The following is a 57,671-nucleotide window of genomic DNA, read 5'->3' on the forward strand; positions in this document are numbered from 1 at the left end:
GAGAATTTTCCAACAAAACTTGAGATGACCACTTTCTTGACCTTTGTTAAATGCAAGGGCGGATACAGCACCGTTATCGCTTAGAGGAGCTTCGGCTCAAAGATTAGGTGGAACCACGTTGATTCGTCCTAGTGTCATGCAGACACTAGGACTTTTTTTATATCATCAAATATTAAGGAGGAATTTTTTAATGACAGTTAAGATTTCATTTCCAGATGGATCAGTCAATGAATTCAAGGATGGGATTACCGGCTTAGAGATTGCAGATAGTATTTCTAAATCATTAGCAAAAAAAGCATTAGCAATTGTAGTAAATGATCAATTAGAGGACTTAAATCGACCAATCGATCAAGATGCATCAATTAAATTAATTACTGATCAAGATGAAGAAGCGTTAGATTTATTACGTCACTCTTCAGCGCATTTAATGGCTCAAGCTATGCGCCGTCTGTATCCAAATATTCATTTTGGTGTCGGACCGTTTATCGATACCGGTTTTTATTATGATACCGACAATGGTGAAGTTCAGGTTTCTGAAGAAGATTTCCCAGCAATCGAAAAAGAAATGGCAAAAATTGTCAAAGAAAACTTACCAATTGAACGCAAAGTAATGAGCCGTCAAGAGGCGCTAGATTTCTTTAGCTATGACCCTTATAAAGTTGAATTAATCAATGATTTACCAGAAGACGATGTAATTACTGCTTATACTCAAGGAGAATTTACAGACTTATGTCGTGGACCGCATGTACCATCAACTGGTAAAATCAAAGTCTTTAAATTATTATCAGTCGCAGGTGCATATTGGCGCGGAAATTCTGATAATAAAATGATGCAACGGGTTTACGGTACAGCTTTCTTCAATAAAGCAGACTTAGAGCATTTCTTAAAAATGCGAGAAGAAGCTAAAGAACGTGATCACCGTAAATTAGGGAAAGAATTGGATTTATTTATGGTTTCACCAGAAGTTGGTTCAGGGTTACCATTCTGGTTACCAAAAGGTGCAACAATCCGTCGTACCATCGAACGTTACATTGTAGATAAAGAAATCTCAATGGGCTATGAACATGTATACACGCCTGTTTTAGCCGATACAGAATTGTATAAAACTTCTGGACACTGGGATCATTATAAAGAAGACATGTTCCCAATTATGGATATGGGAGACGGCGAAAGTCTTGTCTTGCGTCCAATGAACTGTCCACATCACATGATGATTTATAAAAATCACGTGCATTCTTATCGTGAATTACCAATTCGTTTAGCCGAATTAGGAATGGATCACCGCTACGAAAAATCTGGTGCATTATCAGGTTTGCAAAGGGTACGTGAAATGACGATGAATGATGCCCACATCTTTGTTCGTCCAGATCAAATTAAAGATGAATTCCGCCGTACTTTAGATTTAGTTTTAGCAGTATATGAAGATTTCGGTTTTGAAGATTATCGTTTCCGCTTAAGCTATCGTGATCCATCAAATACAGAAAAATATTTTGATGATGATGAAATGTGGGAAACTTCTCAACGTCTGTTAAAAGAAGTAATGGATGAATCAGGATTCCCTTATTTTGAAGCAGATGGTGAAGCAGCTTTCTATGGTCCTAAATTGGATGTGCAAGTACAAACAGCTTTGGGTACAGAAGAAACATTATCAACGATTCAATTTGACTTCTTATTACCAGAACGATTTGAATTGGAATATGTTGGTGAAGACGGAAAGAACCATCGTCCAGTCGTTGTCCACCGTTCAGTTGTTTCAACGATGGAACGCTTTACAGCTTACTTGATTGAACAATACAAAGGCGCTTTCCCAACTTGGTTGGCTCCAGAACAAGTGGTAATTATCCCAGTCTCTCCTGAACATCATGGTGAATATGCCTATGAAGTTAAAGATCGCTTGGTACGTGAAGGTGTGCGTGTGGAAGTCGATGAAAGAAATGAGAAAATGGGCTACAAGATTCGTCAAGCACAAACGCAAAAAATTCCTTACATTTTAGTTGTTGGGGATAAAGAAGTAGAAAGTGCTAGTGTGAATGTCCGTCGCTATGGTCAAGAAGAACAAGAAGTTCAAGCATTAAATCTTTTTGTTGAAGCGATTAATGCAGATATTAAAAACTTTAGCCGTGGCTAAAGTGAACCAAGGTACTCTTTGATAAATGAAGAGTACCTTTTTTTTGTGGAAATCTTTTTTAGAAGACTTTATTTCAATGGATTTTAAAGATAGTGACTTTTCCACAAAAAAAAACAGTAAAAAATGTTTCACGCTCAACAATAATTTTATCTGGTAAAAAAACTGATATTTCGGTTTTGGTAAAAAAACGATTGCCTTTTTTAAAATGAATGTGAAACATTTGTGAATATTATAAGACCTAAAGATTAAACTTATAAAAAGATAAGCAGACTAATCCTTTTTAAAAAATCAAATTTCAGCTACAATATGAAAGTAATGTAAACTGGAAGGAATGTACATATGAAGTTATCAAATCTACTAAAAAAAATTTTTAGTCCTTTTATAAAATTAACCCGAAAATTGGCTGATGCCGAACGTAAACATCGAGGGAAATCAAAGACGAGCCATGTACCATTTCGGTTAAACTTTTTGTTTTTTGTTATTTTCACATTGTTTGCTATTTTAGTTGGACGCTTGGCTTATTTGCAAATTGATCAAAAAGAAGCTTTAACCAAAGAATTAGATGCATCAACCTCGGTCACGGTAACTGGCAGTACGCCGCGAGGAATGATTTATGATGCTGAAGGAAATGCTTTAGTAAGCAATCAATCCAATGCTGCTATTATCTATACTCGTGGAAACAACACCGAAGCTGCCGATATTTATCAATTAGCGAATCGCTTAAATGAATTAATTGATATGCCAGTTAATGAAGACTTAACAAGTCGAGATAAAAAAGATTACTATTTAGCAGATCCCGAGCATTTAGAAGAGGCGCAAAACAATTTAACCAACCGACAAAAAGTTCAAAGTACTTCTGACCAATACAGCGAGATGGTTAAGAATGTGACTGATGAACAAATTGATTTTAATGAAGAAGAATTAAAAGCAGCGACAATCTTTACAAATATGAATGCAGCGACTGCCTTGAATACGGTTTTTGTGAAAAATGAAGGAGTTACTGACGAAGAATTAGCTGTTATTTCTGAGAATGCTTCAAGCTTAAACGGTGTCTCAACCGGTTGGGATTGGTCTCGTTCTTACAGTAGTAATTTAGATAGTTCGCTAAGAAGCATTTTGGGAACTGTTTCCACTGAAAAGGAAGGTTTACCCGCTGATGAAGTGGATGAGTATTTGAAAAAAGGTTATTCTCTAAATGATCGAGTTGGACAAAGCTATCTTGAGAAAGAATATGAAAGTGAACTTCAAGGAAAGAAAAGTAAAACTAAAGTAAATTTAGATAAACAAGGCAACGTTAAGTCTACTGAAGAAATTAATTCAGGTAGCAAAGGAAATAATTTGAAATTAACAATTAATAGCACTTTTCAACAAAAAGTAGAAGAAATTGTTGAGCGGAATTATCAAACGTTGATTAGTAATGGCGATGCACAATATTCACCGGGAGTTTATGTGGTTGTGACCGATCCAAACAATGGCGATATATTATCAATGGTTGGCTATTCTCATAAAGCTGGAAGCAGTGATTTAGATGAATATGCTTTAGGAACAGTCAACGACTTTTTTGAACCAGGCTCTGTGGTAAAAGGGGCAACCGTAACTGCTGGTTATGAACAAGGTGTCATTACTGGAAATGATACTTTAATCGATGAACCAATTAAGCTTGCAGGTACGGCGATCAAAGGCTCCATTTACAATCGGACATCAATTGGTAATCAAATCTCCACAAACACAGTCAAAGCTTTAGAATGGTCATCAAATGCCTATATGATGAAACTGGTGTTGAGAATGTTAGGTGTTGAATATTCCTACAATATGACCTTGCCGCAAATAGCTAGTACTAAAGCTGCTTACGATAAATTAAGGAATTCATTTGCCGAATATGGTTTAGGTGTTAAAACTGGGATTGATTTACCAAGTGAAGACACTGGGATTGTGAGACAAAACTTTGGCGAAAGCACTGGACCTGGTGGAGGTAACTTGCTTGACCTTTCTTTCGGTCAGTATGATACTTATAGTGCGTTGCAATTGGCGCAATATGCAGCAACTGTCGCGAATGGTGGCACACGGATTTCTCCTCACTTGGTTTCAGGAATTTATGACAATTCAAGTGACGGTGGTTTAGGTGATTTGGAAAAAGAAATTACTGGAGAAGCATTGAATAATGTCAATATTTCTGCTGAGCAAATGGCAATAATTCGTCAAGGATTTTACCAAGTGGTTCACGGCAGCGATCCGAATACAACAGGAACCTCATTGCGAACAGCGGCGTTAGATATGTCAGCTAAAACTGGGACAGCAGAAACTTCAGTTACGGTAAATGGTGAAGTGATCAATACAATTAATAGCAATTTAGTTGCTTATGCACCATCAGATAATCCGACGGTTTCTTTAAGTGTTGTTATTCCACAACTTACATCGTCTCACGATTCAACAGCCCAAACAATTGGAAGAGAAATTATTGATGCTTATGCCGCACAATTTGGCGCAACACAATAAGTGAATCCCCTAAGGAGGAAAAACAATGTCAGTTTATGATTTTCAAGTAAAAGAAGTCGACGGTAGTCAAAAAAGTTTGGCTGATTACGAGGGCAAGGTTTTATTGATTGTTAATACAGCAACTGGTTGTGGTTTTACACCACAATATGAGGGTCTGCAAAAACTTTATGATACTTATCAAAAATCAGGTTTTGAAGTATTGGATTTTCCTTGTAACCAATTTGGTCATCAAGCGCCAGGTTCGAATGAAGAAATTGTTGAATTTTGTCAATTGAATTATAATACCACTTTTGAAACCTTTGCTAAAATTGATGTGAACGGTGAAAATCAATCACCGCTTTATAAATACATGAAGGAAACGCAAGGTGGTTTACTTAACAATGCAATCAAATGGAATTTCACTAAGTTTCTAGTAGATCGTCAAGGAAATGTAGTAAAACGCTATAGTTCACAAACAGAGCCGGAAAAAATTGCGTTAGATATTGAAAAATTGTTGGCTTAAACGTCAAGTAGAATTACTTAACAAATTTTCTCAAAACACTAGTCAAGCAACAAAAAAAATGCTATGATGTCATAGTCTGAGAGATATCTTAGTAAATTTTGTTGTGAGGGAGGGAAAATCATGCGCGTAAACATCACTTTAGAATGTACTTCTTGTAAAGAACGTAACTACTTAACAAATAAAAACAAACGTAACAATCCTGACCGTTTGGAAAAGAAAAAATATTGCCCACGTGAACGCAAAGTTACTTTGCACCGTGAAGTAAAATAATTTTTTAAAAGTCGAGCTGGGATTCTCAATTATTGAGGATTTCAGCTTTTTTGTGTTAAATAATTTCAAAGACTCATGAATAGTTCTTGGTATCATCAATATTTTTTGCTAAACTTTTAACAAATGATTTTTAAAATCAAACTAAAAAATTTCTATTGCGACAAATGAATAGAGAGGAATGATCACGTGCGTAATGTCCCACCAATTTTAAAACCAATCGCTTTATTGACGTTATCAACTTTAATTGCTACAGCAACAGGAGTTGTCAATAGTTCCAGTTATCGCAGTAATTCTGGAAATAGTTCAACGGAAACAACTAGTCAAAGCAATAGTTCTGTGACAAGTGAATCTCAAAGTAGTATTTCAACTGATAGTTCAACTAGCTCACAAAATTCTTCTGGCAGTTCTTCTAGTTCCCTATCAACAGAAGATAGCAATAATTATAATAATTATGATTCGAGTAGCTCGCAAACCAATGATGATGGTTATGGTTCGTCTAGCAGTTCATCTATCCAACAAGATGACACAACTCCTTCATCATCGGCGACAAATGAAAATGCTGTGACACCGGAAGCAGGTGGCAACGAATGACCTTTCTCTTAGATATCATTAATGGAATCAATAAGTTTTTAGGTTATTTGGATATCAGTCCTAAATATTTAAATCGAGGCTATACGATTTTGAGTATTATACCTACTGTCTACATTTTACGGATTATTTATGGCTTGTGGAATAATGGCCGCTATGTTCAATTTTTCTTGTATGCCTTAGTATTTTTAATCTTTGTTTACTTCTTTGTCTTGAATTTCTTTTATTATTTTCTTAATAAAAACCTCAAGTTTGATATCACGCAACTTTTTGTTAAAGTTTTGCCAGATGATGCCTTTAATATTCAAAGTGAAGAAAAGAAACGAACAACGGCTAAAATGTTTAAAAATGCCAAAGAAGTTTCAGTTGACTACCATGATGATTATCAACTAACCTTAGCTGCTAATATTCAGACAATGATTGTTTCTGGAGAAATAAAAACCAATGATTTAGCTAAACGGGAAGGCTTCTTGATTGATGAAAATACGCTGTATCCATATTACTATGTAAAGAAATTAAGTGAGTCAGAATACTCTTTGCAGATTGGTCAAAATTATCAAAGTCTATCTGAAATTGGTCGTATTCATCAAGAAGAACCTCTGGCAACCGTTGGGTTATTCATTGTTGGTGGTGATTTTTCTAAAGGAGGAATTACTTACCACGAACCTTATCGTTTGAAACTGATGGCAAAAGACGAAAATAAATTAGAAGAAAAAAGTGGTGCTACTCGCAGTGGTCGCCGCAGTCGCCATGAAGCGGACACGAATTCAATTGAGAATAGCTCAAATGAAGAGACGGATTTTTCATCAACTTCTTCTACAGAAAATAATTTCCGGCGTAGTCGGCGTCAGAAATAAATGCCGAGGGCCGTCCTTGGTACAGATAGTCATTTAAAAGGGTCCAAACTCATTTTTTTGAGCTTGGACCCTTTTTTTAAAATATTTATTTTAAAGCATTAGTGACATCTTTAGCCATTTCAGTGTAGGCAATCGGGCCATTATATAACCAGCTACTTTCAGCTCCGTAGCTAAATAATTGATTATTTTGCACTGCTGGAATATTTTTCCATAAATCATCATTAAACATTTCAGCACCTTCATCACTATTAACCAAGAATAAATAATCTGCATCTAATTGGGATAAGCTTTCTAAAGAAACTTGCGTCCAATCGGAAGTTGCTTCAGTACTGATGTCTTTGGTTAATTCTGGAACTTCAAAGCCTAGGTCACCATATAATAGACGACCGCTTGAACGATTTTCTGCCACCATAAAAGCAGAATTGTTAGTCACCCAGATAACTGCTGCAGATTTTCCTTCGATTTTATTGGCTAAGTCATTTTTAGTTGTCTCAATTAAATCTTTGTAGTCAGCCTCGACTTCTTTGGCTTTGTCTTCTTTGTTTAGAACCTTAGCAATATCATTTAATTGATCTTCCCAAGTGACATTATCACCATTGGTTACAACATAAGTCGGCGCAATTTTATTATATTGTTTGTATTTTCCATTTTCGACTGTTGCATTAGAACCGATGAGTAGTAAATCAGGATTAAAGCTTAAAACATCTTCATAGGGTAAATCATAATTTATTTTTGGTACATCTTTTAACTGATCTTGTAAATAAGCTTGATCTGAATCATTACCGACAGTCCATTGGGCTACGGGTGTTTCATCTAAAGCAACAAGATAATCTTCTAAATATGAAGCGATGATCCGTTTGGGTTTATCTGGGACCTCGACTTTATGATCCATTGAATCAGTTAATTCTCTAGTGTCACCAGCCTTAGAACTATCTGTTGTATCATTATTATTTTGACCGCAAGCAGCCAGTGTAAATAGTGTAACTAAAGAAATCGTAGCGAAAGTTATTTTCTTAAACATTTTTGCACTCCTCGTGATTTAATTGAGAATCTTTCTCATCTATTATTATCACTGAAAGAGATTTGTCTGTCAATTGGATTTTTTATCAAAATTTTGATTGACGATACACTTTTTTAACGCCATAATTGAGAATGGTTATCACAGAAACGAGGAAAATTTTTATGACCAAATTACATACAGCTGATTTAGTGGTTGGCTACGAAAAAAAAATAGTCATCAAGGATGTCACGATTGAAATTCCTGATGGGAAAATCACTAGTTTAATTGGCCCTAATGGTAGTGGGAAAACTACACTGTTGAAAGCAATGGCTAGAATCCTAATCCCAAAAAGTGGCACAGTATTTGTTGATGGAGAAGATGTTCAGCGACAAGATTCTAAACAGGTTGCACAAAAAATTGCTTCGTTATCTCAAAATAGTCAAGCAGTCAATGGTTTAAAGGTGGCAGAAATTGTTGCATATGGTCGCTTTCCTTATCAAAAAGGTTTTTCTAGCTTGAAACAAATGGATCATGAATTAATTCGTTGGGCACTAGATGCTTGTAACATTACCCACTTAAAGGATCGCCCAATTGCCTCTTTGTCAGGTGGTCAGCAGCAGCGGGTCTGGATTGCGATGGCACTTGCACAAGATACCGATATTTTAATTTTAGATGAACCGATTACATTTTTAGATCCTGCCCATCAGTTGGAAATTTTAGAGTTGTTGGAAACTATTAATCAGCAAGGAAAAACTATTTTAATGACTATCCACGATTTGAACCATGCTTCACGTTTTTCAGACCATATTTTAGGTATGAAAGAAGGCATTTTAACATTTCAAGGAACGCCGAAAGAAATATTTACACCAGAAAATTTAGCACAACTATTTGATATTCAAGCAACAATTATTGAATCGACAGAAAATCGTAAACCAATTGTTGTTTCTTATAATTTAAAGAAGGAGGCCTAGCGGTTGAAAAGACGAATCTTTTTTTCTAGCGTGCTGGTGCTTTTAGTAGTTGCGATGATTATTTCTTTACGTTTTGGTGCTGTTACAACAAAATGGACTGATATTTATCCCGCACTCTTTAATTTTGATGGACAACAGCAAAATCAACAACTGATCAGAATGTTACGTTTGCCTAGAATGTTAGGAGCTGCAATTGTTGGAGCGAGTTTTGCTGCCTCAGGTGCTTTGATGCAAGGTATTACTTCTAATCCTTTAGCCGACTCAGGATTATTGGGAATAAACTCAGGCGCTGGTCTGGGATTGGCAATTATTTTCATGCTTAATCCCATTCCTTCGCCAATGTATGCGATTATCGGTTCATTCCTGGGTGCCTTGGTAGCAATTTTAATAATTTATTTTGCTTCTAGCAGACCTTCAATTGGCATGTCACCTATTCGAATTGTTTTGTTAGGGGCTGCAATAAGTGCCTTCTTTACTTCTTTAAGCCAAAGTATTAGTTTGGTTTTTAATTTGAATCAAGACATCACTTTCTGGTTAGTTGGTGGCACAGGGAATATTACTTGGGACCAAATAAAAATTATCTCACCAATCATTATTATTGGTTTAGTCGGAACTATATTAATCAGTCCGCAAATTACCCTGCTCAGTATGGGGGATGAGGCAGCAATTGCTTTAGGACGTCAGCCTCAAAGAATTCGAAAATGGACAATGTTTTTGGTTTTATTATTAGCCGGAGGAGCGGTCTCTTTAGCAGGTACGATCGCCTTTGTCGGATTAATTGTGCCACACATTGTGAGATATTTTGTTGGTTATGATTATCGGACAGTCTTACCTGCATCAATTTTATTTGGTGCTTTATTCTTTATTGTTGCAGATTGTGGTGCGCGTTTTGTTGCACCACCGACGGAAACGCCTGTCGGTGTAATTATAACTATTATTGGAGTCCCATTTTTATTGTTGCAGATTAGGAAGGGGAGTCTATGAAAAAGAAAGTTATTTGGATCCTCCTGCTTATCCTATTGTTAGTAGGTGCCTATTTCAGCTTAACAATCGGGACATTACCGATTAGTAGTAAAGACTTGTATCAATTTTTTTCTGGAAATGCCAGTTATGCGCAACAATTAATTATTCTGGATTTTAGATTTCCACGATTGCTGATTTCTATTTTAGCAGGTATTGGATTGAGCATTTCAGGCTATTTATTTCAAAGTGTAACGCATAATGAACTAGCGGATCCTGGAATTTTAGGGATTAACTCTGGTGCTGGATTAACAGTCCTGATTTACTTAAGTTTTTTTTCTAGCAGTGACACCAGTTGGGGATTGCCATTGATAGCTTGTTTAGGAAGTTTTGTTGCCGCTGCTTTAATTTATTTTTTTGGACGTCAGGCTCATCGTTTAGCACCTAATCGTATTTTGATAGCGGGAGTAGCTGTTAACGCAGGAATTTCGGCTTTAACATTAATTAGCACAGTGAGAGCGTCCAGTAATAGTTATCAATTGGTTACTTCTTGGTTGTCGGGAACAATCTGGGGGACTACTTGGCAACATGTTTTCTTACTATTACCTTGGCTGCTGATTTTATTACCAATTATATTAATAAAAGGGCGTCAGTTGGAGGTCTTAGAATTAGGTGACGAGACAGCGATTGGTTTAGGTATTAAATTAAAAAGAACTCAAATGACTTTTTTATTTTGCGGAGTTTGTCTTGCCGCGGTTAGTGTCGCAATGGCTGGTAGTATTAGCTTTATTGGATTAATTGCACCGCATATTGCCCGAACGATTTCTGGTAAAAAAAATAATACAACTTTACTTTTGACTGGCTTTATCGGAGCCGTATTATTACTTTTTAGTGATATTATTGCCCGAGTAATAGTAACCAATGGCGAACTATCAACTGGAATTATCGTTTCAATCATTGGCGCACCTTATTTTGTATTTCAATTACTACGACCAAAATATTAAGAGGAAGACCTCTTTTTATTTTGGTTCTTTTTTGGTAGTATCGAAGGATAGGAGATGAGCCCGATTAATAAGAAAGAAAAACGTAATCAAATGATCCAAACTCTAAAAGAAATTAGTCTATCTGAGAAAGGTAGACGTGCACAGGCTATCTATCAGGAGCTTTTTGCTAGTCAAACTTGGCAAGCAGCAAGATCAATTGGTGTCATTATTTCAAGCGAGATTGAGTTTCCGACGGCGCCAATCATAAATGAAGCTTTTTTAACTCAAAAAAAAGTTGCTGTACCTAAATCTATGCCTGGAAGAAGACTAGTCTTTCATTGGATTAATCAAAATACAGCTTTTTACACTTCAAAATTTGGTGTCCAAGAACCAGATACAGAAAACGAAGCTATCAAAGAGCAAATCGATTTATTGATTGTTCCAGGATTGGTTTTTAGTCATCAAGGAAAACGAATTGGATTTGGTGGTGGTTTTTATGATCGTTATTTGGTGGATTATCAAGGAGAAACGGTCAGTCTGCTCTATCGAGAACAGCTTTCTGATGACTGGCAAGCAGCAGAGTATGATATACCCGTTAAGCAACTATTTATTGCAGAATAGGAGAATTTATGAAGAATAAACCTTATGTTACTTATACCATTTTTGGAATTACAACAGCAGTTTTTTTGATTCAATTTTTAATTCCATATGATTCAGTTGAAAGATTGCTTGGTATGTCCAGCTTATCAATCGCTTACGGTCACCAATATTGGCGCTTCATTACCCCAATCTTTATTCATTTTGGATTGATGCATTTTGCCTTTAATATGGTTGTTTTATATTTTATGGGTCAGCAATGTGAAGCAATTTTTGGTCACTGGCGGTTTGCCATTGTCTATCTTTTATCAGGAATTACTGGTAGTGTAGCTGGCTTTGCTTTTAACCAACCCAATGTTTTGTCAGGCGGAGCCTCTGGCGCAATCTTTGGGATTTTTGGTGGTTTTCTAATGATTGGTCTGCATTATCGTGATAATTACGCGATGCGGGCTTTAACCAGACAATTCACCATCTTTATTTTGTTAAATTTAGTATTCAATCTTTTTGACACGTCGATTGATATTTGGGGTCATATTGGTGGGCTTGTTGGTGGTGGGTTACTTGGAGCAATCGTGGGTATTCCAGGAGCGAAAGATCGCTTTTCTGTCCGAACTCGGGTAGTTAGCGCTATACTTTTAATCTTTTTTACCGTTATTTGTATTTTAATCGGTTTAAGAAAAGTTGGATTAGCATAAAAAATTAACTTTTGTGCTTGTTTAACAATTGGCTTATTTGTATAATATTTAGGATGTGAAAAATGTGGAGAGCCTCTACGATGTGCAGCAATTATTAAAACAATTTGGCATCTATGTCTATTTAGGCAAAAGAATTTATGATATTGAACTGATGCAAATAGAACTGAAAAATTTATACGACGGTCACTTGATTGATCGAGATACTTATTTAAACGGCTGGCGAATTTTAAAACGTGAGCATCACATTGAAGAAAGTTTGGAAGGTGAAGACCGTGAGTAAAAAATTATTAGGAATTGATTTAGGTGGTACAACGATTAAATTTGCTATCTTAAGTGAGAATGGTGATGTCCAACAAAAATGGAGTGTTGAAACCAATATTTTAGATGAAGGGACGCATATTGTTCCAGATATTATTGCTTCAATTAATCATCATTTGGATTTATTTAATATGAAAGCCGCAGATTTTATTGGTATTGGCATGGGGACACCCGGTAGTGTTAATATTGTCAATGGAACAGTTATTGGTGCCTATAATTTGAATTGGACAACATTGCAACAAGTCAAAAAACAAGTTGAAGCAGGAACTAAGATTCCTTTTAAATTGGATAATGATGCTAATGTTGCTGCACTAGGAGAGCGCTGGCGTGGTGCTGGTGAAAATGATCCAGATGTTGTTTTCGTGACTTTAGGAACAGGTGTTGGCGGCGGAATTATTATGAATGGTCAATTACTTCATGGCGTTGCAGGAGCTGCTGGTGAAATCGGTCATATTACTGTTGATCCTGGTGGTTATATGTGTACTTGTGGAAAACGTGGTTGCCTTGAAACTGTAGCCAGTGCAACTGGTGTTGTGCGCGTAGCTCGTTCAATGGCGGAAGCATATGCCGGCTCGGCTGAATTAAAATCACGCTTGGATAATGGTGAAGATATCACTAGTAAAGATGTCTTTGAGTTGGCACAAGCTGGTGATGATTTGGCTTTAATGGTTGTAGATAAGGTATGTTACTTTTTAGGCTTGGCTTGTGGCAATTTGGGCAACACTTTAAATCCATCTTCAATTGTCATCGGTGGTGGTGTATCAGCTGCAGGAGAATTTTTAAGAAGTCGTGTGGAAACTTATTTTGAAGAATTCACTTTTCCACAAGTTCGTGAAAGTACCAAAATTAAATTAGCCGTTTTAGGTAACGAAGCTGGAGTCATTGGTGCTGCTTCGTTAGTGAAATAGAAGAGGAGATTTTAAGAGATGTCAATTTGGTGGGTAATTAATATTGTTTTATTTTCAATTTTAGCAGTTATGCTGCTTTCAAGCTTACGAGTGCGTCTAATGACGCGTCGTTCGGCAACTATTTTAACACAAGAAGAATTTCAAGAAGGGATGCGTAAAGCCCAAGTAATTGATGTAAGGGAACGTGATGAATTTAAAGCGAAACATATTTTAGGTGCACGGAGTTTTCCTTATACCCAATTAAAAGAAATTTATGTATCTTTGAGAAAAGATCAACCTATTTATATTTATGATCAAAGTCGCGCTTTAAGTGCTCGAACAGCTAACTTTTTACGAAAAAAAGGTTATACGAATCTGTTTATCTTAAAAGGTGGACTAGAAGAATGGACAGGTAAAATAAAAGAAAAAAAATTGGATTAAATTTGAAGTCTGTGGAAATTATTGATTTTTCATGGGCTTTTTTGTAAAGAAGGCATTGGAATGATAAAAATTAAAAGAATCTATCAAGAGGCTGAAAAAAATGACGGATATCGAGTATTAGTAGATCGAATCTGGCCTAGAGGAATTTCTAAAGAACGGGCGCAATTAGATTTGTGGCTGAAGCAAGTGGCCCCATCGACTGAGCTTAGGAAGTGGTTCAATCATGATGAAACTAAATTTTCTGAGTTTAAAACGCGCTATTTAGCTGAACTTGCTGAAGGAGAAGCAGCAAGTGCTTTGATGCAATTAAAAGAAATTGTAGCAACTCAAGATACAGTTACTTTATTGTATGGTGCCAAAGATCAAGTAGATAATCAAGCAGTTGTCTTAAAAGAAGTTCTAGAAAAATAAGAGTGTCGGCAGGAATCGTTCTTTCTGCCGACACTCTATTTTTTAACGAGAAACCCGTTTTCTTTGTGCTTTACGTCGATTTTCTTCAATCTTCGCTTCTTTTTCTTCGATTGGATCAATGACTGTTTTTTTAACACCCATTACAAAGCCTGCAACAACTGCTGCAGTAGTTAGGGTCCCTGTTACAAAGCCTGTGAAAAATTTTCCCATAAAATCATCCCCTTTTCTATATTTCTATTATGAAGGAAAAAGGAAAAAATGAAAAGTTTTATGAATAAAACACTTGTAAATATTTAGTAAACAAAATATAATTTGTTTACTAAATATTTTTCTCTTAGAAAGGAGATTCCTTATGTCAATTCTAGTTTTAGGTGGCGCAGGCTATATCGGTTCTCATACAGTCGACAAATTAATTCAAAAAAATTATCAAGTAGTGGTGGTGGATAATTTATTAACTGGGCACCGTGATGCAGTTCATCCTGATGCAACATTTTATTTGGGAGATTGTCGTGATAAGAAATTTTTGGAACATGTTTTTGAAAAAGAAGCCATTGAGGGTGTTGTTCATTTTGCCGCTAGCTCCTTGGTGGGAGAGTCCGTTGAAAATCCCTTGAAGTATTTCAATAATAATGTTGGTGGGATGGAAATTTTATTAGAAGTGATGGAAGAATTTAAAGTAAAAAATATTGTTTTTTCTTCAACTGCTGCAACTTATGGAGAACCTACCGTTTCTCCAATTACAGAAGACGTACCGACAAACCCGAAAAATCCATATGGGGAAAGCAAATTAATGATGGAAAAAATGATGAAGTGGTGTGACAATGCCTATGGGATGCGTTATGTAGCCTTACGTTACTTTAATGTGGCAGGTGCAAAAGAAGATGCTAGCATCGGTGAAGACCACACACCGGAAACACATTTAGTTCCGATTATTTTACAGGTTGCTTTAGGCCAACGAGATCATTTAACCATTTTTGGCGATGATTATGATACGCCAGACGGGACTTGTATTCGCGACTATGTCCATGTAGAAGATTTAGCAGATGCGCATATTTTGGCTTTAAAATATTTACAAGCAGGAAATACCAGCAATTTCTTCAATTTAGGTTCAAATAATGGCTACTCTGTAAAAGAAATGCTGGATGCTGCACGCTTAGTGACGGGCAAAGAAATTAAAGCTTTAGTAGGCCCACGTAGAGCCGGTGATCCAAGTCGTTTAGTTGCTTCTAGTGACAAAGTTAAAGAAACTTTAGATTGGAATCCAAAATATACAGATATTAAAAAAATTATTGAAACTGCTTGGAATTGGCATGTTAGTCATCCAAATGGTTATGGAGATAAATAAGCGGAGGAATAGACATGTCAATCAGTCAAGTTGTGACAGATTTTATTAGTTTAGCCATTCAATCTGGTGGTTGGATGGACTTGGATCGAATTTATTTAGAAAATAAATTATTGGCTTTAATCGGTGAAGATGTATTAACAGAAAGAAAAGTTCGGGTGGTTACTGAGAACAGCCTTGATTTGCTGGAAAAATTATTAGCTCAAGCACTTGAGAACCAATTGATAGCTGATATCCCGGCAGAACGAGATATTTTAGAAGCTCAAATCATGGACTTGCTAACGCCACCACCATCAGTGGTAAATGCTTATTTTGCCCAATACTACTCAAAAGATCCAAAAATTGCGACTGACTATTTTTATCAATTAAGTCGTGACAATAATTATATTAAGACTCGGGAAATTGCTCAAAATATTATTTTTCCTACTGAAACAGACTACGGTACCATAGAAATCACCATTAATTTGTCGAAACCAGAAAAAGATCCAAAACAAATTGCTGCTGAAAGAAATGCAGTCAAAGTCGATTATCCAAAATGTTTATTATGTATGGAAAATGAAGGATATAAAGGTCGTCTAAATTATCCTGCTCGAACAAATCACCGGATTATTCGAATGAATTTAGATGGAGAGTCTTGGGGCTTACAATATTCTCCATATGCTTATTATGATGAGCATTGCATTATTTTGTCGGAAGAACATCGTCCGATGAAAATTAACCAAGCAACCTTTACACGACTGTTGAAAATTGTTGAAGTCTTGCCTCACTATATGGTGGGCTCTAATGCTGATTTACCAATTGTCGGAGGCTCGATTTTATCTCATGACCATTATCAAGGGGGGCGTCATACTTTTCCGATGGCGGTTGCTGAGATCGAACATGCTTTTAATTTAACAGGATTTCCTGAAGTAAATGCAGGGATCGTTAAATGGCCAATGTCTGTAATTCGATTAATCAGTAAAAATTCTCAAGATTTAAGTCTAGCAGCAGATTATGTTTTAAAACAATGGCAAAAATATACGGATTCCACGGTGGAAGTTGTTGCTGAAACAGCTGATGGCGTTCAACATCATACCATCACACCGATTGCGCGAAAGGTCGATGAGGTCTTTCAAATTGATTTAGTCTTACGGGATAATAATGTTTCAGAACAATATCCTGACGGGATTTTTCATCCTCATCCTGATGTTCAGCATATTAAAAAAGAAAATATTGGTTTGATCGAAGTAATGGGTCTAGCTATCTTACCACCTCGTTTGAAACCCGAATTAGCTGAGGTTGAAAAGTATTTATTAGATCAACCCAATAAAATCTCTGAATATCATATTGCCTGGGCAGATAACCTGAAGCAAGAAAAAGAAATCACCACAGAAAATGTAGAAAAAGTTGTTCAAGAGGCAGTTGGTCAGGTTTTTGCACGTGTCTTAGAAGACGCAGGTGTCTTTAAGCGGAATGAAAAAGGGCAAAATGCTTTTAAAAAATTTACTGATTCTTTGTAGGGGGAGAAAATATGGCAACAATTCGTGATATTGCCAAACAAGCCGGTGTTTCACCAGCCACAGTCTCTCGTGTATTAAATTATGATGCGACCTTATCTGTCGGTGAGCAAACAAAAGCTAAAATTTTTGCCACGGCAGAGGAATTGAACTATACCAAACACAAACGCCCAAGTAAAAAAGAAGCGACCGTCATTCGTTTGCTCCAATGGTATGACAGTCAAGAAGAATTGGCAGATTTATACTATTATTCGATTCGAATGGGGATTGAGAAAAAAGCAGAAGAGCTGAATATCCAGTTATTGAGAGAGTCTTTTGAACAGTTATCAGAAACAGTTGTAAATGGAACCATTGCAGTGGGAAAATTTGATACAGAGCAGATTCAAAAATTAAAAAAACTGGATGACCATTTGTTGCTCGTTGATTTTGATGGGACTGCAGCAAATGTTGATTCTATTATTGTTGATTTTGAAGCAAGTATTGGAAAACTACTGGCCTTCTTCCAAGAAAAATCATTTAAACATGTGGCTATTTTAAGTGGCAAGGAATATACAAAAGGTAGCCAGCAAGAAATTCCCGATCCCCGATTGAAGTTTTTTAAAGCTTCAAGTACTCAGCAAAATTTATTAGCTGATTATATCGTTGCTGATCATTTTTCCGTTGAGGCAGGAAAAAAAGCCATCAAACTATTTTTAAAGGAAAAAAGAGCTATTCCTGAAGTGTTTTTTTGTGCTAGTGACGCATTAGCGATTGGTGCGATGCAGGCGTTAAAGAAAAAAGGTTATCTCATTCCAAAAAACGTTTCAATTGTTGGTTTTAATGACATCAGTGTGGCGCAATATTTATCACCACCGTTAACAACGATTAAGGTTGAAACTGATTGGATGGGCGAATTAGCAGTAACAACTATGTTAGAAAATATTAAAGAGCCGCCACCAGTTTCTCGTAAAATTATGTTAAGTACAAAATTAATAATAAGAGATTCAGTCAGCTAATCTTTAAAAGCAAAGTAGTTCAGTCTGCTTTGCTTTTTTGGTGAAACACAGAGGCTATAACCAAAAACTATTTTATGTTAAACTATCGTTATCTTAAAAAAGCGAGGAAAGAAAATGAAAGTTTTAGCCATGGATACATCTAACCAAGCCTTAACAGTTGCGGTAGTGGTAGATGATCAAGTCATTGCTAATTTCCAATTAAATAAAAAAACCAACCATAGTTTAACTTTGATGCCTGCTATTGAGGCAGTTATGAAAGCCAGTGATTTAGTTCCAGCTGATTTGGATCGAATCGTGGTGGCAAAGGGACCAGGGTCATATACTGGTATTAGGATTGCCGTAACAACTGCAAAAACATTGGCCAAAACGTTAGATATTGAATTGGTAGGGGTATCAAGTTTGGCTGGAATTGCAGCAAATATTCTAACGGATGAATTGATTGTACCGATCTTTGATGCCCGTCGAAATAATGTTTACGCGGGAATTTATCAATGGCAAGACAATAAGCTGACAAATGTATTACCAGACCAACATATTCCTCTGCCTGAGTTATTAAATAAATTACAACAAAAAGCTATTTTTGTGGGGGAAGCTGAAAAGTTCTTGTCAGACATTCAAACGATGATTCCTGACGCAAAAGTTACAATAAGTCAGTTGAATTTACCTAGCGGCGCAGTCTTGGCCAAATTAGCAGAGGACTTTTTGCCGGAAAACAATATTGATGGTTTTGTTCCAGCCTATTTAAAACGTGTAGAAGCAGAAGAAAAATGGTTAGCTACCCATGAAGCAGGCAGTGACTATGTTGAAAAAGTTTAGCGGATTTTTAAGAAGTTTAATTTACGGACAACAGCCAAACTTTACGCCAAAAGAAGTTATCATAAACAATGAAACTTTTTTTGTGAGAACGATGAAAAATAGCGATGTATCAATGGTTATTGAATTGGAAAAAGATGTTTACGCTGGTTTTGCTCCGTGGAGTAAAAGTGCCTTTATTTCTGAAATTTATTCTCCAATGATTCATCTATATTTGTGTGTGTTCAAAGAAAGTGAGCTGGTAGCTTTTATTGGTAGTCGGGTCATGTCTGGAGACAATCATATTACAAATGTTGCAGTTAAACCAAGCTATCAAAATAAAAAGATTGGCGGCTATTTATTGGCAGAAACAGAAAAATTTGCACGATCTTATCACTGCCAAACGATGTCATTAGAAGTGCGGGCATCAAATCATGCGGCCCAAAGACTTTATCGTCGTTTTGGTTTTGATTTGGCTCAGGTTCACGTAAATTATTATACAGAAGACCAAGAAGACGCTTTGGAAATGGTGAAAAAAATAGATGATTAAGGATGAAGTACCACAAATAGTCTGGGATATTTGCCAAACTGCATACGAATACGGTAGTCCATGGCAGATCCGTGATTTCGAAAGTGACTTAGCACTTGACCACAGTCATTATTTTTTTGCCGGCAATGATCTGTCAGAGGCATTTTTAAGTATCCACCATGTTTTAGATGAGATTGAAATTACCAATATTGCCACTAAACAAAAGGGCTTAGGCAGTGAACTATTGAAGAAACTAATTGAGTTTGCAGAGTCGCAACAAGTCAAAACTATTTTTTTAGAAGTAAGAGAGTCAAATCTTCAGGCACAAAACTTTTATTTAAAAAAAGGTTTTGAGAAAATTGGTCAGCGGAAAAATTATTATCATCAACCCACGGAAAATGCGGTATTGATGGCCTTAAAGGTAGGAAAAGAAAATGGATAGAGAATTAATATTAGCAATCGAAAGTAGCTGTGATGAAACCAGTGTCGCAGTAATTGAAAATGGCAATCAAATTTTATCAAATATTGTCGCATCGCAAATTAATAGCCATAAACGTTTTGGCGGAGTCGTACCAGAAGTGGCTAGTCGTCATCATGTGGAACAAATTACTCTTTGCTTAGAAGATGCACTGACTGAAGCAAAGGTAACAGCAAAAGATCTATCAGCAGTTGCGGTAACGTATGGTCCTGGTTTGGTTGGGGCATTATTAATAGGCTTAAGTGCTGCTAAAGCTTTTGCTTGGGCGAACAATTTACCACTGATTCCAGTAAATCATATGGCGGGACATATTTATGCAGCAAAATTAGTTAAACCCTTGAATTTCCCGTTGATGGCTTTATTAGTCAGCGGTGGTCATACTGAATTGGTTTACATGGCAAAAGATGGTTCTTATGAAATTATTGGTGAAACACGAGATGATGCTGCCGGAGAAGCTTATGACAAAGTTGGACGGGTGTTGGGTTTAAGCTATCCTAGCGGTCGTGAAATCGATCAATTGGCGCATCTTGGAAAGGATACTTATCATTTTCCTCGTGCCATGTTAAAAGAAGACAATTATGATTTTAGCTTTAGCGGACTGAAAAGTGCCTTTATAAATTTAGTACATAATGCCGAACAACGAAATGAAATATTAATTAAAGAAGACTTGGCCGCTAGTTTTCAAGCTAGTGTAATCGAAACGTTGGTGACTAAAACTTTACGGGCTTGTACCGAATATGATGTAAATCAATTGGTTCTAGCCGGTGGCGTTGCAGCTAATCAAGGCTTAAGAGAGAAATTTAGTCAAGAAATTGCTGAATATTTTCCTGAATTAGACTTTGTTGTACCACCTCTACGTTTGTGTGGCGATAATGCAGCCATGATTGGTGCTGCTGCTGAAATCGAAATGCAACAACAACAGTTTGCAGCTATGGACTTAAATGCTGACCCAAGTTTGGCTTTTGAACACATCTAATTTAAGAATCGTCGAAAAATATTCGACGATTCTTTATTTTGCTTGAAATTTGCAAAAACATCAGGTAAAATGAATAAAAATAAATTTTAAATGAATATTTTGATTAAATATTCACGCGGAGGTAGTTTATGTATTCAATATTTCAAGGGAAAAGTTTCTTAAAAGAATTGGATTTTAACCAGGCAGAGCTGAATAATTTGATAGATTTCGCAGCTCATTTAAAGCACTTGAAACAACAAAATATCCAACACCATTATTTAGCAGGAAAAAATATTGCTTTACTATTTGAAAAAACGTCCACTAGAACCCGCGCGGCTTTCACTACAGCAGCGATTGATTTAGGTGCGCATCCAGAGTTTTTAGGAAAAAATGATATTCAATTAGGAAAAAAAGAATCGGTTGCCGATACAGCAAAGGTTTTAGGCAGTATGTTTGATGGGATTGAATTCCGAGGCTTTTCACAAGCAGTTGTGGAAGATTTAGCTAAGTATTCAGGGGTACCGGTATGGAATGGTTTAACAGATGATTGGCATCCTACTCAAATGTTAGCCGATTTTTTAACCATTAAAGAACAATTTGGAACTTTAGAGAATCTTACTTTGGCTTATGTTGGAGATGGTAGAAATAATGTTGCTAATTCTTTATTAATTACCGGAGCAATTTTAGGTGTAAATATTCATATCGTCACACCTGAAAGTTTATATCCGAAAGAGGAATTAATTGCTTTAGCAGAAAAAACGGCAGCTCAATCCGGTGCAAAAATTCTGATTACAGCAGATATTGATGAAGGTGTTTCAGGAGCAGATGTGATTTATACTGATGTGTGGGTATCTATGGGTGAAGAAGACAATTATCAAGAACGGATTGATTTGTTATTGCCTTATCAGGTGAACCAAACATTGATGAATAAAACGAAAAATAATAAAACTATCTTCTTACATTGCTTACCAGCTTTTCATGATTTAAATACGGAAGTAGCTTTAGAAATCAAAGAAAAATATGGCTTGAGCGAAATGGAAGTCACTGATGAAGTCTTTAATGCGCCATATGCTCATCAATTTGAACAAGCAGAGAATCGAATGCATACGATTAAAGCGGTGATGGCTGCAACTTTAGGAAATTTATTTATTCCGAAAGCATAATTGACTAGCCAGATGGAAAAATATTTGATAAGATGAGTTCAAATATTTATTTCATCGTAGAAAAAGAATTGTTTATCGGAAATTTTTAGCGAGTCTGGGTTAGTGAAAGCCAGATAAATGGAAGGTAAAGATCGCACTTTTGAGATGAAACGGCAGCTACCGTTATAGAAAAGTAGGTCGTTTTACGACAATAAGAGTGGTACCGCGGGAATTCTCGTCTCTGATGTTTTTACATCAGGGACTTTTTTTGCGTTTAAGGGAGGAAACAGGAATGAATAATAAAGAAATCGTAGCAAAAGCATTACAAGCAGCAATTGGTGATGAATTATCTTATGATCAAATCGTTAATTTTTTAGAAAAACCGAAATCAGCCGACCATGGAGATGTAGCATTTCCAACTTTTGCCTTAGCTAAAATTTTTAGAAAAGCGCCACAACAAATTGCAGCAGACATCGCTGAGAAAATTGATTCAACTGATTTTGAAAAAATTGAAGTTGTCGGACCTTATTTAAACTTCTTTATGAACAAAACAGTTATTAGTCAAGCCGTTTTAAAAGAAGTAGTTGCTAACGGGAATCATTTTGGTGACAGCAATATTGGTAATGAAAACAATGTCACGATTGATATGTCTTCGCCAAATATTGCCAAACCAATTTCGATGGGCCATCTACGTTCAACAGTTATCGGGAATTCAATTAGTTTGATTTTAGCAAAAATTGGTTATCAACCAGTAAAAATCAATCATTTAGGAGATTGGGGAACTCAATTCGGTAAATTAATTGTTGCCTATAAAAAATGGGGATCTGCTGAAGCCGTTAAGGCTGCGCCAATTACCGAGTTATTGCGTTTGTATGTTGAGTTTCATGAAAGAGCTGAGACAGAACCGGTATTAAATGACGAAGCACGAGCTTGGTTTAAAAAACTAGAAGAAGATGATGCAGAAGCCTTAGAGTTATGGCAATGGTTTAGAGATGAATCATTAAAAGAGTTTAATAATATTTATGATATGTTAGGTATTACCTTTGATTCTTTCAACGGTGAAGCTTTTTATAATGACAAAATGGCTGAAGTAGTAACTATGTTGGAAGAAAAACATTTATTGAAAGAAGATCAAGGGGCAGAAATTGTTGATCTTGAAGCATATAATTTAAATCCAGCTTTGATTAAAAAATCTGATGGTGCAACTTTGTATATCACTCGCGACTTAGCAGCAGCGATTTATCGCAAACGGACTTACAACTTTGAAAAATCTTTATACGTCGTTGGAAACGAACAAACCGTTCACTTTAAGCAATTAAAAGCAGTTTTAAAAGAAATGGGCTTTGATTGGTCTGATAATATGGAACATATAAAATTTGGTCTAATTACTAAGGATGGTAAAAAATTATCTACTCGTAAAGGGAAGATTGTTTTACTGGAAGAAGTTTTGAATGAAGCAAAAGACTCGGCGTTACAACAAATTGTTGAAAAAAATCCTGATCTGCCAAATAAAGAAGAAGTAGCTCATCAAGTCGGTGTTGGAGCTGTAATTTTCCATGATTTGAAAAATGATCGCTTAAATAATTTTGATTTTGACTTAAAAGAGGTCGTTCGTTTTGAAGGGGAAACAGGGCCATATGTACAATATACACACGCGCGGGCAATGACAATTTTAGAAAAAGCCAACTTTAAGCCAGATGCGAAAGTGAGTTATCAATTAAATGACGCTGATAGCTGGGAAATCATCAAACTATTACAAACTTACCCAGAAACAGTCACTCAAGCTGCGGATCAGTATGAGCCATCAGTTATTGCAAAACATGCGATTAAATTGGCGCAAGCCTTTAATAAATATTATGCCCATACAAAAGTATTGGTAGAAGATCAAGGAAAAGAAGCACGTCTTGCTTTAGTTTATGCGGTAACAGTAATCTTGAAAGAAGATTTAAGATTGCTAGGCGTAGAAGCGCCTAACAAAATGTAATTTTTTAACGGAGATTAGTGTCTCCGTTTTTTTTTCCCGCAAATTTTCATATAACTGTCAAGACACCTAATGGTTGTGTTATAATTAACAGGCAATTATCAAAATATTTTGAATGAAAAGAGGGAAAAGAGTGAAATTTTTACGGGGATTATTTGTATTAGCTTTTTTGGGCGTTTTAGCAGGTTGTGGCAATGGTAGTGAAACGTCGAAATCTGATAATCAAGGAGATAGTGGGAAAATTGCTTTGGTTCTCGGCTTTGGCGGTGTGGATGATCGTTCTTTCAATCAAGCTGGCTGGGAAGGTCTAGAAGCTTGGGGTAAAGAAAAAGGATTGACTGAGAAAAAAGATTTTACTTATATTGAAACCAATGAACCAGCAGACAATAGTACAAATATTGCCAATGCAGTCGAAAATGGATTTCAAACCATTATTAGTTTGAGTTATTTACAAGCCGATGCCATTAAAGAAGCGGCTGAACAAAATCCGAGTTTAAATTTTGCTTTAGTAGATGGTGAAGTGGAAGATGTTGATAATGTAGTGTCAGCTACCTTTAATGATCAAGAAAGTGCGTATCTAGCCGGATTAGCGGCAGCTTATTCAACTACAACAGATCAAGTCGGGTTTATCGGCGGTATGGAAGGGCCAGTCATTGCACGTTTTGAAAAAGGTTTTGAAGCCGGTGTTGCTGCTGGCGCAGAAGCGTTAGAAAAAGAAATTACTGTTAATAGTCAATATGCTGCTTCGTATGATGCGCCTGATCGGGGGAAAGCAATTGCTGCTTCAATGTATGAAGCTGGAGCCGATATCATTTATCAAGCAGCTGGTAGCACTGGTGCTGGTGTTTTCCAAGAAGCAAAGGCCCGCAACGAAAATAATCAAGATCAAAAAGTTTGGGTAATTGGTGTTGATCGTGATCAATCTGATGAAGGAGATTACGAGATGGCTGATGGTAGTACAGGAAATTTCTGCCTGACTTCAACTAAAAAGAATGTTGGCTCAGCGGTTGAAGAAATTGCTAATTATTCCTATACCGACAAATTTCCTGGTGGAAAACTTTTGACTTTTGGTCTTAAAGAAGACGGTGTTGATTTAACTGATGGGCAATTAGATGAAGAAACGTTAACTGCCGTAAATGCTGCCAGAGAAAAAATAATTAGTGGTGAACTAATTGTTCCAGAAAAATAAATCAAAGGGCTGTGACGAATTTCGTCATAGCCCTTTGATTATGGGGAATTATATTGCTAATTATTTACGTTGCAACTGAAATGTTTAACCAAACAATTTTATTTTTTGATTCTCTTTTGCCAAATACTCAACTAGTTCATCAAGATTTTTTACGCATAAATCCGCTCCCCAATGGTGAAATTGGTCCTCTAAATTCACGATCAAGCGCTGTTTTTGTCGTACATCCAAAGCTTCATATTCTGCTTGCGACAAGCCCATTTCCGAACTGCCCTCAATCACTGCTACAGTAAATACGCCGGCATTTTTTCCTTCTTCAATATCTGAGCGAGTATCGCCGACCTTTACTACTTCTTTTAAGGAAAGATTTTTAAAGTGTTGCATATTCTGATAAATCATATAAGGATAAGGTCGACCTAAATTTTCTACCTCATCGGGTGTAACAATAAAATCTGGCGAATAACCTTGTTTTTGCGCTTCTGCGGCTACGATTTCCATCATTTGACGGGTGTAGCCAGTGGTAGAGCCGATGTTAAAACCTTCTTGCTTTAAAGCCTCCATGACTTGCAATGTTTCTGGTTTTAATTGGGAATTTGCTGCTAGATCGCTAAATAAATATTTTTCAAAAGCTGCATAAATAATTGCCACATCTTTTTCAGTAGGCAGTTTTTGATAATGGGCTAGCCATTGCTCTTGTACTTTTTGACTATTGATAAGTGTCCGAGTGTGGTCTATTTTTAATTGCCCCATTGGTTCACGAATTTCTGGGTTGGTTAATTCTATCTTGTGTTCGATAAATGCTTTTTTAAAGGCATTGACTGGAGCCATACAACCATAGTCAACTGTGGTTCCAGCCCAATCAAAAATAACTGTATTAAATGACATTTGCAACCTCCTGATAAGTAGCGATAACTTCAGTTAATTTTTGGATATCTGTGGGATAAATTTCACCAATATTGCCGATTCTAAAACAATCTATTTGGCTGATTTTCCCAGGATAAATCACAAAACCATGATCTTTTAAATGCTGATAAAAATTGGTGAACGAGAAATTTTTTGTTGGAAACATGAAGGAGGTAATAAACGGTCCTTGATGCTCCGATAAGTAGCTCTCATACCCAAGATCAGCCATATTTTCTCTTAATAACTGATTGTTGGCCAAATAACGTAAATGTCTTTGGTTGATGCCGCCTTCCTTTCTTAGTTCTTTTAAAGCTTCCAAAAAGGCTAACACTGTATGGGTGGGAGAAGTGAATCGCCATTTACCATCTTTTTCCATCACTTGGTATTGATCATACAAATCTAGTGAAAGTGTCCGAGCATGTTTTTTTCGTTTCTCCAAAGCTATTTTTTTAGCAATTACAAAAGAAAATCCTGGCACCCCTTGAATACATTTATTGCTACTGGAAACCAAGAAATCAATCTTTAAAGCAGCTACGTCTAATTCAATTCCTCCAAAACTAGACATGGCATCAACAATGAAGAGTAAATTGTTTTCTTTTGCCACTTTTGAAATTTCTGTTAAAGGATTCAATATTCCAGAAGTTGTTTCACTATGGACGATGGCTAAAGCTGAAATTTCTGGATAGCTGATTAAAATGTTTTCAATATCCTTTGCTCTTGGCACTTCATTTTCATTGACTTCGTAGACATAATAACTTAATCTGTGACGCTCTGCCATTTGAACCATGCGGTGACCATAGGCACCATTTACACAAATTAATACCGTATCTGTGGGTGCAATGACTGAACTTAATACAGATTCAACACCAAAACTGCCACTTCCCTGCATCAAAACCGTTGTGTATTCAGCTGATGTGACATGGGCCAGTTGCAATAATTCTTGGCGAATCGTTTGTGTGATTTCTTTATATTCTTGATCCCAAGTACAATGATCAACTAACATGGCTTGCTTAACACTGTCAGAAGTGGTTAAAGGACCCGGGGTTAATAATTTATAATTCATAAATGAAACTCCTAATCAATTAATTTTTGATGTTCTGCTAAAAGCTCTGCAGTTAATGTTTGTGGAAAAATTTTATTTTTTGCTGCGGTATCTAAGTCTTGGTTTTCTTCACCTTGATAAAGGGGACTTGGATAAATTTCCAACAGATTATTACGACCTTTAGTTAAAATTGTATTTAGCATTTTTTGTGCTTTTGGATTGGTAGCTTCACCTTTGTCAACTAAAGCCAGTGATTCTGTTAAGCTATAAGTTCCTTCGGTTGGTTCAACGTAATCAATCGGCAAACCTTCGTTTTTATCTTTAACTGCTTGATGTCTTAAGCCAAAACCAATAGCTACTTCGCCTAAACGAACTTTTTTAATTGGTCCCGAACCGGAAGCTTCTAGATGATCGCCGGTATTTTTATAAATGTCTGCTAGAATTTCTTTGGCTTCTTTTTCACCATAGTTATCGATTAGCGCTTGGAATAATAACCATGCAGTTGAAGATTGTTTAATATCAGAAATTGACAAAGCACCTTTATAAACAGGTTTTGCTAAATCTTTTAAACTAGCAGGAATAGGTAATCCTTTTTCTTTTAACGCTTCCGTATTATAAAAAATTGTTCCTTCTTGAACCGTAAATGGCGCTGTATAATTTGGAATTGTGTCTAAAGGCTCTAAGGTTGTATTGACTGGTTTGAACATTTTTTTACTATCTTGTGCACTCGTTAAATAAAAAGTACTCATAGTCACTAAATCAGCTTCAATATTTGTCCCTTCAGATAGCATTTTGCTACCTAATTCTGAAGTACCAAAAGACTGTAAAACATACTGATCTTGATAACCATTTTGATCCAAGACATTTTTAATTACTTCGACCGGTTCTTCATCGGCATTAGTGTAAATCACTACTTTGTCGTCTTGTGGATCTTTTTCTGCTTGCGAGCTGCTGCAAGCGCCGAATAATAATGCTGAAATAGTGAGTCCAATTGCTACGAGTGTTTTCTTTTTCATTTGTTAAGCTCCTTTTTATTAATTGAATCGTTCCCTGTACTAAAATATTAATTATTAATATAGAAAGTGAAAGGAAGAATATATCGTTAAAGCGACCGAAATGTTGAAGTTCTTTCAACTTAGCCGTCATAACCATTGTATTGGCACTAGTTAAGAAAATTAGCGCTGAAATTGTTACCATACCGTTAACAAAGTAATAACTAAACATATCTAATAAAGTGATTTTTGAATTGGGAATCAACACGCGCCGGATGGTGGTTAACCAAGAATCGCCCATTAATCGTCCGGTATTCTCCCAATTCTGATTCATTTTTTGCAAGCCATCTTTAGCCATCTGATAAGGAGTAGCAAAATAGTGAACCATTGTGACAAAAATTAAAATTGGTAAACCATTGTGTAAAGCTGTTCCACTAAATAGTAGTAAATAAGCAATCCCTAAAACCATTCCAGGAATTGAGTTAGTTACTGTTGCGAAACTATCAATTAATTGATTCAACTTATTAGGCTTTTCCCGTGCAGTAAATAAGGCTGCCGTATAAGCTAAAATAGTTCCAAAAATCGCAGTTAACCCTGCAACCAATAAAGAGTTTTTTAAAGTCAGCAATAACGTTTGGTCTTGCCTGAATACTGTAAAGTGCGCCATGGTCGGTACTAAATCGTATGGCCACATTTTTACGAAAGGAATAATCAGTAAAACGGCGAAAATTCCTAGTATGAATACATTCGTAAGTAAAAACATGCTTGCAAAAAAGCAATCCCGAATTTTATTTTCACGGATATTCTTTTGGGCAGTCTGGTCAAAAGCGACCACTTTCTTTTGCAGTCGATTTAAAATATAAATGCTAATAATAGAAGGTAATAGCATTGTTAAAGCAATCATGGCACCATATTGAAAATTCGGAATCGTCCCCATAAAACCCTCATACAATAAGGTAGTAATAAAAGGTGTCTGACCTGCCAAAGCTGTTGGGATACCAAAATCAGTAAAACTCATAAAAAACCCTTGCAAGAAAGCCACCACAATCACTGGTAGCATGGGTTGTAGAATCGTATTTTTAAGAGATTGCCAAATATTATCTTGCATTAATCTAGAAATAATAAATAAACGGGTATCCAAATAACGCATCGAATTATTCATTAGTAAAAATAAAGGTGGCAAGATATAGATAATAAATCCAAGAACTACACCTGAAGGACCATAAATTGAAAAATAGTGATGCAGATATTTCCCCCAAAGTCCTTGTGTGCCAAAAGCATAGATCAGGACAAAGCCATAGGTGATTGTTGGCATCAGCATTGGTAGCTGCAATACGTGACTTTGACTCTTTAAAAAGCGTTGATTGATACCGGTAAAATTATTTCCATAAGCTAATAAAAAGGCCAATAATGTCGCAATAGTGGCTGCTAAAATTGAAAAGAATAAACTATTTGCAAAAGCAACTTGCCAATCTTGGTTAAAGACTGCCAGAAACACTGTCCAATTATCTTTTCCTTCAAAAGGGAAAGCAGTAAAGAAAATGGATCCCACGGGTAAAAACAAAAATAGAAGAAAGAATCCAGTTAAGAGTATTTTTAAGCTTGTTTGTAAATTCAATTTATTCATAAGACATTCCCTGCGCCTGTCGGAATAGTTGCTGAATATTCTGCTGTTTTAAAGTTAATTGTTGAATGATGAACTCTTCAACAAATCGATTACTTGTTTGCGTAATAATTTCTGCTGGTGTACTACATTGAGCAATGGTGCCTTCGTCTAGGACAACAATTTTGTCGGACATAGTCATGGCTTCTTCTGGATCATGGGTGACGATGATGACCGTTAAATTTAGTTTTTTGGCGATTTCTTGGATTTTTTGCTTGATTGATTCCTTTATCACGCCATCTAAAGCAGAGAGAGGTTCATCTAACAGTAGGATTTCTGGTTTGGTCATTAAAGTACGGCCTAAAGCAACCCGTTGTTTTTGTCCGCCAGATAATTGTTGGATGGGTTTGTTTAAATGAGGCGATAAATTCAATAAATCAACCAATTCATTTATCTCGTTTTGGGGAACTTGTTTTTTCTTACAACCATAAGTTAGATTTTGATAAGCCGTTAAATTTGGAAATAAAGCATAGTCCTGAAACACGATATTAAAAGGACGCTTTTCCATCGGGACAGTGGTTATATCTTGGTTGTTAAAAAACAATTGTCCTTCTGTTGCTTGATCTAAACCTAAAATAATATTTAGTAAGGTTGTTTTGCCAGAACCAGATTGTCCTAGAATTGAAACAATTTCACCAGTTTCTATAGTTAAATTGATGTTTTTTAATACGGCTTGTTGATGAAAAGCTTTTGATAGATTCTTAATAACTAACACATGACTCACTCCTTTGATTTGAGTCTAGCGAAACAGTATTAAGTTCTGATCAACTTCATGAAAAATATAAATAAAGATTGTGATTAACTGATTGAGATTGTAAATTTTAAGTAAATAAAAAACTGGAAGTAAACAAAAATTTGTTTACTCCCAGTATTTTTTTTAAAGTTTATGGTTGGTTGGATCGGTTAAAAATTGTTGGACATGTTCGGCATCTTTTTCTGTCCGTGAAATAATAAAAATGGTATCATAACTCGCCATTGTGGACACAACCAATGGATTATTTAGTTCATCTAAAACCGCAGCAACTAAATTGGCATTATCAGGCAAGGTAGTTACAATGGTCATGAATTGTACACGATCTACGTTAACGATGATTTCTTGTGACATCTTAATCAGTCGTTTCATCTCATCGTCTTCAGAAGGTTCAGGATTTTCTTGGAACAACTTAAACTGTGGCTGTCCAGTGTCATCAATAGTTTTGACAATTTTTAAATCACGAATGTCACGAGAAATGGTCGCTTGTGTCGCATGAATCCCTTCTTGATTTAATAAAGCCATTAATTCATTTTGGTTCCGAATGGGATTTTCTACAATGATTTTTTTAATTAAATTATGTCGATCAATTTTACGCATAAAAATTCTCCTAATTAAATTTTATGCACTAATTATAGCAGAACATTGTAAAAATATTTATAAATATTAGTTTCATCTGGGAAAATTATAAGAAAGAGAAAAAGTTGCTTTTCCCATTAGCCTACTGTATAATATTAAATTGTGTGTAGGAGACTACAGGCAAAAATCCACATCGTGATTAGATTATTTTTAAGGTGCTTTCTAATTAGAGAGTTTGAAAATGAGCTTTAAAAATCACGAGAGGAAAAAAACCAAAAACGGAGGAACACAAATGTCAGTATTATCTATGAAACAATTGTTAGAAGCCGGCGTACACTTTGGTCACCAAACACGTCGCTGGAACCCAAAAATGAAGAAATATATCTTCACAGAAAGAAATGGTATCTACATCATTGACTTACAAAAAACAGTCAAATTAGTAGATGCAGCTTACGATTACATGAAAAATGTTGCTGAAGATGGCGGCGTTGCATTATTCGTAGGAACTAAAAAACAAGCCCAAGAAGCAATTAAAGAAGAAGCTATCCGCTCTGGTCAGTACTTTGTAAACCACAGATGGTTAGGTGGAACTTTAACTAACTGGGATACTATCCAAAAACGTATCGCTCGTTTGAAACAAATCAATGCAATGGAAGCTGAAGGAACTTTTGAAGTCTTACCTAAAAAAGAAGTTGCTGGTTTGAACAAACAACGTGAACGTTTAGAAAAATTCTTAGGCGGTATCGCTGATATGCCTAGAATTCCTGATGTAATGTACATCGTGGACCCTCGTAAAGAACGTATTGCTGTGCAAGAAGCACACAAATTAAATATCCCAATCGTTGCAATGGTGGATACAAACTGTGATCCAGATGAAATCGATGTAGTTATCCCTTCAAATGATGATGCAATTCGCGCCGTGAAATTAATCACTGCAAAAATGGCTGACGCATTTATCGAAGGTAACCAAGGCGAAGATCAAATTGGTGCTGAAGATTTCGCAACAGAAGCTGGCGAACAAGCAACTTCAATCGAAGAAATCGTTGAAGCAGTAGAAGGCGACAACGCTACTACTGAATCAGCAGAATAATTTTGTAGCTTTAGCTGCTTCAAAGGTAAGGCTTTGAAGCAGCTTTTTTAGAAAAATTAGAGGAGGACCATTTAAAATGGCAAACGTAACAGCTAAATTAGTAAAAGAATTACGCGATATGACAGGCGTAGGTATGATGGATGCTAAAAAAGCATTAGTAGAAGTAGAAGGCGACATGGACAAAGCTGTAGATTTTTTACGGGAAAAAGGAATGTCTAAAGCAGCTAAGAAAAATGATCGTATTGCAGCTGAAGGTTTAGCTTCAGTCGCAATCAACGGAAATTTTGCAGCAATTGTTGAAGTAAACTCAGAAACTGACTTTGTTTCAAAAAATGAAAAATTCCAAAACTTAGTAGCAGAAATCGCTAATTTAGTAGCTGAACATAAACCAGCTGATTTAGATGCAGCAATGGCTCTTAAAGCTTCAAATGGTACAATTTCTGAAGAATTAATCGAAGCAACACAAGTAATTGGTGAAAAAATCAGCTTCCGTCGTTTTAAAGTTTTAGAAAAAGCTGACAATGCTGCTTTCGGTGGTTACTTACACATGGGCGGTCGTATCGCTGTATTAACTGTTTTAGATGGTACAACTGACGAAGCGATTGCTAAAGATGTAGCAATGCATGTGGCAGCAATTAATCCTCGTTATGTAAACGAAAGCCAAATTCCAGCTGAAGAGTTAGAACATGAAAAATCAGTTTTAACTGAACAAGCTTTAAACGAAGGCAAACCTGAAAAAATCGTTGCGAAAATGGTTGAAGGCCGTCTAAACAAATTCAAAGCAGAAATTGCTTTAGTTGACCAACCATTCGTTAAAGATCCAGATATGACAGTTGAAAAATATGTTGAATCTAAAGGTGCTACAGTTAAAGACTTCGTTCGTTTTGAAGTTGGCGAAGGTATCGAAAAACGCGAAGATAACTTTGTTGAAGAAGTTATGAATCAAGTGAAAAAATAAAACTGTTTGAAAAAACAGGATTGGGAACGCATCTTTTGTGCGCTCCCTTTTTTTAAGCATAACTCAATAGGTTTCAGAGAAAATTTATGCTAAAATATGATTAGAGCAACTCTGGAGGTATGACAATGACAGAACCAAGATATCAACGCGTAGTATTAAAAATAAGTGGCGAAGCTTTAGCCGGCGATGAAAGATTTGGTATTAATCCACCAATTATCAAAGAAATCGTAGAAGAAATTAAAGAAGTTCACGAATTAGGTATCGAAATGGCAATTATTGTTGGTGGCGGAAATATTTGGCGTGGAAATGTAGGCGCACAGATGGGTATGGAACGTGCACAAGCAGATTATATGGGCATGTTGGCGACAGTGATGAATGCATTAGCGCTACAAGATGCGTTAGAAAATATTGGTGTACCAACCCGTGTACAAACATCAATCGAAATGCGTCAAATTGCCGAACCATATATTCGCCGTAAAGCAGAACGTCATTTAGAAAAAGGTCGGATTGTTATTTTTGCCGGTGGAACAGGGAATCCATATTTCTCTACTGACACTACTGCAGCATTACGTGCTGCTGAAATTGATGCAGATGTGATTTTAATGGCTAAAAATAATGTTGATGGTGTTTATTCAGCCGATCCTAAATTGGATGCAAATGCCGTTAAGTTCGATGAATTAACTCACTTAGATGTGATTGCTAAAGGATTGCAAGTAATGGATTCGACAGCAAGCTCTCTAAGTATGGATAATGATATTCCAGTCGTAGTTTTCAACTTAAACCAACCAGGTAATATTAAACGAGTTGTTTTGGGAGAAAATATCGGAACAACAGTGAGGGGGAAATAACATGGCAGATGCAGTCATGACAGAAGCAAAAGAAAAAATGAAAAAAGCTGAGGAAGCATTACAACGCCAACTTGGACAAATTAGAGCAGGTCGTGCAAATGCAAGCTTGCTAGATCGGATTACGGTTAATTATTATGGTGCACCAACACCGATTAATCAATTGGCTTCAATTACTATTCCAGAAGCACGGGTATTAATGATTACGCCTTTTGATAAAAGTACAATTGGAGATGTTGAAAAAGCTATTTTAGCTTCTGACATCGGTTTGAATCCAGCAAATGACGGCAATGTCATTCGTTTGGTGATTCCACAATTAACTGAAGAACGTCGTAAAGAATTGGCTAAAGATGTGAAAAAAGAAGCTGAAGGCGCAAAAATTGCTGTCCGTAATGTCCGCCGTGATGTAATGGAAACTTACAAAAAGCAACAAAAAGCCAGTGAAATCACAGAAGATGATTTACGTAATCTAGAAAAAGATATTCAAGCATTGACTGATGCAAGTGTGAAAGAAATCGATAGTATTATCGCTGACAAAGAAAAAGAATTGCTAGAAGGCTAATTCATTGTAAATTTCTTAGAGGAGAGCAAGTTCTTTTCTCTAAGATTTTTTTATTTCTTGAAAAAAGCTAAATATGATTGGTTTGTCATAGGAAAAAGCTTATTTTATTGCTATAATTGCATGTGAATTAAAACGCAGTTAAGAGGAGGAAAAAAATGGTCTTACGATTTTTTCCGCAAAAAGAAAAATATACACCAGAAAAAAGTCAATTAACCTTTGATCCTAAACAAGCTATTCCTAAACATATCGCGATTATCATGGATGGAAATGGTCGTTGGGCTAAAAATCGCCGTTTACCAAGAGTTGCTGGCCATAAAGAAGGCATGGAGACGGTTAAGAAAATTACGAAGCATGCCAATCGTTTAGGGGTAAAAGTATTAACTTTATATGCGTTTTCAACTGAAAATTGGAAGCGTCCCGATGATGAAGTTAACTTTTTGATGCAATTACCTGTCGACTTTTTTGATACTTTTGTGCCAGAGTTAATTGAAGAAAATGTGCAGGTCCATGTTATGGGCTACGAACAATATTTACCGGCCCATACACAAGATGCTGTAAAGCGAGCTATCGAACAGACTGCTACAAACGATGGTCTGGTCTTAAATTTTGCCTTGAATTATGGCAGCCGGGCAGAAATTTTAACAGCTGTAAAAGGTATTGCCACGGAAGTGCAAAACAATCATTTAGCCGTTGAGGAAATTGATGAAACGGTTATGGGTAATCATCTAATGACTGGGTTTTTACCTGAAGATTTGCGAGATCCCGAATTAGTAATTCGTACCAGTGGTGAAGAACGAATCAGTAATTTCTTATTATGGCAGTTAGCCTATAGCGAATTATTTTTTACTAAAGCGTTGTGGCCAGACTTTGATGGGGAACATTTAGAAACCGCCATTGCTGATTTTCAAAAGCGAAACCGACGCTTTGGTGGACTAGACAAGGAGGAGAAAAAATGAGAACAAGAGTAATTACTGCAGTTGTAGCTTTAGCTATTTTTATTCCAATATTATATGTTGGCGGAATAGCAGTCGAAATCGCAGCTGCTGTTCTAGCAGGTGTCGGTGTTTATGAACTTTTTAGAATGCGACAGCTAGCGATCTTAAGCTTTGAAGGAGTATTAGCCATTCTCGGAGCAGTATTTTTAGTTTTTCCAATAAATAAATATCTTTCTTTCTTTGGAGATACAAGCAATTATTTATTATTCTATCTAACAGTGATGATTATTTTAGGATTTTCAGTCATTTCGAAAAATACCTATACTTTTGATGAAGCTGGTTTTCCAGTTTTAGTGAGTTTGTATGTGGGGATGGGTTTTCAAAATTTAGTTGTTGCTCGTTCAGCAGGATTAGCACTATTATTATTTGCCTTTTTTGTTGTTTGGGCGACTGATATCGGTGCCTATATGGTTGGTCGTAGATTTGGCAATCGGAAGCTATGGCCAGATATTTCACCAAATAAAACGGTAGAAGGTGCTTTAGGCGGAATTTTATCCGCAGTTGTTGTGGCAATCATTTTTGTTATCGCGATGCCGGGGATTTTCCAACATAATTTATTGACGATGATTATTTTTACAATTATCTTTTCAATTGTTGGTCAATTTGGTGATTTGGTAGAGTCAGCAATTAAACGGCATTACGGAGTAAAAGACTCAGGGAAAATTTTACCAGGTCATGGCGGCATTTTAGATCGTTTTGACAGTATGTTGTTTGTCTTTCCAATGATGCATTTACTTGGCATTTTTTAAACATAAATTTTGGAGCTATTAAGAAAGTTTTATTTCTTAATGGCTCTTTTTATAAATTTTTTTATCGGTGGATAAAGAAAGATAGGTCTTTTTTAATAAGTATGATAGACTAATAAACAAGAAAATCAGTGAAGGTAGAGGATTTTAATGCGTACAATTATTACGTTTTTGATTGTTTTTGGAGTGTTAGTGATTGTTCATGAATTTGGACATTTCTTTTTTGCAAAGCGAGCAGGAATTTTGGTTCGTGAATTTGCGATTGGTATGGGGCCAAAAATTTATGCTCATATGGGTAAAGATGGCACCACTTATACGATTCGTTTGCTACCAATTGGTGGTTATGTACGGATGGCGGGTTTGGAGGAAGAAGAAACAAACTTGACTCCTGGTATGCCACTTTCAGTTGAGCTGAGTCCTAAAGGTGAAGTACAGAGAATTAATGTTAGTAAAAAAATTCAGTTGCCAAATAGTGTACCAATGGAATTAATTGCTGCCGATTTAGTTGATGATTTAACTTTAAAAGGTTATGTTCACGGTGATGAGAGCCAAGAAGTCGTCTATCCTGTTAATCATGATGCAACTATCATTGAAGAAACTGGAACAGAAGTCCGAATTGCACCGAGAGATGTACAATTCCAATCAGCAAAATTAGGGTCAAGAATTTTAACAAACTTTGCTGGACCAATGAATAATTTTCTTTTAACGATTGTATTATTAATCGCGTTGGCCTTTATTCGTGGTGGCGTGCCAGTAACAAATACTAACCAAATTGGTACCGTTCAAGATAACAGTCCGGCAGAAGCTGCAGGTATAGCTGACGGGGATCGCATCTTATCGATTGATGGAGAAAAAATTAGTAGCTGGAATGATTTGACCGCTATTGTCACCCAAAATCCCGACAAAAAATTAACCATCGAATACAGTCATAATGGAAATAAAGAAACAACTACTTTAACTGCAAAAAGTGTCAAAAGTGGCAATGAAACCATTGGACAAATTGGTGTAACTAATGCCATGAAGACCGGAATTATCGATAAAATTGCCAGTGGTTTTACTGGAGCCTTTGCAATGGTTACCGGATTACTTTCTGCGTTAGGATCTTTATTCACAGGTTTTAGCTTAAATAAATTAGGTGGACCCGTCATGATTTATCAGTTGTCTTCTCAAGCAGCCAGTCAAGGAGTAGCTACGGTGATTAACTTAATGGCTTTCTTATCAATGAATTTAGGAATTGTTAATTTATTACCGATTCCAGCATTTGATGGTGGGAAAATTGTTTTAAACTTTATTGAAGGTATTCGCGGAAAACCGTTAGACCCTGAAAAAGAAGGCATGATCACGATGGTTGGATTTGCTTTTATTATGGTATTGATGGTTCTAGTAACTTGGAATGATATTCAACGTTTTTTCTTTTAAAAAAATTTAATGAAAGATGTGGCAGATATAATCGAGCCGCATCTTTTTGTTTTGTAATGCAAGAAATCGAAAAAAAAGTTATACTGAGAAGTACTTTAAAAAAAGTGAAGGAGATGTCAAGGTGTCTGAAAATCGCGAAATGTTTGAAAATTTATTACAACAAATTGAATTAGCTGATGAAGACCAGCAAAATTCTTTGATGCAAGAAGCAACGATTAAAGAAGTGGTAGTCCATCAAAATTCAAGAGTTTGGGAATTTTATATTCAAACACCTAAAATTTTACCGGCAGAATTATTTTTACGTTTTTATCATCATTTACAAATTGCCTTCAATCAAATTGCCAGTGTAAAACTACATATTGTTCCTTTAGAAAATAATTATGATGAAAAAATATTGCAAGCTTATTGGCAAATCGCGCTTAGAGAGCAAGATTGTGATACGCCATTAGTCAAACAAGTTTTGAGTAAGCCGTTGCCAGTTATTTCTGGTAACCAAATTATTTTGTTAATTGATAATCAACAAGTCATTCCATTTTTGAAGCAACAATATTTACCCTTAATAGAGGAAAATCTAGAAAATTTTGGCTTTCCAAAATTACGTATTGATCCAGAAGTTGACGAAGAACAGGCTCAACGAGTAGTCGAGCTTTTCGAAGAACGTAAAAAAGAGCAAGAAGCTGCAATGCAGGCCCAAGCAGCGGAAAGTATTGCTACTTACGAAAGCAAAAAGAAAGATAAAAAAGCGACTAGTCAAAGCGGTCCAATCCAAATGGGTAGAAATATTCCGACTGATGAAGTGATTACTCCAATGGGCAACATTATCGAAGAAGAACGTCGTGTAACCATTGAAGGCTTTATTTTTGATAAAGAAATCCGTGAGCTGCGTTCGAAACGCAAAATTTTAATCTTGAAAATGACAGATTATACCTCTTCTTTTGTCGTAAAGAAATTCTCCAACGGCGAAAAAGATGAGCAATTGTTTGATGCCATTCCTGAAAAAAGTTGGCTAAAAGTTCGAGGGAGCATTCAAGAAGATACTTTTATGCGAGATTTAGTTATGAATGCACAAGATTTACAGGAAGTAAAACATCCAGAAAGAACAGACAATGCTCCGGCAAAAAGAGTCGAATTACATTTACATTCAAATATGTCTACGATGGATGCTACCAATAATATTAAAGATTTAGTCGCTCAAGCTGGTAAATGGGGACACAAAGCAGTAGCTATTACCGATCACGCAGGAGCGCAATCATTTCCAGATGCCCATGCTGCTGGGAAAAAAGCAGGCGTGAAAATTTTATATGGTGTGGAAGCAAACGTTGTAGATGATGGTGTTGTGATTGCCTATAATGACAGTCATGTTGAATTAAATGAAGCAACTTATGTTGTTTTTGACGTAGAAACAACCGGGCTTTCAGCAGTTTACGATACAATTATTGAATTAGCTGCTGTAAAAATGCATAAAGGAAATGTCGTCGATACCTTTGAAGAATTTATCGATCCAGGCCATCCGTTATCAGAAACCACTATCAATCTAACTGGTATTACTGATGAAATGGTGAGGGGATCTAAATCAGAAAAAAAAGTCATGACACTCTTTGAGAAATTCAGTGAGGGTTCCATCCTAGTTGCCCACAATGCTTCTTTTGATATTGGCTTTATTAATACAACTTACGTTAGAAATAATATGCCAGAAACAAGCAATCCGGTAATTGATACTTTGGAATTGGCTCGATATCTGTACCCGCAATTTAAACGTTTTGGTCTAGGAGTCTTGACTAAGAAATTTGGAATTAATTTAGAACAGCATCACCGGGCAGTCTATGATGCCGAGGCAACTGGACATTTGGCTTGGATTTTCATCAAAGAAGCAATGGAAAATCATCAAATGTTTTATCATGATCAAGTCAATGATCATGTGGGAGAAGGTGATTCTTACAAACGAGCACGACCTTTTCACGTGACTTTATTGGCTAAAAATCAGACAGGACTAAAAGACTTATTCAAGTTAATCTCGATGTCTAACGTGAATTTCTTTGAAAGAGTTCCGCGAATTCCACGCTCTCAGTTAAAAAAATTGCGAGAAAACTTATTAGTCGGTTCAGCTTGTTCAAATGGTGAAATATTTGAAGCGATGATGCAAAAAGGTGTCGAAGAGGCAAAAAATAAAGCGAGTTTCTATGATTACATAGAAGTCATGCCTAAAGCTGTCTACGCACCGTTAATTGAACAAGAGTTAGTCAAAAGCCAGGCTGATTTGGAAGATATTATTAAAAATATTATTCAAATTGGTAAGGATTTAGATAAAATCGTCGTAGCAACAGGTGACGTCCATTACTTAAATGAAGAAGATGGGATTTATCGCAAAATTTTGATTAGTTCAATGGGGGGAGCAAACCCATTAAATCGCCATTCTTTACCTGACGTTCATTTCAGAACAACTGATGAAATGTTGAGAGCTTTTAGCTTTTTAGGTGAAGCATTGGCACAAGAAATTGTGGTAACCAATACAAATGCGATTGCTGATATTTGTGAAGAAATTGTCCCAGTCAAAGATGAATTGTATACGCCGAAAATTCCTGGTTCAGAAGAAGAAATCAAAGAGTTGAGTTATTCGAAAGCCAAAGAATTATACGGCGATCCTTTACCGGAAATTATCGAAAAACGTTTAGAAAAAGAATTGACTTCTATTATTGGTAATGGTTTCTCAGTTATTTATTTGATCTCACAAAAACTAGTTCATAAAAGTAATGAAGATGGCTACTTAGTTGGTTCTCGTGGGTCAGTTGGCTCTAGTTTTGTAGCTACCATGACTGGAATTACCGAAGTGAATCCTTTGCCGCCTCATTACTATTGTCCAAATTGCCAGTATTCAGAATTTTTTGATGATGGCTCTTATGGTTCAGGTTTTGATATGCCGGAAAAAGCTTGTCCGAAATGCAGTACTCGTTTAAATAAAGATGGGCACGATATTCCTTTTGAAACGTTCTTAGGCTTCCATGGTGATAAAGTTCCCGATATTGATTTGAATTTTTCTGGCGATTATCAAGCCAAAGCCCATGATTATACCAAAGTTTTATTTGGTGAGGATTATGTGTTTAGAGCTGGAACAATTGGTACGGTAGCTGATAAAACGGCTTATGGCTTCGTAAAAGGTTATGAACGAGATCATAATTTACATTTTAGAAATGCTGAAATTGATCGTTTGGCTAAAGGTGCAACTGGCGTAAAGCGGACTACTGGTCAGCATCCAGGTGGGATTATTGTTATTCCTGATTACATGGATGTTTACGATTTTACGCCAATTCAATATCCGGCTGATGATCAAGGTTCTGAATGGAAGACGACCCATTTTGATTTCCATTCGATCCATGACAATGTTTTAAAACTAGATATTCTTGGACACGATGATCCGACGGTGATTCGGATGCTGCAAGAACTTTCAGGAATTGATCCGAAAACAATTCCGACAGATGATCAAGAAGTTATGAAAATTTTTTCTGGTCCCCATGTTTTAGGCGTGGAACCTGATCAAATTTTTTCTAAAACTGGGACCTTAGGTATTCCAGAATTTGGTACCCGTTTTGTACGGGGGATGTTGGAAGAAACGCGTCCAACTACTTTTGCAGAATTACTGCAAATTTCAGGGCTATCTCACGGAACCGATGTTTGGTTAGGCAATGCAGAAGAATTAATCTCGCGAGGAGAAGCAACATTGGCTGAAGTAATCGGTTGTCGGGATGATATCATGGTTTATTTAATTCATGCTGGTCTAGATTCTGGGATGGCTTTTAAGATTATGGAAACGGTACGTAAAGGTATGTGGAACAAAATTGATGATGAATTGCGAAATACTTATTTAGCAGCTATGAAAGAAAATAATGTACCTGATTGGTATATTGATTCTTGTTCAAAAATTAAGTATATGTTTCCGAAAGCCCATGCGGCAGCCTATGTATTAATGGCGTTACGGGTAGCTTATTTTAAAGTCTATTTCCCAATTTTATATTACTGTGCCTATTTTTCAGTACGGGCTGACGATTTTGATTTAGTCGCCATGGCGAAAGGTAAAGATGCAGTCAAAGCTGCTATGAAAGCCATCACTGATAAAGGAATGGATGCAACTACGAAAGAGAAAAATCAGTTGACGGTATTAGAATTGTGTAATGAAATGTTGGAACGTGGATTTTCATTTTCAATGATTGATTTATATAAATCCGATGCCCATGATTTTGTGATTGATGGAGATACTTTAATTGCTCCTTTTAGAGCAGTTCCAGGATTAGGGTTAAACGTAGCAAACCAAATTGTTGAAGCAAGAAAAGATGGTATTTTCTTATCGAAAGAAGATTTGGCTACTCGTGGCAAAGTCTCAAAAACGTTAATCGAGTATATGGACAATCAAGGAGTTCTGAAGGATCTACCTGATGAAAATCAGCTTTCACTTTTTGATATGTAAAGAAAAATGAAAGAAACAACATGCAATGAACCATCAGTTGAATTTTCTATAAATTTATGATAGTATTACAAAGTAATCAGATGAGTGAGTGAGGGAGAAATCCCTCACTCTTTTTAATGGATTGAAAAGGAGGCTACAGGCTTGAGCAGTGTAATCGAAACCGTGACAGATTTAGTTACGCCGATTGTTGACAAAGAAAATTTTGAATTAGTGGAAATTGAGTTTGTCAAAGAAGGGAAAAGTTGGTTTTTAAGAATTTTTATTGATAAAGAAGGTGGCATTGATATTGAAGAGTGTGCTTTTGTCAGTGAAAAATTAAGTGAGAAATTAGACGCGTTAGATCCCGATCCGATCCCCCAAGCTTATTTTCTGGAAGTTTCATCTCCTGGTGCAGAACGTCCATTGAAAAAAGAAGCCGACTATCAAAAGGCTTTAGGTGAGTATATCCATATTTCCCTTTATCAAAATATTGAAGGTGAAAAGCAATACGAAGGCTTCTTAAAAGAGTTGACCCAAGAAGAATTGACTTTGACTGTCAAAATTAAAACCCGAAAAAAAGACATTACATTTGATCGAAAAAATATCGCAAAAGCCCGTTTGGCAATTGAGTTTTAGGAGGAAAAATAAATGAGTAAAGAAATGCTTAATGCACTAGACACTCTGGAAGCAGAAAAAGGTATTTCTAAAGAAATCGTGATTGAAGCCCTTGAAGCAGCTTTAGTTTCCGCATATAAAAGACATTATGGACAAGCGCAAAATGTTGAAGTTGATTTCAACCAGAAAAAAGGTGACATTCACGTTTTTGCAGTCAAAGAAGTAACAGAAGAAGTGATGGACTCACAATTAGAAGTTTCTTTAAAAGAAGCCATGACAATCAATCCAGCTTACGAGATTGGTGACAAGATTCGGTTTGAAGTAACACCAAAAGACTTTGGTCGGATTGCTGCACAAACAGCAAAACAAGTTATTTTGCAACGGGTTCGTGAAGCAGAAAGAAACATTATTTACAATGAATACAGCGAATATGAAAATGACATTATGCAAGGAATCGTAGAACGTCAAGACAACCGCTATATTTATGTGAACTTAGGAAAGATTGAAGCTGTTTTATCTAAACAAGATCAAATTCCTAACGAACGTTATCAAGCCCATGATCGAATTAAAGTTTACGTTTCTCGCGTAGAAAACACTTCAAAGGGACCACAAGTCTTTGTTAGTCGTTCACATCCTGATTTATTGCGTCGCTTATTCGAACAAGAAGTACCAGAAGTTTACGATGGTACAGTTGAAATTGTTAGTATCGCTAGAGAAGCAGGCGATCGTGCAAAAGTAGCTGTTCGCTCGAATGATCCTAATATTGACCCAGTTGGTACTTGTGTTGGACCCAAAGGACAACGAGTACAAGCGATTGTCAATGAATTAAAAGGTGAAAATATGGATATTGTTGAATGGAATGAAGATCCGGCAGTATTTATTGCAAATTCTCTAAACCCAGCACAAGTTGAAGATGTCATTTTTGATGTTGAAAATCCGAAAATTTGTACGGTAGTTGTTCCTGATTACCAACTATCATTAGCAATCGGAAAACGGGGCCAAAATGCACGGTTAGCTGCAAAATTAACAGCTCACAAAATTGATATCAAAGCTGAATCGGATATGGAAGAATTTTATGCTAATTATGATGATGGTGATTTTGATGAATCAGCTGAAGCTTTAGCTGAGGTTCCTGAAGTAGAAGTTCCTGTTGAAGAAGTGACAGTTGAAGAAATTACACCAGATATGTCAACAGATGATATTGAAGAAGTAGCTTTTGATGAGGAAACGGAAAACTAGGAGGTCACTGATGAAAAAACGTAAAGTTCCTTTGAGAAAATCAGTCGTTTCAGGTGAGCTTTTTCCCAAAAAAGAATTGGTACGAATCACGAAATCAAAAGATGGTGGAGTAAGTTTAGATCCTACTGGCAAGATGCCGGGTCGCGGTGCATATGTTGCACTAGAACCTAGTGAAGTTGAAAAAGCCTGGGACAAACACTTATTAGATCGCGTTTTAGAGACTGAAATTAGTGATGCTTTTTATCAAGAATTATTGGATTATGTGAAACATCAAAAAGCTAGAAAAGAGCTTTTTAGTAATGAATAAACAAGTCTTAAACATGTTAGGGCTTGCTATGCGTGCAGGCAAACTGATTACTGGAGAAGAACTGACTATTCAAGCAATTCGCAAAAGCAAAGCGAAACTTGTGATTGTCTCAACTGATGCCAGTGAAAATACACAAAAGAAGTTAACTGACAAAAGTCAGTACTATAAAACGCCATGTGTCATCGCGTTAAGTGAGGATGAGGTTATTGCAGCCATTGGCAAACCGCGAAAAGTACTCGCAGTTGTTGATAATGGCTTTGCGAAAAAAATCATGACGTTAATAAAAGGTTAGGAAGGTGATTGCATGGGAAAAAAACGAGTATATGAATTTGCCAAAGAAATCAATCAATCAAGTAAAGAAGTTGTGGAGAAAGCCAATAAGCTAGGAATCCAAGTGACAAACCATATGGGTTCACTTTCAGGAGACGATGAAACCAAGCTGAAAAAGGCTTTTCAACCAGCTGATAAAGTAAACAATACTCCAGCAAAACCAGCAGCTAACCAGCACGAAAAAAATAAATTCCATGGGAAAAGTTCAAAAAATAATCCAAACTTTCAAAATAGAAAAGGAAATAAAGAAAACGTGAATCAAAACCAAAATAATGCAAGACCTAATCGCAACAATCAAAATAATCAAGGGAATCAAAATCGCCCGAATAATAACCAGGCGAATCGATCAGCCCAATCAACACAGAACAGTCGACCACAAAATAACCAACAAAGTCGACCAACTCAAAACGCTGGTGGATCAAACCGTCCAGCCCAAAATACTGGTGGACAAAATCGCCCGACTCAAGGCAATAATCAAAATCGTTCATCTCAAAATACGCAACAAAACAGACCGACTCAAAGCAACCAAAATAGAACGAATGCAAGTGGTCAAAATCATTCGCAACAAAGACCAAATAATCAAAACCGTCCAGCAGCAAATACAAATCAAAATCGTCCAACAAATACTGGACAACAAAACAGTAATCAAAATCGTTCAACTAATAATCAACAAAATCGTCCAACGACTAATAATCAACAAGGGACAAACCAGGGTGGACAAAGTAACACGCAAAATAAAAACAAAAAAACATACAGTAATAACAATCAAAATCGTAATAGCTACGGTGGAAATAGTTATGGTGGCAACCAAAATCGTCGTAACAAGTTCAACAAAAAAGGCAAAAAAGGTCGTCAACAACAAACCAGCAATAAACCGCCAGTGCCAGCACGTAAATTCCGTGAATTACCTGATGTATTAGAATATACTGATGGCATGAACGTGGCAGATATTGCTAAAAAGATTCACCGCGAGCCAGCGGAAATCATCAAAAAATTATTCATGATAGGTGTTATGGTCAACCAAAACCAACCATTGGATAAAGATACGATTGAACTTTTAGCAACTGACTATGGTATGGAAGCCGAAGAAAAAGTACAAGTGGATATTGCTGATATCGATCGGTTCTTTGAAGCTGAAAAAGTTGATGAAGACAAATTAGTACCACGTCCACCAGTTGTAACCATCATGGGTCACGTTGACCATGGTAAAACTACTTTGCTAGATACTTTACGTCATTCTCGAGTAACCAGTGGAGAAGCCGGCGGGATAACGCAACATATCGGTGCTTACCAAATCGATATTAACGGCAAACCAATTACTTTCTTAGATACTCCAGGTCACGCGGCCTTTACAAGCATGCGTGCTCGAGGAGCAAGTATTACAGATATTACTATTTTAGTAGTTGCTGCTGATGACGGAGTAATGCCTCAAACAATTGAAGCAATCAATCACGCGAAAGCGGCAGAAGTGCCAATCATCGTAGCAGTAAATAAGATTGATAAACCAGGCGCTAATCCACAACACGTGATGCAAGAATTAAGTGAGTACGAATTAATTCCTGAAGCATGGGGTGGCGACACAATCTTCGTGGAAATTTCTGCCAAATTCAATCAAAACATTGAAGAACTATTAGAAATGATTCTATTAGTTTCTGAAGTGGAAGATTTGAAAGCTAATCCTAAGCAAGCTGCCATCGGTACAGTTATCGAAGCCCGTTTAGATAAAGGTAAAGGCCCAGTTGCGACTTTATTAGTTCAAGAAGGAACTTTAAATGTCGGGGACCCAATCGTTGTGGGGAATACTTACGGACGTGTCCGAGTAATGACAAATGACATTGGTCGTCGTGATAAAACTGCTGGACCTGCGACACCAGTTGAAATTACTGGTTTAAATGATGTGCCTCAAGCAGGTGACCGTTTTGCCGTCTTTGCAGATGAAAAAACTGCACGTGCTGCCGGTGAAGAGCGAGCTAAACGCGCAATGTTGGTTCAACGAAATGCTAACCAAAGGGTAACTTTAGATAACTTGTTTGAATCATTAAAAGAAGGCGAATTAAAAGCTGTTAATGTCATTATTAAAGCGGACGTTCAAGGTTCTGCGGAAGCTTTAGCTGCTTCATTACAAAAAATTGATGTTGAAGGTGTTCGAGTAAATATCGTCCATTCAGCTGTAGGTGCCATTAACGAAAGTGATGTTACTTTAGCTGCAGCAAGTAATGCGATTATTATCGGATTCAATGTGCGTCCTACACCACAAGCGCGTCAACAAGCTGAAGGTGAAGAAGTTGATATTCGTTTACACCGTATCATTTATAAAGCCATCGAAGAAATCGAAACAGCTATGAAGGGTATGTTGGATCCAGAATTTGAAGAAAAAATTACTGGTCAAATGGTTATCCGTGAAACTTACAAAGTTTCTAAAGTTGGAACGATTGCTGGATGTTATGTGACTGAAGGTTCAATCCAACGAGATAGTGGAATTCGATTAATCCGTGAAGGAATTGTTATTTTTGAAGGCAAACTTGCTAGCTTGAAACGTTTCAAGGATGACGTGAAAGAAGTTAAAATGGGCTACGAATGTGGCGCTATGATTGAAAAATTCAATGATGTAAAAGTTGACGATATTATTGAAGGCTTCATCATGCAAGAAATCGAACAAAAATAAAAAGTTAGATTTTAAGTAAATATTATCTGAATAAAGGGAGTTACATGATGCCAAACTATCGTGATCGTCGTGTGGCCCAAGAGATTCTAAAAGAAGTGAATGATATTTTACGTAAAAGAGTGCGTGACCCTAGAGTGCAAGATGTAAATATTACTGATGTACATGTGACGGGTGATTTGCAACAAGCAACTATCTTTTACAGTTTATTATCTGAAAAAGCTTCTGATAAACAAAAAGCTCAAGCTGGTCTTGATAAAGCAAAAGGTTTGATTCGGCGAGAATTGGGCCAAGCATTATCGATTTATAAAACACCAGAATTGTTTTTTGAACTAGATGAATCTGTTGAATATGGGTCAAAAATCGACCAAATGTTAAGAAATCTGAATAAAGAATAATCTGTGAAAAAATCTGGACAATTCTGTTCAGATTTTTTTGCATTTTTCATGAAATCCTGTTACAGTTACCATTGTTAAAAAGATTTCTTTTTTTATCAAATCTAGGAGGCAATTAAAATGACCATCAATTTTGATGAAAAAATGCGGCAGCTTCATGAAGAGTTTGGCGGCATTTCACCTGAAGAAAAAAAAGAATTAAAACTACGCTTAAAGAAGAATAATTTATTAGCCTTCAGAAAAATTGAAAAAATCAAACATGACTTATTGCGTTTAGAAGCTAAACGAGGACAATTATGTTGTACCGTCAGTCATGAAGCAGAAATTCAAGAATTGGAAGATAAGATCATCCAAAAAAAACGTGAATTTCTTACAATTCTCATTAAAGCAAAACAAACTAAAATTAAAAGATAAGAGGTGATTCAATGGGTTTAATTGAAATAATCATTGTAATCGCCATCGCTATCACACTTTCAAATATTATCGCAAAAATACTTCCCAATATTCCTATTTTTATGATTCAGATATTATTAGGAATTCTCCTAGGTTTTACTGAACTTGGACGTTCAATAACCTTTGAGCCGGAAGTATTTTTGGTGATGATTATTGCTCCTTTACTATTTCGTGAAGGTGAAACTGCAGATATTCCATCCATTTTGAGACATTTTAAAATTATTCTGTTGTTAGCCTTTGGTGGAGTTATTTTAACGATTGTTGGATTGGGGTTTGCCCTCAAAGGATTGATTCCGACCATTCCGATTGCAGCTTGTTTAGCCTTTGGTGCATCATTGGGCCCGACAGATGCTGTGGCTGTGGGATCTTTAGCCAAACGTTTAAATATTCCTAATTCTGTTATGCATGTGTTAGAAGGAGAAGGATTAATTAATGATGCAACTGGGGTAACAGCTTTTCAGTTTGCTCTGGCGGCTTTATTAACTGGACAGTTTTCTCTAGTGGATGCTAGTGGCACATTATTATTTTCTAGTATTGCTGGTGCGTTAGCAGGATTTGCTGTGGTTTTTATCAAACGACAAATTACGAATTTAATTGAACGTATTTCGGCTCAAGATATTTCGGCTTATTTCATGATTGAATTAATTTTGCCTTTTGCAGCTTATTTTGTGGCGGAGTTATTTCACGCTTCAGGAATTATTGCAGCAGTGGTTACTGGTGTATTGGAAGCGGCAGGTTTTAGAAAAATCACTTTATTCGATGCGCAATTGTCAAATATTACTGAAAGTACTTGGGGAACGATTAGTTTTACTTTAAATGGTTTGGTATTTATATTTCTAGGTATTGAATTAACTCAAGTATTTTCTCCGGTATGGACTAACCGCAGCTATTCAAATCTGCATTTAGTAACGATAGTGTTATTATTAACTGCGTTATTATTTGTCTTGCGTTTTTTATTTGTAACAGTCTACTACGTATGTACAAAGGGCTTTAAAAATACTCATCGTCATATTCGAGAACGATTACTGCTGACTTTTGGTGGCGTAAAGGGAACAGTCAGTATTGCTACAATCTTTATTTTGCCAGCGACAATTAATGGTTTAGAGTTTCGAGATCGTTCACTACTGTTGTTTATTACGGCTTCGGTTACCTTTTTCACTTTAATTATCGGGACTTTTGTCTTGCCTCTTTTATCGGATGGTGAAAAAGTACCAGAACTAGAACCTAAATTAATGGGTATTTTTCGAGAAGTCATTGATAATTTAGAATCAGACTTGAATCAAAATGAATTAAGTGAAAAGGAGCAATTTGCTCTTCAGGCGGTGATTGCAAACTATCAAGACCGCATTCAAGAGGCGTTTAATAATGCAATGCCAGAGAGCAGCCAGCAAGAATTCCAAGAGATTCAAGCACTAATTATTTCTGTGGAGCAAGATGGCTTAGATGAAAGCTTTAGAAATCGGACCATCAATATCAATGCATATCGCTTATATTCTCGCTTTATATCAAATGTTGAATCCTCTGTGGCTAAACAGTTGCTCTCTTTCCTAAGCTTTTGGTTAATCTTTGTGAGACGCTTAATACGGATTATTCTACATCCTAAATTGGCTTGGCAAAGACGTCAGAAACGAGAAGAAATTGTTAGCAATATTGATATAAATGCTTTGAAATCAATATTTGAACGGAATAGTCAAATTATTTTAGATTCATTAGATAATTTAAGAGATGTATATGATGAAGAGTTAATCGATTTTTTTATCGCTACGCGAGAAAATTTGATGTTGCAGGTTGAAGGTGGCGGACTTTTTGGGACTTTTTTAATCCAACAAGATCCGATTTATTCAAAGGAATTGATTCGAGGCTATTATTTAGAGCGTAAAGTCATTGATGAGTTCGAAGGAGCTGGAGAAATCTCAACTTTTTCAGCGAATGAATACCGTCATCGGGTGAACCTTTTGGAGTCTTATGCGATGAAAAAAACTACCGAGTCGAGCGTTCATTTTCGCTTTAGAAATAAAAAACAGATTGCAAAGGAAAAAGCAGATAATCTTGAAGATCATTAATTAAAAAGGTGTCAGAATAAAGAGGCAAAATCTTTTTGTTCTGACACCCTTTTTTTGCTATGCTATAATATGTGAGTTGAATAAGAAACGAGGAAATGTAAATGGATGGCATTTTACCGCTATGGAAAGAACGCGGCATGACCAGTCATGATTGCGTATTTAAATTAAGAAAAATTTTGCAGACAAAAAAAGTTGGACATGGAGGAACCTTAGATCCTGATGTCGATGGTGTCTTACCAATCTGTATTGGTAAAGGCACAAAAGTCATAGAATATTTGCAAGACAATGGGAAAATTTATCAAGGAGAAATTACTTTAGGTTTTTCGACGACTACAGAAGATGCATCAGGCGAGATTGTGGAGAAAAAAGAGGTGAAAGAACCTCTATCAACCGAAGAAATCGATCAAATGATGACAAGTTTTATCGGTACAATTATTCAGGTACCTCCAATGTTTTCAGCTGTCAAGGTGAAGGGCAAAAGGCTTTACGAGTATGCTCGCGCTGGTGAAACTGTCGAAAGACCAATTCGACAAGCTGAAATTAAAAGCTTTGAACGTATTAGTGAGCCAATCTATAATCTAGAAAAGCATACTTTTTCTTGGCGTTTTCAAGTAGACTGTGGCAAAGGAACTTACGTCAGAACATTGGCAGTTGATTTAGGAGAAAAGTTGGGTTATCCAGCCCATATGTCTGACTTAACCCGTTTGGCCAGTGGCGGTTACTCAGCAGGACAGGCGAGAACCCTAGCTCAAGTAGCTGAATTAATGGAAAGTAATCAAATGAATCAAGCATTACAGCCAATCGAATCGGCAGTAACAGATTTTCCAAGAGTCAATTTGACTGACAATCAATGGCAGAAAGTAAAAAATGGGCAATTAATGCCAATTAAAGAATTTGGTTACAAGCAATTGCCTGCGCCATTAATTGCTTTTTTTTATCAAGATCAATTGGTTAGTCTATATCAGCAACATCCAGAAAAAAACTGGTTATTAAAACCTAGTAAAGTCATTCGAAATGAACAGGAGTCAAATTAATGGAAGTAATTAAACTACATCATCCTTATCAAAAAGCGATGATTCCCGATGATGATGTCGTATTGGTTTTGGGCTTTTTTGATGGTGTGCATCGAGGACACCAAGAAGTTATTGAAAAAGGTAAACAAATTGCGCATGAGCGGAACTTAAAACTCGCAGTCATGACTTTCAATCAACATCCTGCAGTTGTATTTAGTAAAGTAAAAGAGACACCGATTAAGTATTTATCGACCTTAAAACAAAAAGAAGTTTTAATGAAAAATTTAGGTGTTGATTATTTATATGAAGTGGCCTTTACCTCTGCATTTGCTGGACAGGATCCGCAGAAATTTGTTGATGAATATATAGTTGCGCTTCATGGGAAAGTCGCAGTAGTAGGATTTGATTATACTTATGGCGGTAAAGGAAAAGATGCCGATGTTGATCACTTGCCGATCTATGCTAAAAATCGTTTCGAAACAGTTGTTGTTTCAGAAAAAACTAAAGACAGTGAAAAAATCTCTTCCTCTCGCATTCGCCAATTGTTATCAGAGGGCGATTTAGAGGCGGCAAATGAATTATTAGGTTATGTCTATGAAACTAAAGGAACTGTTATCCATGGTGATGCTAGAGGACGCACGCTAGGTTATCCAACAGCCAATATTTTAATTGATCATGATATTCTTTTACCTAAAGAGGGCGTGTATGCCAATGAGATTTTTGTCGGCAATAAGTGGTATCAGGCAATGGGATCGATTGGACATAATGATACTTTTGAAGCAAATCGTCCCTTAACAGTTGAGTTGAATATTTTAGATTTTGACCAAGATATCTATGGAGAAAAAGTAAAAGTTCGTTGGTATCATTTGCTTAGAGGTCAAGTAGCATTTTCATCGGCAGAGGAACTAATTCAACAATTAGAGCAAGACAAAGAGAATACGTGTAAATATTTTGAACTCATCAAGTAGTTATTGATGAGTTTTTTTGCAAAAACTATTAGAATAACTAAAAAATATTTTGATCGCGTGTGATTTCTTCTATATAATAAAGATATCAATCATTGACGGGAGTGAGTTAATGGCAGTTTTATTAGGAGTTATTTCAGCTTTTTTCTTTTCGATAACTTTTGTTTTAAACCAAGTGATGTCTCTAGATGGCGGCGATTGGCTTTGGACTGCCGCACTCCGTTATTTAATTATGCTGCCATTTTTCTTTTTTATCGTAGCAAGAAAAAGACATCAGCTTCGAAAAGTCTTTAATGAGATCAAACGCTCACCTTTACGCTGGATTTTATGGAGTCAAGTTGGTTTTGGTTTGTTTTATGTTCCGCTGACTTTTGCGTCCACCTTGGCACCTGGCTGGTTAGTGGCGAGTACCTGGCAGATTACAATTATTGCTGGTAGTATCTTGGCACCGTTCTTAGCAAAAACGAATCAAGCAAAAATAGACAGTCGCATGACAACCTTTGATTTGTTTTGTTTTGCAGTTATTTTATTTGGAATAGTATTGGTGGAATCCAGTCATTTTTCTGCTAGTTCTTGGCAAAATAGTTTACTAGCTTTTTTTGTTGTTTTAGTCGCAGCTTTTGCTTATCCATTAGGCAATCGAAAAGTTATGTTGTTAAATGTGGAAGGGAGCAATTTAACAACGATGGAAAGAATTTTAGCGATGCTTATTTGTAGTTTGCCAACTTGGCTTATTTGCAGCGTTATCGCGTTCGTACGTAGTGGCTTGCCGAGTCAAAGCCAGGTAACGGCAAGTTTTATTGTAGCACTTTCATCAGGAGTGATTGCTACTTATTTGTTTTTCCGAGGTACCCAAATGGTGCATGATAATTTGCGATTACTTGCCACGACAGAAGCAACGCAGTCATTAGAAGTAGTTTTTTCCGTTTTATTAGGAATTATTATTTTAGGAGATCCATTACCAAATATTGTGACTTTTTTTGGTCTCGCATGTATTGTTGCTGGGATGAGTATAAAAGTAATGCGTTGAAACATCCATCTATTTGGATGTTTTTTTATTTAATGATTCATGTTAAACTTTGTTAGCAGATTCAACAAGGAGACCGAGAAATGAACCAAATGAACCGAGCAACGTCTGCCTATATTCATATCCCTTTTTGTCAACATCTATGTTATTACTGTGACTTTAATAAAGTTTTTATTGAGGGGCAACCGGTAGATGAATATATTGCAGCTGTCTTAAATGAAACAAAATTACAGTTAATCGAATATCCAGTGGAAAATGTTCCCACCATTTATGTTGGTGGAGGTACACCAACATCTCTTTCAGCCAATCAATTAGAGGTTTTATTGAAAGGCTTAAGGGAAATTCTGCCCTATAGTGAAGGTGAATTTACGGTTGAAGCAAATCCGGGAGATTTAACCGAAGAAAAACTTCAAGTTTTTAAGAATAATGGTGTGAATCGTGTATCAATGGGTGTTCAGACTTTTGATAATCATTTATTAAGAAAAATTGGGCGAAAACATACCGCTGAAGATGTCTATGATTCAATCAAATTGCTGGATAAAATGGACTTTAATAATATCACGATTGATTTAATCTACGCTCTGCCGGGACAAACATTAGAAAGTTTTCGTGAGACGATTCAGCAAGCTTTGGCTTTAGATTTGCCGCATTATGCGTTGTATTCTTTAATTTTGGAAAATAAAACAATGTTTATGAATTGGATTCGTAAAGGAAAAATGATTTTACCGGAGCAAGATATCGAAGCGCAAATGTATTTAGAAGTGATGGAAGCATTGGAAAAAGCCGGCAAAAAACAATATGAAATCAGTAATTTCGCTCAACCCGGCTATGAAAGTCAACACAATATGGTTTACTGGAACAATCAAAATTATTTTGGAATTGGTGCGGGAGCTAGTGGGTATTTAGGAGATAAACGCTATAAAAATAGTGGACCGATTCAACATTATTTACAGCCTCTAAAAGAGGATCAATTACCGATTATTGAAGAAGAATTTTTGACTGTTAAAAGCCAAATAGAAGAGGAACTATTTTTAGGTTTACGAAAAAAAGAAGGCGTGTCTAAAGAAAAATTTAAAGAACGCTTTGGTAGAAGAATTGAAGATATTTATTCACTAGTCATTGAAGAATTAGTCAATGAAAAATTGCTTCAAATCAGTGATCAACGAATCTTTTTAACTCAGGCAGGTATGTTTAAAGGCAATGAAGTCTTTGAAAAATTTTTAATTGATGATGCGATTAGCACTCTTTAATAGAGAGTGCTAATTTTTTTGTCTTTTCTCTTGACTTAATCTACAATTATGGTATATTTATAATCGAGTTAGCACTTAAAGATAAAGAGTGCCAACCAGAGGGTGAGCATATGTTAACGGAAAGGCAAAATTTAATTCTCCGCTTGATCATCCAAGACTTTACTGAAACTGGTCAGCCAGTTGGTTCGAAAAGGTTGATGGAAGAAGGCGTACAAGCAAGCTCGGCAACAATTCGCAATGATATGAAAGTATTGGAAGAAAATGGCTTAATTGAAAAGACTCATTCATCTTCCGGACGAGTACCTTCGAAAAAAGGTTATCGTTATTACATTGATCATTTATTGACGCCAGCTAAGGTGAATAAGCAAGAAGTAGAGCAAATTCGTTCTTCCTTAAAAAAAGACATTCATGAGATTGATGATATTATTTCACAATCAGCCAAAATTTTATCAGAAGTTACTAGTTATACAGCATTTTCTTTAGGACCTGAGATGAAGGACCGGACGTTGACAGGGTTTAGAATTGTTCCTTTGAATGACCGTCAGATTTTAGCAATTATCGTGACAGACAAGGGAAATGTAGAAAGCCAAGTCTTTAGAATTCCTGAGAATGTAGCAAGCAGTGACTTAGAAAAAATGGTGAAGATCATTAATGACCGTCTAGTCGGTCAACCGCTCTTAACAGTCTATCAGAAGTTAAGAACGGAAATTCCGATGATTTTACATCGTTATTTTCAAACAACTGATGGTATTGGCCGATTGTTCGATATCATTTTAAATGAAGCTTTTGAGGAAAAAGTTTTTGTCAGTGGTCGGATGAATATTTTGAACGCAAATCCTGACGATTTATCTCAGTTCAAATCAATGTATTCATTGATGCAAGATTCCGATGAATTGACAAAATTACTTTTACCAACTGATCAAGAGATTCATGTTCGCATGGGTGCTGAATTGGGAGATCGCATGTTTGATAATTTGACAATGGTGCAAGCCAACTATCAAATTATTGGTCATGGTCGCGGCACAATTGCTTTATTGGGACCGACTTCAATGCCTTATTCGAAAATATTTGGTTTATTAGATGTTTTTCGTTACGAACTGACAGCAATACTGGATGATTATTATCGTTCCCTTGATTTGAATCACTAAAATATTCCTCAGAAAGGAAGAGCAAAGTGGCAGAAAAAAACAAACACGATGATGCGGAATTGAATGAAGAAATGGATCAGGAAATTGAGACAACAATTGAAGAAAACGAAATTTCTGAGTTTGATCAATTAACCGCAGAGTTTAATGAGATGGAAGATAAGTTTTTGCGGGCACGAGCAGAAATTGCTAATATGCAAAACCGCAACAAAAATGAGCGAGAACAATTAGTTAAGTATCGTTCACAAGATTTAGCTAAAAAAATTCTACCTGTGATTGACAACCTTGAACGTGCATTAGCTACTGAAGTAAATGATGATCAAGGTGCTAGCCTTAAAAAAGGTGTGGAAATGGTGTTAGAAAGTCTGACTGTAGCTTTGAAAGAAGAAGGAATTACAGAAATTCCAGCAGTTGATGTTGTATTTGATCCAAATCTGCATCAAGCAGTGCAAACAATTCCTGCAACTGATGATGTTCCTACAGATTCAATTGTGGAAGTATTGCAAAAGGGCTATCAATTACATGATCGCGTGTTACGCCCAGCGATGGTTATTGTCGCACAATAAAAAAATTCACTGATTCGTCAGCTTAAAAAATAAAGGAGACTGAAAATTATGAGTAAAATTATTGGTATTGACTTAGGTACAACAAACTCTGCCGTTGCCGTATTAGAAGGTAATGAAGCAAAAATTATTGCAAATCCAGAAGGTAACCGTACAACTCCTTCTGTTGTGTCATTCAAAAATGGAGAAATCCAAGTTGGTGAAGTAGCAAAACGCCAGGCGGTTACTAATCCACATACTGTTTCATCAATCAAACGTCATATGGGTGAAGCTGGTTATAAAGTTGAAATGGATGGCAAATCTTATACACCTCAAGAAATTTCAGCAATGATCTTACAATATATGAAAGGTTTTGCAGAAGATTATTTAGGTGAAAAAGTTGAAAAAGCAGTTATTACTGTTCCTGCTTACTTTAATGATAGTCAACGTCAAGCAACAAAAGATGCTGGTAAAATTGCTGGTTTAGAAGTTGAACGGATCGTTAATGAACCAACTGCAGCAGCTTTAGCATATGGTTTAGACAAAACTGACAAAGACCAAAAAATCTTAGTATTTGACCTTGGTGGTGGTACATTTGACGTATCAATCCTTGAATTAGGTGATGGTGTCTTTGATGTATTATCAACAGCTGGTGACAACAATTTAGGTGGGGATGATTTTGATAACAAGATCATTGACTATCTGGTTGCTGAATTTAAAAAAGAAAATGGTATTGACTTAAGTTTAGATAATATGGCTATGCAAAGATTGAAAGATGCAGCTGAAAAAGCCAAAAAAGATTTATCTGGTGTAAGCTCAACTCAAATTAGCTTACCATTTATTACAGCAGGCGATGCTGGTCCATTACACTTAGAAAATACGTTATCTCGTGCAAAATTTGATGAAATTACTGCTGATTTAGTTGAAAGAACTAAAACACCAGTCCGTCAAGCATTAAAAGATGCTGGACTTTCTCAATCAGAAGTTGATGAAGTGATTTTAGTTGGTGGTTCTACTCGTATTCCAGCAGTAGTTGAAGCAGTACGTAAAGAAACTGCTAAAGAACCAAATAAATCAGTGAACCCAGATGAAGTAGTTGCCATGGGTGCTGCTATTCAAGGTGGCGTTATCACTGGTGATGTAAAAGATGTTGTTTTACTTGATGTCACTCCATTATCTCTAGGGATTGAAACAATGGGCTCAGTCTTCACTAAATTGATTGACCGCAACACAACAATTCCAACAAGTAAATCTCAAGTATTCTCGACAGCGGCTGATAACCAACCAGCAGTAGATATTCACGTGTTACAAGGTGAACGTCCAATGGCAACTGATAATAAAACTTTAGGTAGATTCCAATTAACTGATATTCCACCAGCTCCACGTGGTATTCCTCAAATCGAAGTAACATTTGATATTGATAAAAACGGGATCGTAAATGTTTCTGCCAAAGACTTAGGCACACAAAAAGAACAAAAAATTACGATTAAATCTTCTTCAGGTTTATCTGATGATGAAATCGAACGGATGGTTAAAGATGCAGAAGCAAATGCTGAAGCTGATAAAGTTCGTAAAGAAGAAGTTGATTTACGTAATGACATTGATGCCTTATTATTCTCAGTTGATAAAACTTTGAAAGAGTTAGAAGGAAAAGTTGACGCTGAAGAAGTTAAAAAAGCCGA

Annotated in this window: 55 protein-coding genes and 1 pseudogene (1 of these 56 cut by a window edge); 48 read left to right on the forward strand and 8 right to left on the reverse strand. The window is 36.3% G+C overall.

Annotated features, from left to right (window positions below; translation table 11 throughout):
- Window positions 1-190 precede the first annotated feature (190 nt).
- The 6 genes and pseudogenes from thrS to KUA55_RS04510 form a co-directional block, all read left to right on the forward strand.
- Window positions 191-2,128: a threonine--tRNA ligase gene (thrS, locus tag KUA55_RS04485; RefSeq protein WP_218324986.1), complete on the forward strand. Its 1,938-nt coding sequence runs from the start codon at window positions 191-193 to the stop codon at window positions 2,126-2,128.
- Between the two features lie 339 nt (window positions 2,129-2,467).
- Window positions 2,468-4,624, forward strand: coding sequence for a peptidoglycan D,D-transpeptidase FtsI family protein (locus tag KUA55_RS04490; RefSeq protein ID WP_218324987.1), 2,157 nt, complete (start codon window positions 2,468-2,470; stop codon window positions 4,622-4,624).
- Between the two features lie 25 nt (window positions 4,625-4,649).
- On the forward strand, window positions 4,650-5,126 hold the full coding sequence (locus KUA55_RS04495) for a glutathione peroxidase (protein ID WP_218324988.1): 477 nt from the start codon (window positions 4,650-4,652) through the stop codon (window positions 5,124-5,126).
- 120 nt (window positions 5,127-5,246) lie between these two features.
- The gene (rpmG, locus tag KUA55_RS04500) at window positions 5,247-5,396 is read left to right on the forward strand and encodes a 50S ribosomal protein L33 (RefSeq protein ID WP_010759508.1); all 150 of its coding nucleotides are present in this window, start codon (window positions 5,247-5,249) and stop codon (window positions 5,394-5,396) included.
- 186 nt (window positions 5,397-5,582) lie between these two features.
- Entirely contained in the window at window positions 5,583-5,987 is a 405-nt protein-coding gene (locus KUA55_RS04505; protein ID WP_218324989.1) for a hypothetical protein, read from the forward strand.
- Window positions 5,984-6,739: pseudogene (locus tag KUA55_RS04510) on the forward strand (DUF6681 family protein); the annotation flags it as partial. The gene KUA55_RS04505 and the pseudogene KUA55_RS04510, both read left to right, overlap by 4 nt.
- 187 nt (window positions 6,740-6,926) lie before the next feature.
- Here the strand turns inward: KUA55_RS04510 and KUA55_RS04515 are convergent.
- Complete coding sequence (locus KUA55_RS04515; RefSeq protein WP_218324990.1) at window positions 6,927-7,862, reverse strand: ABC transporter substrate-binding protein; 936 nt, start codon at window positions 7,860-7,862, stop codon at window positions 6,927-6,929.
- 161 nt (window positions 7,863-8,023) lie between these two features.
- Between KUA55_RS04515 and KUA55_RS04520 the strand changes: the two genes are divergently transcribed.
- The 9 genes from KUA55_RS04520 to KUA55_RS04560 all read left to right on the forward strand — a co-directional run bounded on the left by KUA55_RS04520 (window position 8,024) and on the right by KUA55_RS04560 (window position 14,104).
- The gene (locus KUA55_RS04520) at window positions 8,024-8,812 is read left to right on the forward strand and encodes an ABC transporter ATP-binding protein (protein WP_218324991.1); all 789 of its coding nucleotides are present in this window, start codon (window positions 8,024-8,026) and stop codon (window positions 8,810-8,812) included.
- 3 nt (window positions 8,813-8,815) lie between these two features.
- The gene (locus KUA55_RS04525) at window positions 8,816-9,796 is read left to right on the forward strand and encodes a FecCD family ABC transporter permease (protein ID WP_281419005.1); all 981 of its coding nucleotides are present in this window, start codon (window positions 8,816-8,818) and stop codon (window positions 9,794-9,796) included.
- Window positions 9,793-10,776 (forward strand): FecCD family ABC transporter permease, encoded by a 984-nt coding sequence (locus KUA55_RS04530; RefSeq protein WP_218324992.1) that lies wholly within the window; start codon window positions 9,793-9,795, stop codon window positions 10,774-10,776. Before KUA55_RS04525 ends, KUA55_RS04530 begins: the two co-directional genes overlap by 4 nt.
- Before the next feature lie 54 nt (window positions 10,777-10,830).
- The gene (locus KUA55_RS04535) at window positions 10,831-11,376 is read left to right on the forward strand and encodes a 5-formyltetrahydrofolate cyclo-ligase (RefSeq protein ID WP_218324993.1); all 546 of its coding nucleotides are present in this window, start codon (window positions 10,831-10,833) and stop codon (window positions 11,374-11,376) included.
- A gap of 8 nt (window positions 11,377-11,384) precedes the next feature.
- A complete protein-coding gene (locus KUA55_RS04540) occupies window positions 11,385-12,047 on the forward strand; it encodes a rhomboid family intramembrane serine protease (RefSeq protein ID WP_218324994.1) in 663 nt (220 codons plus the stop codon).
- Window positions 12,048-12,111: 64 nt separating this feature from the next.
- On the forward strand, window positions 12,112-12,327 hold the full coding sequence (locus KUA55_RS04545) for a YqgQ family protein (protein WP_218324995.1): 216 nt from the start codon (window positions 12,112-12,114) through the stop codon (window positions 12,325-12,327).
- The gene (locus KUA55_RS04550; protein ID WP_218324996.1) at window positions 12,320-13,273 is read left to right on the forward strand and encodes an ROK family glucokinase; all 954 of its coding nucleotides are present in this window, start codon (window positions 12,320-12,322) and stop codon (window positions 13,271-13,273) included. The genes KUA55_RS04545 and KUA55_RS04550 overlap by 8 nt, the downstream gene beginning before the upstream one ends.
- 18 nt (window positions 13,274-13,291) lie before the next feature.
- A complete protein-coding gene (locus tag KUA55_RS04555) occupies window positions 13,292-13,693 on the forward strand; it encodes a rhodanese-like domain-containing protein (protein WP_218324997.1) in 402 nt (133 codons plus the stop codon).
- Window positions 13,694-13,753: 60 nt separating this feature from the next.
- Window positions 13,754-14,104 carry a DUF488 domain-containing protein gene (locus KUA55_RS04560; protein WP_218324998.1) on the forward strand — a complete coding sequence of 117 codons (351 nt, stop codon included), beginning with the start codon at window positions 13,754-13,756 and terminating at the stop codon, window positions 14,102-14,104.
- Between the two features lie 42 nt (window positions 14,105-14,146).
- Here KUA55_RS04560 and KUA55_RS04565 read toward each other — a convergent pair whose 3' ends face one another.
- The gene (locus KUA55_RS04565; RefSeq protein WP_218324999.1) at window positions 14,147-14,314 is read right to left on the reverse strand and encodes a DUF3042 family protein; all 168 of its coding nucleotides are present in this window, start codon (window positions 14,312-14,314) and stop codon (window positions 14,147-14,149) included.
- Window positions 14,315-14,456: 142 nt separating this feature from the next.
- Between KUA55_RS04565 and galE the strand changes: the two genes are divergently transcribed.
- From galE to KUA55_RS04615, 10 genes are all read left to right on the forward strand, one after another.
- Entirely contained in the window at window positions 14,457-15,449 is a 993-nt protein-coding gene (gene galE, locus KUA55_RS04570; protein ID WP_218325000.1) for a UDP-glucose 4-epimerase GalE, read from the forward strand.
- A gap of 14 nt (window positions 15,450-15,463) precedes the next feature.
- Window positions 15,464-16,945, forward strand: a complete 1,482-nt coding sequence (gene galT / locus KUA55_RS04575; protein WP_218325001.1) for a UDP-glucose--hexose-1-phosphate uridylyltransferase — start codon at window positions 15,464-15,466, stop codon at window positions 16,943-16,945.
- 11 nt (window positions 16,946-16,956) lie between these two features.
- Window positions 16,957-17,937 (forward strand): LacI family DNA-binding transcriptional regulator, encoded by a 981-nt coding sequence (locus KUA55_RS04580; protein WP_218325002.1) that lies wholly within the window; start codon window positions 16,957-16,959, stop codon window positions 17,935-17,937.
- A gap of 114 nt (window positions 17,938-18,051) precedes the next feature.
- Window positions 18,052-18,753: a tRNA (adenosine(37)-N6)-threonylcarbamoyltransferase complex dimerization subunit type 1 TsaB gene (tsaB, locus tag KUA55_RS04585; RefSeq protein WP_218325003.1), complete on the forward strand. Its 702-nt coding sequence runs from the start codon at window positions 18,052-18,054 to the stop codon at window positions 18,751-18,753.
- Entirely contained in the window at window positions 18,737-19,279 is a 543-nt protein-coding gene (rimI, locus tag KUA55_RS04590) for a ribosomal protein S18-alanine N-acetyltransferase (RefSeq protein ID WP_218325004.1), read from the forward strand. The genes tsaB and rimI (KUA55_RS04590) overlap by 17 nt, the downstream gene beginning before the upstream one ends.
- Window positions 19,272-19,700, forward strand: a complete 429-nt coding sequence (gene rimI / locus KUA55_RS04595) for a ribosomal protein S18-alanine N-acetyltransferase (protein WP_218325005.1) — start codon at window positions 19,272-19,274, stop codon at window positions 19,698-19,700. The genes rimI (KUA55_RS04590) and rimI (KUA55_RS04595) overlap by 8 nt, the downstream gene beginning before the upstream one ends.
- A complete protein-coding gene (gene tsaD, locus KUA55_RS04600; protein ID WP_218325006.1) occupies window positions 19,693-20,712 on the forward strand; it encodes a tRNA (adenosine(37)-N6)-threonylcarbamoyltransferase complex transferase subunit TsaD in 1,020 nt (339 codons plus the stop codon). The genes rimI (KUA55_RS04595) and tsaD overlap by 8 nt, the downstream gene beginning before the upstream one ends.
- A 128-nt stretch (window positions 20,713-20,840) precedes the next feature.
- On the forward strand, window positions 20,841-21,854 hold the full coding sequence (gene argF / locus KUA55_RS04605; RefSeq protein WP_218325007.1) for an ornithine carbamoyltransferase: 1,014 nt from the start codon (window positions 20,841-20,843) through the stop codon (window positions 21,852-21,854).
- 271 nt (window positions 21,855-22,125) lie between these two features.
- Window positions 22,126-23,817, forward strand: a complete 1,692-nt coding sequence (gene argS / locus KUA55_RS04610; protein ID WP_218325008.1) for an arginine--tRNA ligase — start codon at window positions 22,126-22,128, stop codon at window positions 23,815-23,817.
- Window positions 23,818-23,929: 112 nt separating this feature from the next.
- Window positions 23,930-25,003 (forward strand): BMP family lipoprotein, encoded by a 1,074-nt coding sequence (locus tag KUA55_RS04615; protein WP_218325009.1) that lies wholly within the window; start codon window positions 23,930-23,932, stop codon window positions 25,001-25,003.
- Between the two features lie 84 nt (window positions 25,004-25,087).
- Here the strand turns inward: KUA55_RS04615 and phnX are convergent, their stop codons facing one another.
- The 6 genes from phnX to KUA55_RS04645 all read right to left on the reverse strand — a co-directional run bounded on the left by phnX (window position 25,088) and on the right by KUA55_RS04645 (window position 30,951).
- Entirely contained in the window at window positions 25,088-25,885 is a 798-nt protein-coding gene (gene phnX, locus KUA55_RS04620) for a phosphonoacetaldehyde hydrolase (protein ID WP_218325010.1), read from the reverse strand.
- Window positions 25,875-26,966, reverse strand: a complete 1,092-nt coding sequence (phnW, locus tag KUA55_RS04625) for a 2-aminoethylphosphonate--pyruvate transaminase (RefSeq protein WP_218325011.1) — start codon at window positions 26,964-26,966, stop codon at window positions 25,875-25,877. Before phnW ends, phnX begins: the two co-directional genes overlap by 11 nt.
- Before the next feature lie 11 nt (window positions 26,967-26,977).
- Complete coding sequence (locus KUA55_RS04630) at window positions 26,978-27,961, reverse strand: extracellular solute-binding protein (protein ID WP_218325012.1); 984 nt, start codon at window positions 27,959-27,961, stop codon at window positions 26,978-26,980.
- A complete protein-coding gene (locus KUA55_RS04635) occupies window positions 27,843-29,564 on the reverse strand; it encodes an ABC transporter permease subunit (protein WP_218325013.1) in 1,722 nt (573 codons plus the stop codon). The genes KUA55_RS04630 and KUA55_RS04635 overlap by 119 nt, the downstream gene beginning before the upstream one ends.
- Window positions 29,557-30,315 (reverse strand): ABC transporter ATP-binding protein, encoded by a 759-nt coding sequence (locus tag KUA55_RS04640; protein ID WP_218325014.1) that lies wholly within the window; start codon window positions 30,313-30,315, stop codon window positions 29,557-29,559. Before KUA55_RS04640 ends, KUA55_RS04635 begins: the two co-directional genes overlap by 8 nt.
- 162 nt (window positions 30,316-30,477) lie before the next feature.
- Complete coding sequence (locus tag KUA55_RS04645) at window positions 30,478-30,951, reverse strand: arginine repressor (protein ID WP_218325015.1); 474 nt, start codon at window positions 30,949-30,951, stop codon at window positions 30,478-30,480.
- A 271-nt stretch (window positions 30,952-31,222) separates the two neighbouring features.
- Here KUA55_RS04645 and rpsB point away from each other — a divergent pair, with 271 nt between their 5' ends.
- The 23 genes from rpsB to dnaK all read left to right on the forward strand — a co-directional run.
- Window positions 31,223-32,020, forward strand: a complete 798-nt coding sequence (rpsB, locus tag KUA55_RS04650) for a 30S ribosomal protein S2 (RefSeq protein ID WP_218325016.1) — start codon at window positions 31,223-31,225, stop codon at window positions 32,018-32,020.
- A gap of 76 nt (window positions 32,021-32,096) precedes the next feature.
- Window positions 32,097-32,978, forward strand: coding sequence for a translation elongation factor Ts (tsf, locus tag KUA55_RS04655; RefSeq protein ID WP_218325017.1), 882 nt, complete (start codon window positions 32,097-32,099; stop codon window positions 32,976-32,978).
- 125 nt (window positions 32,979-33,103) lie between these two features.
- Entirely contained in the window at window positions 33,104-33,826 is a 723-nt protein-coding gene (pyrH, locus tag KUA55_RS04660; RefSeq protein ID WP_218325018.1) for a UMP kinase, read from the forward strand.
- A gap of 1 nt (window position 33,827) precedes the next feature.
- On the forward strand, window positions 33,828-34,385 hold the full coding sequence (gene frr / locus KUA55_RS04665) for a ribosome recycling factor (protein WP_218325019.1): 558 nt from the start codon (window positions 33,828-33,830) through the stop codon (window positions 34,383-34,385).
- Window positions 34,386-34,540: 155 nt separating this feature from the next.
- Window positions 34,541-35,341 carry an undecaprenyl pyrophosphate synthase gene (gene uppS / locus KUA55_RS04670; protein ID WP_218325020.1) on the forward strand — a complete coding sequence of 267 codons (801 nt, stop codon included), beginning with the start codon at window positions 34,541-34,543 and terminating at the stop codon, window positions 35,339-35,341.
- Window positions 35,338-36,129 (forward strand): phosphatidate cytidylyltransferase, encoded by a 792-nt coding sequence (locus tag KUA55_RS04675; protein ID WP_218325021.1) that lies wholly within the window; start codon window positions 35,338-35,340, stop codon window positions 36,127-36,129. The genes uppS and KUA55_RS04675 overlap by 4 nt, the downstream gene beginning before the upstream one ends.
- 147 nt (window positions 36,130-36,276) lie before the next feature.
- On the forward strand, window positions 36,277-37,545 hold the full coding sequence (gene rseP, locus KUA55_RS04680) for an RIP metalloprotease RseP (protein WP_218325022.1): 1,269 nt from the start codon (window positions 36,277-36,279) through the stop codon (window positions 37,543-37,545).
- A gap of 121 nt (window positions 37,546-37,666) precedes the next feature.
- Entirely contained in the window at window positions 37,667-42,004 is a 4,338-nt protein-coding gene (locus KUA55_RS04685) for a PolC-type DNA polymerase III (protein WP_218325023.1), read from the forward strand.
- A 141-nt stretch (window positions 42,005-42,145) separates the two neighbouring features.
- Window positions 42,146-42,619, forward strand: coding sequence for a ribosome maturation factor RimP (gene rimP, locus KUA55_RS04690; RefSeq protein WP_218325024.1), 474 nt, complete (start codon window positions 42,146-42,148; stop codon window positions 42,617-42,619).
- 12 nt (window positions 42,620-42,631) lie between these two features.
- Window positions 42,632-43,837, forward strand: coding sequence for a transcription termination factor NusA (gene nusA / locus KUA55_RS04695; RefSeq protein WP_218325025.1), 1,206 nt, complete (start codon window positions 42,632-42,634; stop codon window positions 43,835-43,837).
- Window positions 43,838-43,847: 10 nt separating this feature from the next.
- On the forward strand, window positions 43,848-44,144 hold the full coding sequence (gene rnpM, locus KUA55_RS04700; protein WP_218325026.1) for an RNase P modulator RnpM: 297 nt from the start codon (window positions 43,848-43,850) through the stop codon (window positions 44,142-44,144).
- Window positions 44,137-44,436, forward strand: a complete 300-nt coding sequence (locus KUA55_RS04705; RefSeq protein WP_218325027.1) for a YlxQ-related RNA-binding protein — start codon at window positions 44,137-44,139, stop codon at window positions 44,434-44,436. Before rnpM ends, KUA55_RS04705 begins: the two co-directional genes overlap by 8 nt.
- A gap of 12 nt (window positions 44,437-44,448) precedes the next feature.
- A complete protein-coding gene (infB, locus tag KUA55_RS04710; RefSeq protein ID WP_218325028.1) occupies window positions 44,449-47,139 on the forward strand; it encodes a translation initiation factor IF-2 in 2,691 nt (896 codons plus the stop codon).
- A gap of 47 nt (window positions 47,140-47,186) precedes the next feature.
- Window positions 47,187-47,534, forward strand: coding sequence for a 30S ribosome-binding factor RbfA (rbfA, locus tag KUA55_RS04715; protein ID WP_218325029.1), 348 nt, complete (start codon window positions 47,187-47,189; stop codon window positions 47,532-47,534).
- Window positions 47,535-47,651: 117 nt separating this feature from the next.
- Complete coding sequence (locus tag KUA55_RS04720; protein ID WP_218325030.1) at window positions 47,652-47,945, forward strand: hypothetical protein; 294 nt, start codon at window positions 47,652-47,654, stop codon at window positions 47,943-47,945.
- A gap of 11 nt (window positions 47,946-47,956) precedes the next feature.
- Complete coding sequence (locus KUA55_RS04725; RefSeq protein ID WP_218325031.1) at window positions 47,957-50,047, forward strand: cation:proton antiporter; 2,091 nt, start codon at window positions 47,957-47,959, stop codon at window positions 50,045-50,047.
- 101 nt (window positions 50,048-50,148) lie between these two features.
- Window positions 50,149-51,081 carry a tRNA pseudouridine(55) synthase TruB gene (truB, locus tag KUA55_RS04730; RefSeq protein WP_218325032.1) on the forward strand — a complete coding sequence of 311 codons (933 nt, stop codon included), beginning with the start codon at window positions 50,149-50,151 and terminating at the stop codon, window positions 51,079-51,081.
- On the forward strand, window positions 51,081-52,028 hold the full coding sequence (ribF, locus tag KUA55_RS04735) for a riboflavin biosynthesis protein RibF (protein WP_218325033.1): 948 nt from the start codon (window positions 51,081-51,083) through the stop codon (window positions 52,026-52,028). Before truB ends, ribF begins: the two co-directional genes overlap by 1 nt.
- Window positions 52,029-52,137: 109 nt before the next feature.
- Complete coding sequence (locus KUA55_RS04740) at window positions 52,138-53,055, forward strand: DMT family transporter (protein WP_218325034.1); 918 nt, start codon at window positions 52,138-52,140, stop codon at window positions 53,053-53,055.
- A gap of 89 nt (window positions 53,056-53,144) precedes the next feature.
- The gene (gene hemW / locus KUA55_RS04745; RefSeq protein WP_218325443.1) at window positions 53,145-54,302 is read left to right on the forward strand and encodes a radical SAM family heme chaperone HemW; all 1,158 of its coding nucleotides are present in this window, start codon (window positions 53,145-53,147) and stop codon (window positions 54,300-54,302) included.
- A 110-nt stretch (window positions 54,303-54,412) separates the two neighbouring features.
- On the forward strand, window positions 54,413-55,450 hold the full coding sequence (gene hrcA, locus KUA55_RS04750) for a heat-inducible transcriptional repressor HrcA (RefSeq protein WP_218325035.1): 1,038 nt from the start codon (window positions 54,413-54,415) through the stop codon (window positions 55,448-55,450).
- Between the two features lie 26 nt (window positions 55,451-55,476).
- Window positions 55,477-56,013 (forward strand): nucleotide exchange factor GrpE, encoded by a 537-nt coding sequence (grpE, locus tag KUA55_RS04755; protein ID WP_218325036.1) that lies wholly within the window; start codon window positions 55,477-55,479, stop codon window positions 56,011-56,013.
- Between the two features lie 48 nt (window positions 56,014-56,061).
- Window positions 56,062-57,671: the 5' portion of a molecular chaperone DnaK gene (dnaK, locus tag KUA55_RS04760; protein WP_218325037.1), read on the forward strand. Its footprint extends 226 nt past the window's final position; only the first 1,610 of its 1,836 coding nucleotides appear in the window; it begins with the start codon at window positions 56,062-56,064; the stop codon falls past the right edge of the window.

It is taken from the genome of Enterococcus alishanensis, from assembly GCF_019218635.1.
GTDB lineage: Bacteria > Bacillota > Bacilli > Lactobacillales > Enterococcaceae > Enterococcus_A > Enterococcus_A alishanensis.

Excerpts from the sequence above, each read along its gene's own strand:
- thrS (WP_218324986.1), top strand. The coding sequence starts at position 191 with ATGACAGTTAAGATTTCATTTCCAGATGGATCAGTCAATGAATTCAAG.
- KUA55_RS04490 (WP_218324987.1), top strand. The coding sequence starts at position 2,468 with ATGAAGTTATCAAATCTACTAAAAAAAATTTTTAGTCCTTTTATAAAA.
- KUA55_RS04495 (WP_218324988.1), top strand. The coding sequence starts at position 4,650 with ATGTCAGTTTATGATTTTCAAGTAAAAGAAGTCGACGGTAGTCAAAAA.
- rpmG (WP_010759508.1), top strand. The coding sequence starts at position 5,247 with ATGCGCGTAAACATCACTTTAGAATGTACTTCTTGTAAAGAACGTAAC.
- KUA55_RS04515 (WP_218324990.1), bottom strand. The coding sequence starts at position 7,862 with ATGTTTAAGAAAATAACTTTCGCTACGATTTCTTTAGTTACACTATTT.
- KUA55_RS04520 (WP_218324991.1), top strand. The coding sequence starts at position 8,024 with ATGACCAAATTACATACAGCTGATTTAGTGGTTGGCTACGAAAAAAAA.
- KUA55_RS04530 (WP_218324992.1), top strand. The coding sequence starts at position 9,793 with ATGAAAAAGAAAGTTATTTGGATCCTCCTGCTTATCCTATTGTTAGTA.
- KUA55_RS04535 (WP_218324993.1), top strand. The coding sequence starts at position 10,831 with ATGAGCCCGATTAATAAGAAAGAAAAACGTAATCAAATGATCCAAACT.
- KUA55_RS04540 (WP_218324994.1), top strand. The coding sequence starts at position 11,385 with ATGAAGAATAAACCTTATGTTACTTATACCATTTTTGGAATTACAACA.
- KUA55_RS04555 (WP_218324997.1), top strand. The coding sequence starts at position 13,292 with ATGTCAATTTGGTGGGTAATTAATATTGTTTTATTTTCAATTTTAGCA.
- KUA55_RS04560 (WP_218324998.1), top strand. The coding sequence starts at position 13,754 with ATGATAAAAATTAAAAGAATCTATCAAGAGGCTGAAAAAAATGACGGA.
- KUA55_RS04565 (WP_218324999.1), bottom strand. The coding sequence starts at position 14,314 with ATGGGAAAATTTTTCACAGGCTTTGTAACAGGGACCCTAACTACTGCA.
- galE (WP_218325000.1), top strand. The coding sequence starts at position 14,457 with ATGTCAATTCTAGTTTTAGGTGGCGCAGGCTATATCGGTTCTCATACA.
- galT (WP_218325001.1), top strand. The coding sequence starts at position 15,464 with ATGTCAATCAGTCAAGTTGTGACAGATTTTATTAGTTTAGCCATTCAA.
- KUA55_RS04580 (WP_218325002.1), top strand. The coding sequence starts at position 16,957 with ATGGCAACAATTCGTGATATTGCCAAACAAGCCGGTGTTTCACCAGCC.
- tsaB (WP_218325003.1), top strand. The coding sequence starts at position 18,052 with ATGAAAGTTTTAGCCATGGATACATCTAACCAAGCCTTAACAGTTGCG.
- rimI (WP_218325004.1), top strand. The coding sequence starts at position 18,737 with ATGTTGAAAAAGTTTAGCGGATTTTTAAGAAGTTTAATTTACGGACAA.
- rimI (WP_218325005.1), top strand. The coding sequence starts at position 19,272 with ATGATTAAGGATGAAGTACCACAAATAGTCTGGGATATTTGCCAAACT.
- tsaD (WP_218325006.1), top strand. The coding sequence starts at position 19,693 with ATGGATAGAGAATTAATATTAGCAATCGAAAGTAGCTGTGATGAAACC.
- argF (WP_218325007.1), top strand. The coding sequence starts at position 20,841 with ATGTATTCAATATTTCAAGGGAAAAGTTTCTTAAAAGAATTGGATTTT.
- argS (WP_218325008.1), top strand. The coding sequence starts at position 22,126 with ATGAATAATAAAGAAATCGTAGCAAAAGCATTACAAGCAGCAATTGGT.
- KUA55_RS04615 (WP_218325009.1), top strand. The coding sequence starts at position 23,930 with ATGAAAAGAGGGAAAAGAGTGAAATTTTTACGGGGATTATTTGTATTA.
- phnX (WP_218325010.1), bottom strand. The coding sequence starts at position 25,885 with ATGTCATTTAATACAGTTATTTTTGATTGGGCTGGAACCACAGTTGAC.
- phnW (WP_218325011.1), bottom strand. The coding sequence starts at position 26,966 with ATGAATTATAAATTATTAACCCCGGGTCCTTTAACCACTTCTGACAGT.
- KUA55_RS04630 (WP_218325012.1), bottom strand. The coding sequence starts at position 27,961 with ATGAAAAAGAAAACACTCGTAGCAATTGGACTCACTATTTCAGCATTA.
- KUA55_RS04635 (WP_218325013.1), bottom strand. The coding sequence starts at position 29,564 with ATGAATAAATTGAATTTACAAACAAGCTTAAAAATACTCTTAACTGGA.
- KUA55_RS04645 (WP_218325015.1), bottom strand. The coding sequence starts at position 30,951 with ATGCGTAAAATTGATCGACATAATTTAATTAAAAAAATCATTGTAGAA.
- rpsB (WP_218325016.1), top strand. The coding sequence starts at position 31,223 with ATGTCAGTATTATCTATGAAACAATTGTTAGAAGCCGGCGTACACTTT.
- tsf (WP_218325017.1), top strand. The coding sequence starts at position 32,097 with ATGGCAAACGTAACAGCTAAATTAGTAAAAGAATTACGCGATATGACA.
- pyrH (WP_218325018.1), top strand. The coding sequence starts at position 33,104 with ATGACAGAACCAAGATATCAACGCGTAGTATTAAAAATAAGTGGCGAA.
- frr (WP_218325019.1), top strand. The coding sequence starts at position 33,828 with ATGGCAGATGCAGTCATGACAGAAGCAAAAGAAAAAATGAAAAAAGCT.
- uppS (WP_218325020.1), top strand. The coding sequence starts at position 34,541 with ATGGTCTTACGATTTTTTCCGCAAAAAGAAAAATATACACCAGAAAAA.
- KUA55_RS04675 (WP_218325021.1), top strand. The coding sequence starts at position 35,338 with ATGAGAACAAGAGTAATTACTGCAGTTGTAGCTTTAGCTATTTTTATT.
- rseP (WP_218325022.1), top strand. The coding sequence starts at position 36,277 with ATGCGTACAATTATTACGTTTTTGATTGTTTTTGGAGTGTTAGTGATT.
- nusA (WP_218325025.1), top strand. The coding sequence starts at position 42,632 with ATGAGTAAAGAAATGCTTAATGCACTAGACACTCTGGAAGCAGAAAAA.
- rnpM (WP_218325026.1), top strand. The coding sequence starts at position 43,848 with ATGAAAAAACGTAAAGTTCCTTTGAGAAAATCAGTCGTTTCAGGTGAG.
- KUA55_RS04705 (WP_218325027.1), top strand. The coding sequence starts at position 44,137 with ATGAATAAACAAGTCTTAAACATGTTAGGGCTTGCTATGCGTGCAGGC.
- infB (WP_218325028.1), top strand. The coding sequence starts at position 44,449 with ATGGGAAAAAAACGAGTATATGAATTTGCCAAAGAAATCAATCAATCA.
- rbfA (WP_218325029.1), top strand. The coding sequence starts at position 47,187 with ATGCCAAACTATCGTGATCGTCGTGTGGCCCAAGAGATTCTAAAAGAA.
- KUA55_RS04720 (WP_218325030.1), top strand. The coding sequence starts at position 47,652 with ATGACCATCAATTTTGATGAAAAAATGCGGCAGCTTCATGAAGAGTTT.
- KUA55_RS04725 (WP_218325031.1), top strand. The coding sequence starts at position 47,957 with ATGGGTTTAATTGAAATAATCATTGTAATCGCCATCGCTATCACACTT.
- truB (WP_218325032.1), top strand. The coding sequence starts at position 50,149 with ATGGATGGCATTTTACCGCTATGGAAAGAACGCGGCATGACCAGTCAT.
- ribF (WP_218325033.1), top strand. The coding sequence starts at position 51,081 with ATGGAAGTAATTAAACTACATCATCCTTATCAAAAAGCGATGATTCCC.
- KUA55_RS04740 (WP_218325034.1), top strand. The coding sequence starts at position 52,138 with ATGGCAGTTTTATTAGGAGTTATTTCAGCTTTTTTCTTTTCGATAACT.
- hemW (WP_218325443.1), top strand. The coding sequence starts at position 53,145 with ATGAACCGAGCAACGTCTGCCTATATTCATATCCCTTTTTGTCAACAT.
- hrcA (WP_218325035.1), top strand. The coding sequence starts at position 54,413 with ATGTTAACGGAAAGGCAAAATTTAATTCTCCGCTTGATCATCCAAGAC.